The following is a 57,459-nucleotide window of genomic DNA, read 5'->3' on the forward strand; positions in this document are numbered from 1 at the left end:
GGTTGAGCACGGCCACCAGCAGCACCATGCCGACAATCAGCAACGGGGCCGGCAGGTTGAGCGCTTGCAGGCCTTCTGCGCCCGAGATGGCGATGACGGTGTCGATCTCGGAGGCCCCGAACAAGGCGATGAAGTGCGCCATGGCGAAGGCGAGAATGATGTATCCGCCCATATCGGCTATGGATTTCGTGCCGAGCTGTACCAGGTCACGGTCTGACTTCACGGTGCCGACAGCCACGCCGTAAAGCCCGCCGGCAACGAGGAAGACAATCATCAGGATTCCGACGATGGAGCGGAAGAAGGGCCCCAGTCCGCCGTCAGCGCCGCGCAGGATGCCGTTTGACGGCACCGTCATCATGAGGATGAGGGCGATCATGACGAGGATGGAGATACCCGCCCAGGCCAGCCCCTTGCGCTCGTTCGGCGACAGGGCTCCGCTGTCTTCGGGTTCGGCGAAGTCGGCAGGCCGTTCCCAGCTGCCCAGGCGCGGCTCGACGATGTAATTGTTCACGAGCGTGCCGACCACGACCAGCACCGGGGTGAGGGCGATGGTGAAGTAGTAATTGTCCAGATTGTTCAGCGTCCAGCCGGTTTCGATGGAGCGGGCAGCCGTCTCGGTAATGCCGAAAAGAAGCGGTTCGAGCGAGGTGACGACCAGATTGGCGGAGAAGCCGGCAGAGACGCCGGCGAAGACCGCTGCCAGGCCTGCAACCGGATGCCGTCCGACGGCCGCGAACACGACCGCGCCGAGCGGCACCATCACGATATAGCCGGAATCGACGGCTAGATTGCCCATCACGCCCGCGAAAACGAGTGTCGGGGTCAGGAGCATATTGGACACGCCGGACACCATCCCGCGCATGCCCGCTGCCAGCAGACCGGTCTTCTCTGCGATACCGGCGCCGATCATGACCACAAGGACCATGCCGAGCGGAGCGAAGCCGGTAAGCACGGCCGGCATGTTCACCAGGAGATTCTGTAACTGGGCACCGGTGAGCAGGTTCACGACCTCGATCGTGTCACCGGTGACGGGGTGTTCGACGGATACGCCCAGCATCGACAGGCCCAGCGACGCAATCATCACCACGCCGATCAGGATGAAGAAGATCGTCACCGGATCGGGCAGGCGGTTGCCGGCACGCTCGACGGCGTTGAGTATCGAATTCCCCAGGCTCATGGCCTCTCCCCCAGATTTGTTGTCGGGGCAAAATGGACGCGTTCGGGAACAAAGTGCAATGTTTTCCGGGCTCGCCGGGGCAGTCGTGATGCGATCTAGCCCTGCCCGGGCAGGTCACCGGCCTTCAGCGCGGCGAGGGCCGGGCTGGCAAATTGCCGGTAGACCAGGATCGCCGCGACGGCCAGCGTCACCAGGATCTGTGCGGCCGGTCCGCCGATCCAGGCCAGATATCCGATCGACATGAAGAGCGTGCGCAGGCCGCGATTGAACTGGCGTCCGGCGACGACATTCATGGCGCCGGCCCGGCGGGCAGCCGCCAGGATTTCTTCGGACGCCGCTTCGTCACGGCCGGTGTCCGGCGTGGCGCCCAGCAGCATGGCGGAATAGTTCACCAGCCGGTAGGCCCAGCCGAACTTGAAGAAGGCATAGGCATAGATCACCAGGAGACCCAGCGACATCACCTCCCATTGCAGGCGCGAGGAGGCGTCGAGGAAGGGCACGTCCTGCACGGCACTCATCACCGGATCGAGCGCGGTAATGAGTGTGAAGGCGGCGCCGATACCCAGCAAGGCGGTCGAGGCGAAGAAGGCGATGCCGTTCTGCAGGCCGGCGATGATCTGGCTGTCCATGATCCGCACCTGGCGGTTGGCCATGCCTTCCATCCAGCGGCGCCGGTGCACGTCCATCGCGCGCGACAGCGTGTGTTTCGAGAACGGGCTGTGATCGACCAGCCAGGAAAACCCGCCTGCAATCAGCAGGAAGCCGATAACCCCGTAATAATCCGACATCGCCTGTCCGTTCGTCCGCCGTGGACGATCAGTCTAGGCATATTCGCGCCGCGGGAAAGCCGCAGCGGCCGATGGTGCAGAGGCCGTCGATGGGGTGTCGCCCGTCAGGCGTTCGCAACCAGGAAAAGCAGGAGCGCAATCGCGGCTGCGGCGGTGGAGATCGCCAGCACCCAACGCACGCCATGTCCCTTTTCACCCTGGCGAGCCTCTTGGGAGTTCAGAATAAACATTCCGTACCTCTTTCGTGGCTATACACCCCAGTATAGGGCGAATGGGGCGATTTGTCGGCCCCCGGCCAACAGTGTCCGGCTTTCAGGCCATCCTGGTCCGGCGTTCCGGGGCGGCGCGCCAGGCGAGACTGAGGGCGATCAGGGCGGCGCTCGCCAGGAGGCCGGCATTGATCACCCAGGCCACCGGGTCGGCATAATCCGCGCCATGCCGCAGCACATGTGCCAGGGGCAGGACGGTCAGCAGGAGCGCGCTTGCCGCACGCAGGCCGGTGGACAGGGCAACAGGCCCCAACGGCACAGTCAGGCCCAGGCACAGCCCGGTCGCGATGGCCCAGACGAGCAGCGGATCGGGCCCGGGCCACACGAGCGCTGTCAGGGCGGAGAGCGCATAGGCGAAAGGCTGGCTCCACACGGTCGCGGCCCACAGACGTTCGGTGACGGGGGCGGGGTGGCCCTTGGAGCGGCGGCGGGCGGTCCAGATGGCAACGCCGGTACTGGTCACCCAGGTCAGTGCGGCGCCCAGAAGGATGTAGGCGAGCTTGGAAACCCAGCCGGCAAACCAGCCGAAATGATAGGGACCGATCGTCTGCAGGATGCGGGTGCCCAGCGAGCTTTCGGACACCTGTTCGCTGTGAAACAGGGCGCCGTTTCCGTCATAGATATAGCTGTCGCCGAAGGCGAGCTTGTCGGCATAACCCATTGTGACGTGGACGGATTGGCCGGTCTCGCCCGGATGGTCCAGGCGCAGCATGCGCAGCTCGGCACCGGGCGCACGGGCCGCGGCATCGGCCAGGATGGCCTCGAGATCGGGGATCGGCGCGGGCGTGGTGTCGTCCTCCAGCGCGGGCGGGAAGAAGAGCGCATAGGTCTGTTCCACATCGCCCTTGAAGAAGGCGAGCGCCAGCGTGCCGGCGATCAGCGTCGTCAGGCCCAGCAGCGCGCCGGTCAGCGCGATGACGATGTGGAAGGGCAGGGCCCAGATGCCGGCCCGGTTGTGCAGATCGGCCTCCTGCAGGCGTTTTGTGCCGCCCAGCCGGATGTGGAAGGCGTCGCGGAAGATGCGCGGATGCGACAGGAGGCCCGAGATCAGGAGGGACAGCAGCGCCACCCCGGTCATGCCGACCACGAAGGAGCCGACAGCGTGGGGCAGGTGGAGGTCGATATGCAGGCCGAGCATGAAGGCCGACCAGGGCGTCTGCGCCGGGCCGGACCAGGTGCCGTCCGTGTCGGCGAAGCCCTCCAGTATCTCCCCGTCGTGCAGTTCTGCGTAGATGCGCGTGCGCGGCGAATTGATGTCGGGCAGCGAGATGAAGATGTGCTCGGTCGCCGGGTGGCCGGAAAGGAAGCTCCGGGCCGTTGCGATTGCGGTATCCGGCCCCGCCGCCTCGACAGGGGCGACGACCGGCGCTTCCCAGCGCTCGAAATCATGGACCAGGACCGCGACCGTTCCGGAGAAGCAGACCAGATAGATCAATGCGGCAAAGGCGAGACCCAGCGAGGAGTGGCCGGCGAGCACGGCCTGCACGAAGGGTGCGGACATGCGCGGCCAGATCGTCTTTGCCCGGGGCCGTTGTCGTTCAGCCATGTCAGAAGCCTTCGATTGCGATCAGCGCAGCGCCCGCCAGGGTCAACGCGATCATGGTGAGGGCGGGACGCAGGATACGGTCATCGGTCAGGGCCCAGGCCATCGCGCCGGCCCACAGGACAGGCACCAGCACACCGCCCAGCACGATCCGGGTCTGCGGGTCGGACGGAAACCAGACGGTCCAGGCGATGCCCAGGGTGAGCGAGACGACACAGCCCAGCGGCGCCGCGACGAGGGTGCGCATGATGCCGCGCCAGATCTTCGCACCGCGCAGGGACGGCTCCAGCGCCCGCGACCGGGCCACGCGGCCATTCGCCTCGCGCCGCTTCACGCCGGTCGCGACCAGTGCCAGGGCGCCGGCCGGTATCAGGGCCATGGCGAAGGCGGGACCCCGGGCCGAGCCGAGGGCGATGGCGGCGATCACGACGAGCGCGGACACGGCTGCCCAGCCCGCCAGGATCAGGACCGGCCTGGCGGCGGAGGGATGCCGCCAGGCCTGCCGGAGCACAAAGGCTGCGGCGATCCCGGTCGCAACAAGCGCTGCGATGACGAGAGCGTCGATCACCAGTTCGTCTCGAGCGTGACGCCGACGACCCGCGGCTGGCCGAGGATGGCGTAAGGGACGTTGCTCCGCCGGTACTGGAAATAGTCCTCGTCGAACAGGTTGTTGACGAAGAGCGACACCGCCCAGCTGTCCTGTTCATAGCCGACAGACCCGTTGACGAGTGTCCGTGCAGCGACTTCCGATCCGGCCTGGTTGACGCCGGTGACCGTGTACTCCTCGCTGCGATAGCTGCCGTTGAGATTGGCGAAGAGGCCATTGCTCCAGGTCCAGTTCGCGCCGGCGGCCAGCGTCCAGGCCGGGGCGTAGGCGAATTCGGAGCCGGACAGGTCGTCGGTGGAGCTGCCATCGACGATGACGAAATCGTCGAACTCGGTCTTCGTGTGCCCAAGCGAGGCATACCAGTCGAAGCCGCGGGATACCCGATGGGCCACTTCCAGCTCGAACCCGTAGAGATGCGAGCTGCCGGCATTTTCGGTCTGGGTATCGAAGTCGTTGAGGCCGAGATTGACCCACACCTGCTGGTCGGTCCAGTCGATGTAATAGGCGTTGGCGTTGACCGAGAGATCGCCGTCCAGCCACAGAGAGCGCAGCGAGAGCTCGTAATTCCACGTGTATTCGGGATCGTAGGGCACGACGGTCGAGCGGGCGATGTTGACGGTCGAGCCGCCGGACCGGTAGCCGCGCTGCACGATGGCGCTGGTCGAGAGATCGTCGGTCCAGTTGTAGGTCAGGCCGAGCTTGGGCAGGAAGGCTTCGAAATCGCGCGAGTCCGTCGGCGCCGAGGCCCCGGCCTGGGCGACGAAGAGATCGACGACCTGGTTCAGGCCCGCAATCACCGGGGCGTAGGGACCGTACAGGGCCGGGTCCGGATAGGTGCCGGCGAACACCGCCGTCTGGTCCGAGGTGATGGTGTAGGTCTCGCGGTCATAGCGGAAGCCGCCGAGCAGGGTCAGCCTGGGCGTCAGCTCGAACCGGCCGTCGGCGAACAGGGCCGAGGTCTCGATCGAGGACGGAGCCTGGGACGCATAGGACACGGCAATCTGCGGCAGCGCCGACACGTAGAGGCCGGCGGCAAAGGCGGCCGTGGCGGCATCGAGCCCGAAGGGCGGGCCCTGCAGCACGCCGACCAGGGTGGTTTCCGGCGTATTCACGAGCGTGAGGCTGGAGCTTTTGTTGTCGACATCGCGATCCGACAGGTAGAGGCCGACCAGGCCCGTCAGGCGGTCGCCGGAATAATCGAGACGAAACTCCTGGGTCAGGGTCTCGGTCTCGTTATCCGTGTCGCCATAGGCTGCGGGCTGGGCGCTGAGATCGTTGTCATACTGGAGATAGGTATCGACCAGGCTCCAGGCCGTCAGGCTGGTCAGCACGAACCGGTCGGTCAGCTCGTAGTCGATATTGAGCGTGACCATGTCGGTTGTTGAATCGTTGGAATTGGGCGCGTCGGACGTGTTGATCCGGTTGTCGAAGAAGTCCGGCGTATCCGTGCGGATATAAGTGTAGGGATAGCCCGACTCCTGTTCGTAGTGCGTATAGCTGCCCAGGACCGACAGGCCGGGCACGGCGTCCGGTTCGATCAGCAAGCGCGCACGGGCGTGCAGGTTGGACACGCCGTCCACCGTGCCGCCGCGCGTCGGATTGTCGACGATGCCGTCAAACTCGCGGTTCTCCACCGCGATGTGGAAAGCGATCTGGTCCTCCACGATCGGGCCGCCGCCGGCGAAGGAGAGGGTTACATCGTCCTGATCCGTCGCGGACAGGCGGGCGCGGGCATCCCATTCCCAGGTCGGCGCGCGGGACTGGACGACGATCGCGCCGGCCAGCGAGTTGCGGCCCTGCAGGGTGGATTGCGGACCGCGCAGGATTTCCACCTGCTCGACATCCCACATGTTGAAGGGGCCGGCCGATGTGCCGGTCACGCCGTCGGGCACGGCCACGCCATCGACATAGATGCTGGCCAGGCCGCCGGTGCCGCCGCCGGAGACATTATGGCTGGAGATGCCGCGGATGGTGAATTCGGTCGGGCCGTAGGTCTCGCCGACATTGGCGGTGCGGTTCACGATGTCGAACAGGGTGCGGATATTCTCGTTCTCGATCCGCTCGGCCGTGGTGACTGCAACACTGGTGGGCGTGTCCTGCAGCGAGCGTTCGATCTTCTCGCCCAGGATGGTGATGACATCCTCGTTGCTGTCCGCCGCCTCCTGGGCCGTTGCAGGCTGAGCCAGGCCGAAGACCAGGATGCTGGCCGTTCCGGCCAGCAGGAATTGACGATTGAACACGGTGAGCCCCCTCGATGTTGATCGGATGCGGGTCTTGTCATTGTTACAAATGCGAGTCAATCGCATTCTCATCTAGGCGCTGATGCGGGAGGTGCAGCAAGAGGGGGGACAGGCGGGCAGGCGATCCCGCTGGCGGGTTTCGGCCGGGCGGGCAGATTGCGTCATATGAACGCACGATCCGTCCGGCCCCTTCCGATTCTCCGCCTGATCGACCCGGTCTGGCCGCCCTTGCTGCTGGCGGCGTGCTGTCTCGTCCTTGCCTTCGCGATTTCCCCCTTCTTGTGGCTCGACGCGCTGGCGATACTGGGATGCGGTGTGCTGGTGCTGGATACGGCGGCGCGCTACCGCCAATACCGTGTGCTGCGCATGGCGTTGCGCCAGGCCAATGGCGTGACCGGACGGGCCCGGCGGCTCTTCCGGCGTGCCCGGGGGACATGGTGCACACGCCGGGCAGCCCTGGCGGCGGCGCATGCCGAGGGGTTCGGCCGTGAGGCCCGGGCACTGGTCTGCCGGTGGGGCTATCGCCCCTGGCATATTTTTCCGGACGGGACCTTCACCCGCCGCTCGCCCTTCCTCCGGTTCGCCTTCTGGCGCTCGGTTGTCGGGCTGGAGCGGCGCGGGCAGGGCCATCCCGGCTGATTTCGATATTGCAAATCATTTGCATTTATTGTTCGCTGTGTGTCGCTATATTCGTCAGAACTGACAGAGGGCGGCCTTTAGGCCTTGCCCGCAGCGCCGCTGCGCTCTAGCTTCCGCGCCAAATCGGGCAGGGGGTCCCGTTGCCGGTGGTTGATTCGTCCCGAGGCGGATCACACCTTGAAAACAACGGCCTCCCGCACCGCAAAACCGACGCTAGAAGGCGAGGCTTGGCGATGGACGCGCTGCTTCTCGATTACCTGCCCATCCTGATCTTTTTCGGACTGGCCACTGCGATCGGCCTCGGCTTCATGCTGGCCGCTTTCGTCATCGCGCCGTCAAAGCCGGACCCCGAAAAGGTCTCGACCTATGAATGCGGCTTCAACGCCTTCGACGACGCCCGCATGAAATTCGACGTGCGATTCTATCTCGTCGCCATCCTGTTCATCATTTTCGACCTGGAAGTCGCCTTCCTCTTCCCCTGGGCCGTGACCCTGCGGGAGCATCTGGGCGAGTTCGAGTTCTGGTCGATGATGGTGTTCCTGGGAGTTCTCACCATCGGCTTCATTTACGAGCTGAAAAAAGGCGCGCTGGATTGGGAGTAGTCCACCATGGCATCTGATCTGACCCCTCATGCCGGCATGGCCGGACGCGCGACCGTTCCCGGCTATGACCCGAAGAAACACGACCCGTTCTTTGACGGCGTCAGCGATGCGCTGGCCGACAAGGGCTTCGTGGTCGCCGCTGCCGACGATCTCGTCACCTGGGCCCGTACCGGCTCGCTGATGTGGATGACGTTCGGCCTGGCTTGTTGCGCCGTCGAAATGATGCAGGCCTCGATGCCGCGTTACGACGTCGAGCGTTTCGGCTTTGCGCCGCGGGCCTCCCCGCGCCAGTCGGACGTGATGATTGTCGCCGGCACGCTCACCAACAAGATGGCGCCGGCCCTGCGCAAGGTCTACGACCAGATGCCCGAGCCGCGCTACGTTATCTCGATGGGTTCGTGCGCCAATGGCGGCGGGTATTATCATTATTCCTATTCGGTCGTGCGCGGTTGTGACCGCATCGTCCCGGTCGACGTCTATGTGCCGGGCTGCCCGCCCACCGCAGAGGCGCTGGTATACGGCATTCTTCAACTGCAAAAGAAGATCCGCCGTGAAGGCTCGATCGAACGGTGATGGCAGGCGCGAGGAGTGACAAGGCGATGAGCGAAGCTCTCAAGGTTCTCGGCGAGCACATCCAGGCGGGTCAGCCCACGGCTGTTACCGGCTGGACTGTGACCCAGGGCGAGCTGACCGTGACGATCCATCGCGACCAGGTCGAGGATGTGATCACCTGGCTGCGCGACGAGCCGGCCTGCAAGTTCACGACGCTGGTCGATATCTGCGGTGTCGACTATCCGCAGCGCGCCGAGCGGTTCGAAGTGGTCTACCACCTGCTCTCCATGCACCAGAACCACCGGGTGCGCGTGAAGCTGTCGACGGATGAGGAGAACCCGGTTGCCTCGATCCATCATGTCTACCCGGTTGCCGACTGGTTCGAGCGCGAGGCGTTCGACATGTACGGCATCGTCTTCTCCGGCCATCCGGATCTGCGCCGCCTGCTGACCGATTACGGTTTCGAGGGCTATCCGCTGCGCAAGGACTTCCCGCTCACCGGCTATGTCGAAGTGCGCTGGGACGAGGAGCAGAAACGCGTGGTCTACGAACCGGTCGAACTGGTCCAGGAATACCGCGACTTCGATTTCATGAGCCCGTGGGAAGGCGCCAAATACGTCATCCCGGGCGACGAGAAGGCGGAGGGCTAGAGCCATGGCTGCCGACGACATGACGCAATCCGGCGAACGCAAGTTCACCCTCAATTTCGGTCCCCAGCACCCGGCCGCCCACGGCGTGCTGCGTCTCGTGCTGGAGCTGGACGGTGAGGTGGTCGAACGCGTCGATCCGCATATCGGCCTTCTGCACCGCGGCACCGAGAAGCTGCTGGAGCACAAGACCTATCTCCAGGGCATCGGCTATTTCGACCGTCTCGACTATGTCGCCCCGATGAACCAGGAGCACGCCTTCTGCATGGCGGCCGAGCGTCTGGCCGGGATCACCGTGCCCAAGCGCGGCCAGTATGTGCGCGTGCTCTACTGCGAGATCGGCCGTATCCTGAATCACCTGCTCAACGTGACGACCCAGGCCATGGACGTCGGCGCCCTGACGCCGCCGCTCTGGGGCTTCGAGGAGCGCGAGAAGCTGATGGTGTTCTACGAGCGCGCTTCGGGCAGCCGCATGCACGCTCACTATTTCCGTCCCGGCGGTGTCCACCAGGATCTGCCGCCGAAACTGGTCGAGGACATCCGTGCCTGGTGCGACCAGTTCCCGGAAAAGCTCGACGATATCGACAGCCTCCTGACCGAAAACCGCATCTTCAAGCAGCGCAATGTCGATATCGGCGTGGTGACCAAGGAAGACGTGCTCGCCTGGGGTTTCTCCGGCGTGATGGTGCGCGGTTCGGGCCTGGCCTGGGATCTGCGCCGCGCGCAGCCCTATGAAGTCTATGACGAGCTGGAATTCAACATTCCGGTGGGCAAGCACGGCGATTGCTATGATCGCTATCTGTGCCGCATGGAAGAGATGCGCGAGAGCGTGAAAATCATGATCCAGTGCTGCGACTGGCTCATGAAGGAGGAGAATGCGGGCGAGGTGCTGGCCACCGACTCGAAATTCTCGCCGCCGCGCCGCGCCGAGATGAAGCGCTCGATGGAAGCGCTCATCCAGCACTTCAAACTCTACACTGAAGGCGTCCACGTCGAGGCCGGCGAGGTCTATGCCGCCGTCGAGGCGCCGAAGGGCGAGTTCGGCGTCTACCTGATCGCCGACGGTTCCAACAAGCCGTATCGCGTGAAGATCCGGGCCCCCGGCTTCCCGCACCTGGCCGCCATGGACTTCATGAGCCGTGGCCACATGCTGGCCGATGTGTCGGCCATTATCGGCTCGCTTGATGTCGTGTTCGGGGAGATCGACCGATGAGCGTTCGACGCTTGGCAAAGGACCAGCCCGAGAGCTTCGCCTTCAACAAGAAGAGCGAGGACGAGATCAAGTTCTGGCTGGCGAAATATCCCGAGGAAAAGAAAGCCTCGGCCGTCATCCCCATGCTGTGGATCGCACAGAAGCAGGAAGGCTGGGTCTGCGAGCCCGCCATCCGCGAGATCGCCGACCGGCTGGAGATGCCCTATATCCGCGTCTACGAGGTCGCGACCTTCTACACCATGTTCAACCTGGCCCCGGTCGGTGAGCATCTGATCCAGGTCTGCGGCACCACGCCGTGCATGCTGCGCGGGTCGGACGAGCTGATCTCGGTGTGCAAGAACCGCATCGGCAAGCAGCACGAGATTTCCGAGGACGGCAAGTTCACCTGGGTCGAGGTGGAGTGCATGGGCGCCTGCGCCAATGCCCCGATGATCCAGCTCGCGAACAAGGATGGCGACCATTACATCGAGGATCTCGACGCGGAGAGCTTCGAGAAACTGCTCGATGACCTCGCCGCCGGCAAGAAGGTCAAGTACGGCCCGCAATCCGAGCGCAATGCGTCCGAGCCGCATGGCACCAAGGTGCTGACCGATGAGAGCCTCTATGACGGCTCGCGCGCCAAGCCGGTCACGCTTCCCAATACCGGCAAGTCCGAAAAGGCGGAGGGCTAAGTCATGACCCAGCTTCTCCAGGACAAGGACCGTATCTTCACCAATCTGTTCGGCCACCACGACCCCGGTCTGGACGGCGCCAAGCAGCGGGGTGCATGGAATGGGACCAAGGAAATCCTCGAACAGGGCCGCGACTGGATCATCGACCAGATGAAGGCGTCAGGCCTGCGCGGCCGCGGCGGCGCCGGTTTCCCGACCGGTCTGAAATGGTCCTTCATGCCCAAGGAAGTGGGCGCACGTCCGCACTATCTCGTCGTCAATGCCGACGAGTCCGAGCCGGGCACGTGCAAGGACCGCGAGATCATGCGCCACGATCCGCACCTTCTCATCGAAGGCTGCCTGATCGCGTCATTCTCGATGCAGGCACACGCCTGCTACATCTATCTGCGCGGTGAGTATGTCACCGAGCGCCTGGCGATGGAAAAGGCCGTCAAGGAGGCCTATGAGGCCAAGCTGATCGGCGAGAAAAACGTCCATGGCTGGCCGTTCCACGTCTATATCCATCACGGCGCTGGCGCCTATATCTGCGGCGAGGAAACGGCCCTGCTGGAAAGCCTGGAAGGCAAGAAGGGCCAGCCGCGCCTGAAGCCGCCTTTCCCGGCCAATGCCGGTCTCTACGGCTGTCCGACCACGGTGAACAATGTCGAATCCATCGCGGTGGCCGGCACGATCCTGCGCCGCGGGGCGCAATGGTTCGCCTCTTTCGGCCGCGAGCGGAATGTCGGCACGAAGATCTTCTCGATCTCCGGCCATGTGAACAAGCCGTGCAATGTCGAAGAAGCCATGTCGATCCCGATGAAGACGCTCATCGAGACGCATGCCGGCGGCGTGCGCGGCGGCTGGGACAATCTCAAGGCCGTCATTCCGGGCGGCTCCTCGGTGTCGCTGTTGCCGAAGGATATCTGCGACGACGTGCTGATGGATTTCGACGCGCTGCAGGCGCACAAGTCCGGTCTGGGCACCGCCGCCGTCATCGTCATGGACAAGTCCACCGATGTGGTGAAGGCGATCGCGCGCATTTCCTACTTCTACCGCCATGAAAGCTGCGGCCAGTGCACGCCGTGCCGTGAAGGCACGGGCTGGATGTGGCGCGTGCTGGAGCGCATGGCGCGGGGCGAGAGCTCGATCGAGGAGATCGACATGCTGCTCGACGTTGCCGGCCAGGTGGAAGGCCACACGATCTGTGCGCTCGGTGACGCGGCCGCCTGGCCCGTCCAGGGCCTGATCCGCCACTTCCGCGGCGAGATCGAGGAACGCATCAACAATTATCGCGCCGGCAAACCCGTGTTTGTCAGCCAGACCGTTGCGGCAGAGTAGGGACTTCATCCAATGAGCGACGACCTTCGCAAAATCGTAGTCGACGGTGAAGAAGTCGAAGTACCGAATTCCTTCACGCTGTTGCAGGCTGCCGAGGCGGCCGGCCGGGAAATCCCGCGCTTTTGCTATCACGAGCGCCTGTCGGTCGCCGGCAATTGCCGGATGTGCCTGGTGGAGCTCGTCGGCGCGCCGAAACCGGCTGCGTCCTGCGCCATGCAGGTGCGCGACATGCGCGGCGGGCCGAATGGCGAACCGCCGGCCATGAACACGCTGTCGCCGATGGTGAAGAAGGCGCGCGAAGGGGTGATGGAGTTCCTGCTCATCAACCACCCGCTGGACTGCCCGATCTGCGACCAGGGCGGCGAGTGTGACCTGCAGGACCAGTCGCTGGTCTATGGCCGCACCGGCTCGCGCTTCCCGGAAAACAAGCGCGCCGTCGAAGACAAGGAAATGGGTCCGATCATCAAGACGGAGATGACGCGCTGCATCCAGTGCACGCGCTGCGTCCGCTTCGTCACCGAGGTCGCAGGCGTGCCGGAAATCGGCATGATCGGCCGCGGCGAGGATGCCGAGATCACGACCTATCTGGAAAACGCGGTGACGTCGGAACTGTCCGGCAATGTCATCGATCTGTGCCCGGTCGGTGCGCTGACCTCCAAGCCCTACGCCTTCAACGCCCGTCCCTGGGAGCTGAAGAAGACCGAGACCGTCGATGTGATGGACGCGGTCGGCTCGAACATCCGCGTGGATGCCCGCGGCGGCGCCGTGCTGCGCATCCTGCCGCGCGTCCATGAGGGCGTGAACGAGGAATGGATTTCCGACAAGACGCGCTACGCCTGGGAAGGCCTTGGCAAGCGCCGTCTGGACAAACCCTATGTCCGCGAGAACGGCAAGCTGCGCGCCGCGAGCTGGAGCGAGGCGCTGGACGTGGCGGTCAAGCGCCTGTCGGGCGATGCCTCGAAGATCGGCATGATCGCCGGCGATCTGTGCTCGGCAGAAGAGATGAAGGCGGCGAAGGATCTGGCCGATGCCCTGGGTATCGCCTCGATCGACTGCCGCCAGGATGGCGCCAAGCTGGGTACCGGTCCGCGCCAGGAATACCTGTTCAACGCGACGATTGCGGGCATTGAGGAGGCAGACGCCATCCTCATCGTCGGCGCCAATCCGCGCGTCGAGGCGGCCATCGTCAATGCGCGGATCCGCAAGACCTGGCTGCACAATGACACCAAGGTCGGCGTGATCGGCGAGCCGGTCGACCTGACCTATGAGTACGAGCATGTCGGGACCGGCGCCAAGGATCTGGCCGGCCTGAAAAAGAAGCGCTCCGGCTTCATCAAGACGCTGAAGGACGCCAAGCGTCCGCTCATCCTGGTGGGTGCCGGTGCACTGGCCCGCGAGGACGGCGCCCAGGTGCTGCGCGCGGCCGGCGATCTGGCCGCTGCCGTTGGCGCTGTCAGCGAAGACTGGAACGGTTTCTCGGTTCTGCACACGGCCGCCAGCCGCGTTGCGGGTCTCGATCTCGGCTTCGTGCCGGGCGAGGGCGGTCAGGATGTCGCCGGCATGCAGTCGGGCGGCATGGAGACGATTGTCCTCATGGGCGCCGACGAGCTGGACATATCGAAGTTCGGCGACGCCTTCGTCATCTATGTCGGCAGCCATGGCGATGCCGGTGCCCACCGTGCCGATCTCGTACTGCCGGGTGCGGCCTGGACCGAACAGGACGGCCTGTTCGCCAACACTGAAGGCCGCGTGCAGCTGGCTTTCCGCTCGGTCTTCCCGAAGGGCGAGGCCAAGGAAAACTGGGCCATCTTCCGCGCGCTGTCCGAGCGTGTCGGCAAGACGCTGCCCTATGACAATCTCACCCAGCTGCGCCTGAAACTGTTCGAGGACGTTCCCGTGCTCGGCGGAATCGATCATGCCCCGGGAGCCGAAGGCGCGGCGGAGTTCGACGCCAAGTCGATCGGTGCCGACGGGGATGTCGCCGATGCGGCCTTCACGCCGGCGGTGCGCAATTTCTATTTCACCAACCCGGTTGCCCGGGCTTCCAAGACGCTGGCCGAATGCGCCGCGCTCAAGGACGCCCCGGCGGCAGTAGCGGCGGAGTAAGCGATGAGCGAGTTCGTCTCCCAATTCGGCCCGCTCTGGGGCACGCTTGCCGTGATCGGCCAGATCCTGGCCTTCATGATCGTGCTGCTGATCTCGCTGGCCTTCCTGCTGCTGATGGACCGCAAGGTCTGGGCGGCAGTGCAGATGCGCAAGGGCCCGAACGTGGTCGGCGCTTTCGGCCTGCTGCAATCCTTCGCGGACTTCTTCAAGTTCGTGTTCAAGGAAATCGTCGTGCCGGCCGGCGCGGACCGCTCGCTCTACCTGCTGGCGCCGCTGATCACGCTGATCCTCGCCTTCATCACCTGGGCCGTCGTGCCGGTGGCGCCGGGCTGGGTGATCGCCGACCTCAATGTCGGCATTCTCTACCTGTTCGCCATGTCGTCGCTGGGTGTCTACGGCATCATCATCGGCGGCTGGGCCTCGAACTCGAAATATCCCTTCCTCGGCGCGCTGCGCTCGGCGGCACAGATGGTGTCCTATGAAGTCTCGATCGGCTTCATCATCGTCACCGTGCTGCTGTTCGCCGGCTCGATGCGCCTGTCCGACATCGTCGACATCCAGGCCGGTGGTTTCTGGAACTGGAACCTGCTGGCGTTCCACGCCTTCCCGCTGCCGATGTTCCTGGTGATGGTGCCGATGGCGGTGATGTTCTTCATCTCGGCGCTGGCAGAAACCAACCGTCCGCCCTTCGACCTTCCCGAAGCCGAATCCGAACTCGTCGCCGGCTATCAGGTGGAATACTCCTCCACGCCCTACCTCCTCTTCATGGTGGGTGAGTATCTCAACATCGTGCTGATGTGCGCGATGACGACCATCCTGTTCTTCGGCGGCTGGCATGCGCCTTTCCCGGACGGCTTCGTCAATGACTGGCCCTATCTGGCCTCGCACGCCTGGCACTTCTTCTGGTTCGCCGCCAAGGTCGTGTTCTTCTTCTTCATGTTTGCGATGGTGAAGGCCCTGGTCCCGCGTTACCGCTACGACCAGCTGATGCGCCTCGGCTGGAAGATATTCCTGCCGACCTCGCTGGTTGCGGTGGCCCTGGTGGGTGCTGCCGTCGTCTACGGCCCGCAAGGATAACTCCCATGAGCCGACTGCAACAAACCATTCGCGGCGCCCTGCTGATGGACTTCTGGTCCGCCTTTGGCTTGGGCATGCGCTATTTCTTCAAGAAGAAGGCGACGCTGAACTATCCCTTCGAGAAGGGGCCGCTCAGCCCGCGCTTCCGCGGCCAGCATGCGCTGCGCCGCTATCCCAACGGCGAAGAGCGCTGCATCGCCTGCAAGCTGTGCGAGGCGATCTGTCCGGCGCTGGCGATCACGATCGAGGCGGAACCGCGCGCCGACGGCTCGCGCCGCACCACGCGCTACGACATCGACATGACCAAGTGCATCTATTGCGGTTACTGCCAGGAGGCATGCCCGGTGGATGCGATCGTGGAAGGCCCGAACTTCGAGTTCGCTGCCGAGACCCGCGAGGAACTTTTCTACGACAAGGCAAAACTGCTCGAGAACGGCGATCGCTGGGAACGGGAAATTGCCAGAAACCTGGAACTCGACGCCCCGTACCGCTGATTGGCGGGGCGTTGGCTGAACAATAGACGGAAGAGGGCATCATGCTCGCATCACTGGCCTTCTGGGCCTTTTCCGGAGTGGCGATCCTGTCGGCCCTGATGGTCGTCATCGCCCGCAACCCGGTCAGGTCCGTGCTGTTCCTGATCCTGGCCTTCATCTCGGCCGCGGGTCTGTTCGTGCTGCTGGGCGCCGAATTCCTGGCGATGCTGCTGATCGTCGTCTATGTCGGCGCGGTCGCGGTGCTCTTCCTCTTCGTCGTCATGATGCTGGACGTCGACTTCGCCGAGCTGAAGCAGGGCTTTCTGAGCTATCTGCCGCTGGGCGGGCTGATCGCCATCGTGCTGGCGATCGAGCTGGCGATGATCGGGATGAGCTGGCAGAGCGCGCCGCAGGCCGAGGCCCTGCGCGCGGCGGCCATGCCGGAGGGCATGACCAATGTCGAGGCGCTCGGCACCGTGATCTACGACCAGTATGTCTACTTCTTCCAGATTGCGGGCCTGGTGCTGCTGGTCGCCATGATCGGCGCCATCGTGCTGACGCTGCGTCACAAGGAAGGCGTCAAGCGCCAGAGCGTGACCGCCCAGGTCGGCCGCGACCGCAAGACCGCCGTTGAAATGCTGGATATCAAGCCGGGACAGGGGATTGGAGAATGATGGAGATCGGGCTGGGGCATTACCTCGCCGTCGCCGCGGTGCTCTTCACCATCGGTGTGTTCGGCATTTTCGTGAACCGCAAGAACGTCATCATCCTCTTGATGTCGATCGAGCTGATCCTCTTGTCGGTGAACATCAACCTCGTCGCCTTCTCGTCCTTCCTGGGCGATCTGGCCGGGCAGGTGTTCGCGCTGTTCGTTCTGACCGTGGCCGCGGCGGAAGCCGCTGTGGGCCTGGCCATTCTCGTCGTCTTCTTCCGCAACCGGGGCGATATCTCGGTTGAGGGCGTCAACCTGATGAAGGGCTAGGGGATCATGGCACCTATTATCGTCTTCGGGCCGCTCCTCGCCTCGGCCTTTGCCGGTCTCTTCGGCAATTATGTCGGCCACCGCGCCGCGCAGATCGTCACCACCGGTGCGGTCCTGCTGTCGGCCATCCTGTCCTGGATCGTCTTCTTCGACGTGACGGTGGGCGGCAACACGACCACGATCCATCTCGCGACCTGGATGAGCGTCGGCGATTTCGACGTCTCCTGGGCGATCAAGCTGGACAGCCTGTCGGCCGTCATGCTGGTCGTGGTGAACTCGGTCTCCTCGCTGGTGCACATCTATTCCTGGGGCTACATGTCCCACGATCCGCATCGCGCACGCTTCTTCTCCTACCTGTCGCTCTTTACCTTCGCGATGCTCGCCCTGGTGACCGCCGACAACTTCCTGCAGCTCTTCTTCGGCTGGGAAGGCGTGGGGCTGGCCTCCTACCTGCTGATCGGCTTCTGGTACAAGAAGAAGTCGGCCAATGATGCGGCCATCAAGGCTTTCGTGACCAACCGTGTCGGCGATTTCGGCTTTGCCCTGGGCATCATGGCGATCTTCCTCGTCTTCGGCTCGGTGGCGTTTGACGATGTCTTCGCCCAGGTCGGCGACCAGGCGGATGCGGTCCTGTCCTTCGCGGGCATGTCCTTCAACGCGATCGAGCTGATTGCCTTCCTCCTGTTCATCGGCGCGATGGGCAAGTCGGCACAGTTCTTCCTGCACGTCTGGCTGCCGGACGCGATGGAAGGCCCGACGCCGGTTTCCGCCCTGATCCACGCCGCGACCATGGTGACGGCGGGTGTCTTCCTCGTCTGCCGGGCCTTCCCGATCTACGAGATGGCGCCGAACGCCTCGGCCATTGTCACCGTGATCGGTGCCGTGACGGCGCTGTTCGCGGCCACGGTCGGCATGGCGCAGAACGATATCAAGCGCGTCGTCGCCTATTCGACCTGTTCGCAGCTGGGCTACATGTTCTTCGCTGCGGGCCTGGGCCTTTACGGCGCGGCCATGTTCCACCTGTTCACGCACGCCTTTTTCAAGGCGCTCCTCTTCCTCGGCTCCGGCGCGGTGATCCACGGCGTCCATGACGAGCAGGACATGCGCAAGATGGGCGGGCTGTTCCGCATGATGCCGATGACCTGGCTGATGATGATCATCGGTACGCTGGCGCTGACCGGTGTCGGTTTCTCCTTCGGCGCGCTCGGTCTCTTCCTGCCGGATCTCGGCTTTGCCGGCTTCTTCTCGAAGGATGCCATCATCGAGGGCGCCTTCATGGCGGGCCGCGAAGGCGTGCTCTTCGGTATTCCGGCCTTCTGGATCGGCACGATCGCGGCGCTGCTGACGAGCTTCTACTCCTGGCGCCTGATCTTCATGACCTTCCACGGCACCTATCGCGGTCCCAAGGACGTCTACGATCACGCCCACGACCCGAAATGGCCGATGGCGCTGCCGCTGGTCGTTCTGGCCGTCGGTGCCGTGCTGGCCGGCGGGCTCTACAAGTCGAGCTTCATCGGTGACAATTCCGGCCACTTCTGGGGCGAGGCCCTGCCGGCCGCGGCCCATGGCCCGGCGGCTGCCGGCGAGGATCACGGCGCGGCGGACGATTCTGGCGAAGACACGCACGCCGTGGCCACGGACAGCCATGCCGAACCGGCTGCCGACGACCACGCAGTTGTCGCTGCTGACGATCACGCCGTCGCGGCGGACGAGCATGCGGCCGAGGGCGATCATGGCGGCGGTCACCACCCGCCGGTATGGGTGCTGCTCTCGCCGTTCTTTGCAACGCTGATCGGTTTCCTGGGCGCGATCTGGTTCTACCTGATCAATGAGGGCATGGGTGCCCGCATCGCCGCCCGCGGCGGTCCGCTGCACAGCTTCCTCTATAACAAGTGGTATGTGGACGAGATCTACCACTTCGTCTTCGTGCGCGGCGCGAAGGGGCTGGGCGACCTGTTCTGGAAAGTCGGCGATGTCCGCATCATTGACGGCTTCGGCCCGAACGGTGTGGCCGGTTCGACCCTGGCGGCGGCCAAGCGCCTCGCCAAGGCCCAGTCCGGTTATCTCTATCACTACGCATTCGTCATGCTGATCGGCGTGCTGGGGCTTCTGCTCTGGGCCCAGTTCGGCGCAGGAGGCCAATAGATGTTTGGCGAGTTCGAAGCCTTTCTTTCGATCCTGACCTTCGTCCCGGCCATCGGCGCGCTGGTCATCGCGCTCTTCCGCTTCACGGCGCGGCCCGAGGATCAGGCCCTGATCGACCGGAATTCGCGCCTGGTGGCCTGGGTGGCGACCATGGTGACGCTGGTTCTGTCCATCATCCTGGTGGCCAATTTCGACCGTGAAACGGCGGGCTTCCAGTTCGTGCACGAGATCGAGTGGCTGGCCGAGATCGGCATGGGCTACCGGCTCGGCGTGGACGGTATTTCCGTGCTCTTCGTGCTGCTGACCGCCGGTCTGATGCCGCTGTGTATCATGGCGTCCGGCGCGATCGAGAAGCGCGTCGCCGACTACATGATCGCCTTCCTGCTGCTGGAAACCCTGGTGATCGGCGTGTTCTGTGCGCTCGATCTGGTGGTGTTCTACATCTTCTTCGAAGGTGGCCTGATCCCGATGTTCATCATCATCGGCGTGTGGGGCGGACAGAACCGGGTCTATGCGGCCTTCAAATTCTTCCTTTACACCCTGCTTGGCTCGGTGCTGATGCTGGTCGCGATGGTCTATATGTTCCTGCAATCGGGAACGACCGACATCACGGCGCTGCTGGACTATGAGTTTGCCCGCAATGCCCAGATGTGGATGTGGCTGGCTTTCTTTGCCTCCTTTGCGGTGAAGATGCCGATGTGGCCGGTGCACACCTGGCTGCCGGACGCTCACGTGCAGGCCCCGACGGCGGGCTCGGTCATCCTGGCCGGTGTGCTGCTGAAGCTGGGCGGCTACGGCTTCCTGCGCTTCTCCATCCCGATGTTCCCGGAAGCGTCCGACTATTTCGCGCCGCTGGTCTTCGCGCTGTCGATCATCGCGATCATCTACACCTCGCTGGTGGCCTTCCGTCAGACCGACATCAAGAAGCTGATCGCCTATTCCTCCGTCGCCCACATGGGTTTCGTGACGATGGGCCTGTTCGCCATGAACGAGACGGGCGTGCAGGGCGCGATCTTCCAGATGATCTCGCACGGTGTGATCTCCGGTGCGCTCTTCCTGTGTGTCGGCGTGATCTATGACCGCATGCACACCCGCGAGATCGCCTTCTATGGCGGCCTTGTGCACCGTATGCCGGCCTATGCCGCGATCTTCGCGCTGTTCACCATGGCCAATGTCGGCCTGCCGGGCACGTCCGGCTTCATCGGCGAGATCATGACGATGGTGGGTGCTTTCCAGGTGAGCTGGTGGATCGCCACGGGTGCCGCCGCCGGCGTCATCCTGTCGGCCATGTACATGCTGACCATGTATCGCGATGTGGTGTTCGGCGAGATGACCAATCCGAAACTCGAGACCATCACCGACCTCAACCGCATGGAATGGGCGATCTTCATCCCGCTCATCATCATGACGCTGTGGCTCGGCGTGTCCTCGACCGTGGTGACCGACATCACGGCGGCCTCGGTCGACAATCTGATCACCAATTACAATGCGGCGCTGCCCGCACCGGCCCAGTAGGAGAGGCACGCCATGACTGCGGACATGCTTTCCCAGGATCTGACGCTCCTCATCCCGGAAATCCTCCTGGCCTGCGGCGCCATGGCGCTGCTCATGCTGGGCGTTTTCCTGAAGGGCGAGGGCGCCAATCGCCTCGTACAGTGGCTGACGGTCGGCCTGCTGGCCGTTGCCGGTCTGGCGGCCCTGTTCGCCATGACGGGCGAGGGGACGGCCTTCTCCGGCGGCTTCATCTTCGACAGCCTGGCCCGCTTCTCCAAAGTGGCCATCGGTATTGTCGCCGCGATCGCCATGCTGCTCGCCATGCCGTACCTGCAGGCGGAAAAGCTCGGCAAGATGGAATATCCCATCCTGGTCGCGCTTGCCGCTGCCGGCATGATGATGATGGTGTCGGCCAACGACCTGATCTCCATGTATATGGCGATCGAGCTGCAATCCTTGGCGCTCTATGTGCTGGCAGCCTTCAACCGCGACAGCCTGCGCGCCTCGGAAGCCGGCCTGAAGTATTTCGTGCTCGGCGCACTGTCGTCCGGCCTGCTGCTCTACGGCGCGTCGCTGGTCTACGGCTTTGCCGGTGCCACGGGCTTCAACGAGATCGCTATTGCCGTGGAAAGCGGTCCGACGGTCGGCCTCATCTTCGGCCTCGTCTTCGTGATCTGCGGTCTGGCCTTCAAGGTCTCCGCTGCGCCGTTCCACATGTGGACGCCGGACGTCTATGAAGGTGCACCGACGCCGGTGACGGCCTTCTTTGCGACGGCTCCCAAATTTGCTGCCATGATCCTTCTGGCCCGCGTGCTGGTCGAGCCCTTCGGCGGCATGGTCGAACAATGGCGCGACGTGATCTGGATCCTGGCCGTGCTGTCCATGGGCATCGGCGCCTTCGGTGCGCTGACCCAGACCAATATCAAGCGCCTGATGGCTTATTCCTCGATTGCCAATATGGGCTACGCCCTGGTGGCTGTTGCGGCCGCCAGCCAGACCGGCATGTGGGCGCTTCTGGTCTACATGGTGCTCTACATGATCTCGGTGATCGGCTCCTTCGGCGCCATCCTGTCGATGCGCACCCGCGAGGGCATGGTGGAACAGATCTCCGATCTGGCCGGCGTTGCCCAGCGCAATCCGGGCCTGGGCTGGTCGATCACCGCACTGATGTTCTCCATCGGCGGCCTGCCCTTCATGGTCGGCTTCTTCGGCAAGTTCTTCCTGATCTACGCAGCCGTCGAATCCGGCCTGCTGATCCTGGCGGTCCTGGCCGTTCTCTTCTCCGTGGTGGGCGCGGCCTACTATCTGCGGGTGGTGAAGACGGTCTGGTTCGACGAGGGCGAGGTGGAATTCGTTCCGGCAGCCCTGTCGATCTACTGGGTGACGCGCCTGGCCGGCCTGGCCACAGTGGCCCTGCTGCCGGTCGTGGGCTGGGTGGTTTACCGGGCCGTGTCCGTCGGGCTGACCGTCCTCTAGACCTTGTCGGCCCCTTCGCCTGCGATCGAGTGGCTCGACGAGACGCAATCGACCAATGCGGATGCGCGTGAGCGGGCTCTGGCCGGCGCGCGCGGTCCGCTGTGGATCGCCGCGCGCCGGCAGCTCGCCGGCCGTGGCCGTCGCGGCCGGGCCTGGACCGGGCTCGAGGGCAATCTCTTCACCACGGGGCTCTACGTCTTCCAGGCCGAGCCCGGCCGGGTGGCAGAGCTTTCCTTTGCCGCGGCCTTGGCTGTGGCCGAAGTCTGCGACACGGCGCTGCGCGATCCGGCCGCTACGCGTGTGAAATGGCCCAATGACGTGCTTGTGAACCGGCGCAAGGTGTCCGGCATCCTGCTTGAGTCGGGCCAGGCCCCCGGCGGCGGTCTGTGGCTGGCGCTGGGCATCGGAATCAATCTCGCCGCTGCGCCGGATGACAGCGAACGCCCGGCGACCTCGCTGGCCGCCGCAGGCGGGGCGATGTCCCGGGAACAAGCCCTCGACACCCTCGTGAACGCTTTCGAACGCTGGCGCCGCCGCTGGCTGCAGGACGGGTTCGGCCCGCTGCGCGATGGTTGGCTAGCCCGGGCTCACGGGCTGGGCGATCACTGTGAGGCGCGCCTGCAGAACGAGACCGTGAGCGGCGTGTTTGCCGATCTGGGCCCTGACGGATCGCTGCGGCTGGACTTGGATGATGGCGGGCGGCGATATATCTCCGCTGGTGACGTCTTCTTCCCCGCCGGGGTGACGGCGCCCGCGGTGAGGAGAGACTAGCCATGCTGCTCGCGATCGATTGCGGCAATACCAATACACTGTTCGCCGTTCATGACGGCAAGACCTGGGTCGCGCAATGGCGATCCGGCACGGATTCGACCCGCACGGCCGACGAGCACGCCGTCTGGCTGTCGCAGCTGATGTCGCTGCAGGGGTTCAAGCTGAGCGATATCACCGGCTGTGTGATCTCCACCGTGGTGCCGCAGGCCCTGTTCAACCTGCGCAATCTGTCGCGCCGGTATTGCAGCACCGAGCCGGTGATTGTGGGCGAGCCGGGCGTGCTGATGGATATCGAGGTGCGTCTCGACCGTCCGCAGGATGCCGGTGCCGACCGTCTGGTCAACGCACTCGGCGCGCGCTCGGTCTATCATGGCCCGCTGATCATCATCGACAGCGGCACGGCGACGACATTCGACGTGATCGGCGCCGACGGAGCCTTCGAGGGCGGCATCATCGCGCCGGGCATCAACCTGTCCATGCAGGCCCTGCACGCAGCGGCGGCGAAACTGCCGCGGGTCGCGATCGCCAAGCCGCAGCGCGTGATGGGCAAGGATACGGTATCCGCAATGCAGTCCGGCGTGTTCTGGGGCTATATCGATCTCATCGACGGTCTGGTAAACCGTCTGAAGACCGAATGGGGCGCGCCGATGACGGTTGTCGCCACCGGGGGCGTGGTGTCCCTGTTCGAAGGGGCCTCCCGCACCATCGACCATTACGATGGCGATCTGACCATTCGCGGCCTCATGGAAGTCTGGAAACTCAATGGCGGAAGCCTTGACTGATAGTTTGTATTTTCTGCCGCTCGGCGGTTCCGACGAAATCGGGATGAACCTCAACCTCTATGGCTACGGCCCGGAGGACGACCAGAAGTGGATCATTGTCGATTGCGGCGTCACTTTCGGTGACCTGTCGACCCCCGGGGTCGACATCATCATGCCCGATCCCGCCTTCATCGAAGAACGGCGGGACGATCTGATCGGCATGGTGCTTACGCATGCACACGAGGATCATATGGGTGCCGTAGCGCACCTGTGGCGCCGTCTTAAGTGCCCGATATGGGCAACACCCTTTACCGCCTGGCTGGTGCGCGACCGCCTGCGGGAATTTGGCCTTGAGGACGAAGTCGAGCTGCACGAGATATCGCTCGACAGCCGGTTCGATCTCGGCCCGTTCGATATCCAGCTGGTGACGCTGACCCACTCCATTCCCGAACCCAACGGTCTGGCGATCCGCACGCCGGCCGGCCTGGTGCTGCACACCGGCGACTGGAAGATCGACCCCGATCCGCTGATCGGCGAGACGACCGACGTATCGGCGCTGACGGCGCTGGGCGAGGAGGGCGTGCTGGCCATGGTCTGCGACAGCACGAACGTCTTCTCGGCCGGCGAGAGCGGTTCGGAAGCGGACGTGAAGGACGAGCTGGTCAAGGTCGTCGGCGAGAACACGACCGGCAAGGTCGCGATCGCCGCTTTCGCCTCCAACGTCGCGCGCCTGCAATCGGCGATCGAGGCCGCCGAGGCCAATGGCCGGCGTGTCTGCCTGGTGGGCCGGTCCATGCACCGCATGACGGCGGCGGCGAAGTCGGTCGGTCTGCTGAGCCATGTGCAGGATTTCGTTGGTGAAGAGGAGGCGGGTTTCTTCCCGCCGGAGAAAATCCTCTATCTGTGCACCGGGTCCCAGGGTGAGCCGCGCGCGGCACTGTCGCGGATTGCCGAGGGCAATCACCGCAATGTCACGCTGGGTACGGGCGATACGGTGATCTTCTCCAGCCGCGTCATTCCCGGAAACGATATCGGCATTTTCCAGCTGCAGAACCGGCTCGCCGAGCGCGGTGTCGAGATCATCACCGAGAAGAACCGTCCGATCCACGTCTCCGGCCATCCGTGCCGCGACGAGCTGGCCCAGATGTATCAATGGGCTCAGCCGAAAGTGGCGATCCCGGTGCATGGCGAGCGCCGTCACCTGATCGAGCACGCGGCCTTTGCCCGCCAGCTGCAGGTGCCGCACGCCGTCACCGTGCGCAATGGCGACATGGTGGAACTGCGTGCTGATGGCGGGGCGTCGATTGTCGACGAGGCGCCGGCGGGCCGGCTGCATCTGGACGGCAATTTCGTCACCGATGCCAATGCCCTGTCGATGCGCGAGCGCCGCAAGCTGGCCTATGCCGGCCAGGTCACGGTTGCGATGGCGGTACATGGCAAGAAGGGCGAGCTGGTCTCAGGTCCCGATGTGCGCGCCATGGGTGTCGCCGAGGACCGGTCGCTCTCACTGGAAGAGTTTCTCGATGCGCTGGCCGATGAGGCCGAGCGGGCCTTTGACCGTCTGTCCAATCGCGATCGCCGTGATGTGGAAACGGCGGAAGAGGAAGTGCGCCGCGCCGTGCGCCGCGAGGCCAACCGGATCTGGGGCAAGAAACCCTGGGTCGAAGTGATCATTCTGGAGGTTTGAGATGAAGATCGGACGTCTGAACCATGTCGGCGTGGCCGTGCCGGATATCGAGGCGGCTAAGGCGACCTATGCCGAGCTCTACGGCGCGGACGAGGCGACGCAGACGAAGGACTTCCCGCATCTGGGGGTTCGCGTCGCCTTCGTGCATCTGGCCAATTCCGAGATCGAACTGCTCGAGCCGCTGGGCGATGACAGCCCGGTCCACAAATTCCTCGAACGCAATCCCAAGGGCGGCCAGCACCATCTGTGCTTCGAAGTGCCCGACATCGTCGCTGCGCGCGATGCGATGGTGGCAAAGGGCGCGACCGTTCTGGGAACGGGCGAACCCTATATCGGCGCTCATGGCGTGCCCGTGATCTTCATTCATCCGAAGAACTCCCACGGACAACTTATTGAACTCATGCAGGAACCGGCCTGATGCCGCGCTGGGTTCAATACGTCCTGCCGGGGATTGCCGCGACGCTCTGGCTGTCGCGCTTCTTCATCCGGGATGAAGGCGTGGGCGTGGTCAACGGGCTGGTCGTTTTCCTGATCGTCTGGTGGCTGGTTTTCTTCATGATGCTGCCGATCGGCGTGCGGTCGCAGGAAGAAGCCGGAGACATCGTGGCGGGAACCGAGCCCGGCGCGCCGATGGCGCCCAACCTGCTGAGGAAGGGCTGGTGGTGCACCATCGTCACCTCCGGCCTCTGGATCATCTATTACATCATCAACGAATCCGGCCTGGTGGCGCGCTACATGCCTACCGATGGCAGCTGGGGATAGAGCAGACGGCTTTCGGGAGACGGGCCGGCAGTGAGGGGAAACGCATGAGTGACGGTCAGACGGAACGGGGCGCGCCGCGCCGCGGGGTTTTCACGCGGTTTCTCGACGGGGTGGAATGGCTGGGAAATCTGCTGCCGCACCCGGTCACCCTGTTCGCGCTCCTGGCCGTCGGCATCGTGCTGCTGTCCGGCGTGTTCGGCTGGCTCGGGGTTGCGGTCGAGGATCCGCGTCCGGCCGGTGCGCGCGGTGTCGCCGCGGACGGCATGATCCGCGCTGTCAGCCTGCTCGACGGCGATGGCATTCGCCGGATATGGACCAACCTGGTCACAAACTTCACCGGTTTCGCACCGCTCGGCGTGGTGCTGGTCGCCATGCTGGGGGTCGGTGTGGCCGAGAAGTCCGGTCTCTTGTCTGCTGCCGTCCGGGCGATGGTGCTGTCGGCGCCGCGTCACGTGGTGACGGTGGCCGTCGTGTTCGCCGGCATTCTCTCGAACACGGCCTCCGAGGTGGGCTATGTCGTGCTGATCCCGCTGGCCGGCGCGATCTTCTACGCTCTGGGCCGGCATCCGCTGGCCGGGATGGCGGCTGCCTTTGCCGGTGTCTCCGGCGGCTACAGCGCCAATCTGCTCATCGGCACGATCGACCCGCTGCTTGCCGGCATCACCCAGGAAGCGGCGCGGCTGATCGATCCCGACTATGTCGTGGTCGCGACGGCGAACTGGTATTTCATGTTCGTCTCGACCTTCGTGATCACGGCTATCGGTTCGCTCGTGACCATCTTCATCGTCGAGCCCAAGCTGGGGAAATACGATCCGTCCCGGGCCGACGAGACCGTGCTCGACAAGCACATGATGCAGCCGCTGGAGCCGGGCGAACGCAAGGGCCTGCTCTGGGCCGGCCTGGCCATTCTGGGCGTCTTCGCGCTGATGGCGCTGACCCTCGCACCGGAATGGGGCGTGCTGCGCAATCCGGATACCGGCGACCGTATCGCGTCACCCTTCTTCCGCGGCTTCGTGGTGTGGATCCTGATCTTCTTCATCGCGGCGGGCTATGCCTATGGCCGGGCCACCGGCACGATGAAGACCGACCGGGACGTGATCGACGCCATGGCCGGTGCGATCAGCGCCCTGGGCCTCTACATCGTCCTCGTCTTCTTTGCCGCCCAGTTCGTGGCCTTCTTCGGCTGGACCAATCTGGGCGCGATCACGGCCGTCACCGGCGCACAATTCCTGCAGGATACCGGCATGACCGGCCCGCTGGTCTTCTTCCTCTTCATCCTGATGTGTGCGGTGATCAATCTGTCACTGGGGTCCGCCTCGGCGCAGTGGGCCGTCACCGCGCCGATCTTCGTGCCGATGCTGATGCTGATCGGTTATGCTCCGGAAGTGATCCAGGCGGCCTACCGGATCGGCGATTCATCGACCAATATCATCACCCCGATGATGAGCTATTTCGGCCTCATCCTCGCCTGGGCAACGCGCTACGACAAAAATCTGGGCGTCGGCACGCTGATCGCGATGATGCTGCCCTACAGCATCTTCTTCCTCCTGCTGTGGTCCAGTTTCTTCTTCCTGTGGACGTTCGGCCTGGAACTCCCGGTCGGCCCGGGATCGCCCACCTATTATCCGGTCGAGGCCGAGTAGGGCTCAGGCGCGCTCCACCCGCGCGGCAAAACAGCCGTGCGCGGCATTGTGGACGTCGATATAGGCGATCTCGCTGCGGGCGAGGGCGGTCTCGATGGCCGCGCGGGGATCGCCGGTCAGGACCAGGTCGGCGCCGGCCAGCATGCCATGCTTGTCGAACAGGCGCAGCGCCAGCGGGCGGCCCCGCATGACGGGCGGGATCTCGTCGGTCAGCTGCGCCGCCTCGGCCGCATTCTCCCGCACATAGATCGCATAGGCCGAGCGGTAGGGCGTGTCGGCGCTGTGGCTTTCATGATGGAGCAGCAGCACGCTTTCGCCCGGTTCGGCGTCGTCCAGCGTGATGCGGCAGGGAAAGCCGGGCTTGGCGGTGACGGTCTTGCGGACAATGCCGCGGGCGGCGAGTTCCGCGTCCGGCAGACCGAACAGGGGGCGGAAGGGTTCCGGCGACAGGCCGGTGATGCGAAAGGACATAGCTGAGCTCCAAGGTTGGGGTTCCCAGCAGGCTTTCGCGAAAATCGATATACCGCCACCCGATCCTTGCGATCAGGGTTTTAAACCTGCCCCAACAATGAAATTGCGCGCTTTCCTGAAGCATTCCGCACAAGGGCGCGAGGGACTCGAACCCCCGACAACCCCTTTGCGAAAAGGGCGCTCTATCCAACTGAGCTAGCGCCGCTCAAGGCATCGCACATAGTGCGATGGCTGGTGCTCTTTAAAAACCAGTAGATAGGTTAGACACTACACGGATAAATAGCAAGGTGTCGACGTCATTTGCTCGGTGCCGTAAGCAGGGCATGTTCCCTCTGCAGCACCATCGCCATCCCCGCCTTGTCATTGCTTCCCAACGCGTTCTAATGGGGGTTGAACCTCTTATCGCGGAATTCCCCACCCATGCGCCTGTCCCGCTTCTTCCTGCCCGTCCTCAAGGAAACCCCCTCCGACGCCCAGATCGTCTCGCACCAGCTGATGTTGCGGGCCGGCATGATCCGGCAGCAATCCGCCGGCATCTATTCCTGGCTGCCGCTGGGTCTGAAGGTTCTCAAGAAGGTCGAGCAGATCGTCCGCGAGGAGCAGAACCGCGCCGGTGCTGTGGAGCTTCTGATGCCGACCATCCAGTCGGCCGATCTGTGGCGCGAAAGCGGCCGCTATGACGATTACGGCGCGGAGATGCTGCGCATCACGGATCGTCACGAGCGCGACATGCTGTTCGGGCCGACGAATGAGGAGATGATCACCGAGATCTTCCGCTCCTATTGCCGGTCCTACAAGGACCTGCCCAAGCTGCTCTACCATATCCAGTGGAAGTTCCGCGACGAGATCCGCCCGCGCTTCGGCGTGATGCGCGGCCGCGAATTCCTGATGAAGGATACCTATTCCTTCGATCTGGACGAAGAGGCGGCGCGCCGCTCCTACAACAAGATGTTCATCGCCTATCTGAACACCTTCTCACGGATGGGTCTGAAGGCCGTGCCGATGAAGGCGGATACCGGGCCGATCGGCGGTGACCTGTCGCACGAGTTTATCGTTCTGGCAGAAACCGGCGAGAGCGAGGTGTTCTGCCATGCCGACCTCGTCGACATGGGCGCACCCGGCACGGACGTCGATTTCGACGGCGATCTGCAGCCGCTGGTCGACCAGCGCACCGCGCTCTATGCCGCGACCGACGAGATGCACGAACCCGATGTGTTCGCCCGGGTGCCCGAGGATCGCCGTCTGACGGCGCGCGGTATCGAGGTGGGCCATATCTTCTATTTCGGCACCAAGTATTCCGATCCGATGAAAGCCCTGGTCACGCATCCCGACGGCAAGGAGCGGGCGGTGCATATGGGCTCCTATGGTGTGGGCGTGTCGCGCCTCCTGGGTGCAATCATCGAGGCCCATCACGACGAGAAGGGCTGTATCTGGCCCGAGGAAGTCGCGCCCTTCGGTGTCGGCATTCTCAATCTGCGCGCCGGCGATGGCGAGGCCGATGCGGCCTGCGAAGACGCCTATGGCAAGCTCACGGCTGCCGGTCTCGACCCGCTTTACGACGATACGTCCGAGCGCCCGGGCGGCAAGTTTGCCACGGCCGACCTGATCGGCTTGCCCTACCAGCTTGTGATCGGGCCGCGCGGCCTGAAAGAGGGCAAGGTGGAGCTGAAAGTGCGCCGCACCGGCGAAACCCACGAGCTTTCGCCCGAGGATGCCGTCAACCGTCTCGCCGAAAGGGCTTTTGCCGATGGCTGATCCTGCAGTCCGTGCAGCCGGGGGCGCACGCCCCTTCTCGCCCTATGAATTCATGCTGGCCTTCCGCTATCTGCGGGCCCGGCGGAAGCATGGCGGCGTGGCACTGATTGCCATGATCTCCTTTGGCGGGATCACCCTGGCCGTTCTCGGCCTGATCGCTGTCATGTCGATCATGAACGGTTTCCGGGCCGAGCTCTTCAGCCAGCTGCTCGGCTTTCAGCCGCATGTCTATGTCGATACACGTAATCTCGATGCCGAACGTGTCGATGCGCTGGTGCGCGAGCTTGAGGCGATGCCGGGCGTGGTCAGCGCCGATCCGGTGGTCCAGGGGCAGGTGCTGGCGTCCTCCGAGCGCTATCAGAGCGTCATCGTCGTGCTGGGCACCCAGCCCGAGGATGTGGCGGCGCTGGACGTGATCGCCAATCCGTCGCCGGATGGCCGCACGGGCCTTGTCGAAGGCAATCTCGACGGGTTCGGTGAGGGCCATAATGGCGGCGACACGATCATCCTGGGCTCGGGGATTGCCCGGCGTCTTGCCGTCGGTGTCGGCGACCGCGTGACCTTCACAACGGCCCGGGGCACGCCGACCGTGTTCGGCGCGCGACCCAACCAGAAAGCCTATTATGTCGGGGCCGTCCTGGCCGCCGGCGTGTCGACGATCGACGAGAGCGCGGCCTTCATGCCGCTGGACCAGGGACGGGTCTTCTTTGCCAAGGGCGAGGGGACCGACCAGATCCAGGTGCGGCTGACCAATCCGGACATGGCCGCCAGCATGGTGGGAAGCATCGGTGCGCTCGCCGGTCCCGATGCGGCCGCCTACGACTACACCCAGCTCAATCCGGCCTTCTACAACGCGCTCGAATTCGAGCGCACGGCGATGCGGCTCATCCTGTCGATCGTTGTCGCGATCGCCGCGATGAACATCATTTCCGGCCTAGTGATGCTGGTGAAGAACAAGGGGCGCGACATCGCCATCCTGCGCACGATGGGGGCGACACAGGCGTCCGTGATGCGGGTTTTCCTGATCGTCGGGGCCTCGATCGGCGTTCTGGGCACGCTGGCCGGCATCCTCCTGGGCATTCTTTTCGTGGTGAATATCGGCCCGATCCAGGATTTCATCACCTGGACCACGGGCACCAATCCCTGGGATCCGAGCGTCTATCTCCTCTATCGCATTCCGGCGAAGCTGGACTGGGGCGAGGTGGCCTTCATCTCCATCTTCGGCTTCATCGTCTCGCTGCTGGTGACGCTGCCGCCGGCCTGGCGGGCCGCCCGTCTCGATCCCGTGGAGGCGCTGCGCTATGAGTGATCCCGTCCTCGATCTGCGCGACATCGTGCGCACCTATGTGACCGAAGCCGACACGCTGGAAGTGCTGCGCGGGGTCAGCCTGACGCTGATGCCCGGCGAGATTGTCGGCCTGGTCGGCCCCTCCGGTTCCGGCAAATCATCGCTTCTGCATGCAGCAGGGCTTCTGGAACGGCCCGATGGCGGGGAAGTGGTTGTCTGCGGTGCTGCGACAAGCGGCCTGTCCGACCGGCAACGCACGGCGATCCGCCGCCGGGATATCGGCTTTGTCTACCAGTTCCACCACCTGCTGCCCGAATTCGATGCGCGCGAGAATATCGTGCTGCCACAGCTGATCGGCGGTGTGCCGCGCAAGGCCGCCATCGCGCGGGCCGATGCCCTGCTCGAGCGGCTGGGCCTGTCCGACCGCGCCACCCATCAGCCTTCGCAATTATCCGGCGGTGAACAGCAGCGCGTGGCCATTGCCCGCGCGCTGGCCAATGCCCCGCATGTACTGCTGGCCGACGAGCCGACCGGCAATCTCGATCCGACGACCTCGGCGACCGTATTCGAGGCTTTCCGCGAGACGGTGCGCGATGCCGGGGCCGCCGCCCTGGTAGCGACCCATAATCACGAGCTGGCCGCGAAGATGGACCGCGTCGTGACGTTCGAGGACGGGCACCTTGCGCCCTATAGCCCGGAAACGGCCTAGATATTCCCGGAACACGTCAGGCGGAACATTTGTGGAACTTTCCGCTTGACGTCATGTCTGTGCCGAAATAGAACAAAACCGGAACATGAATTCGGGAGGTTGTCATGCGCCGCGTTCTTCAAGATGTGTCTGCCGCTACGGCTGTACTGGGTTTCGCCTGGATGATCGCCATGTGGGGAAGCGTGCTTGGCGCAGCCTGAGGCCGGCGCGAGGGCTGATGCCGCGCAAGCCGCAGGTCTTTCCGGTCGCGTTTACTGAGATCGGGCCCGCAAGCCTGATTTCGCCCGACGCGTTCCTGGCGTAGTTTGTTTGTTTCTCGACTCGCGGCGGCCGGTTCCGACCCGGTTGCCGGGCTTTTGTCCCGGTGATGTGCGCGGCGAGGCGGTTCTGAAGCGCTGACGGAGCGGGCGATGACGGCGAAACAACCCTTTGTGCATCTTCGGGTCCGCTCGCCCTATTCGCTGCTCGAGGGTGCGATCCGCATGCCGCAAATGGTGTCGGCCTGCCGCGAGCACGGCATGCCGGCCATCGCGCTGACCGACAGCAATAATCTCTTCGGCGCCCTGGAATTCTCCGAGGTCATGGCCGGGGCCGGGATCCAGCCCATCGTCGGCTGTACGCTCGCCATACGCACGGTCGATCCGCATCCCGGAGAGCGCGCCGAGCCGGAGGGCACGCTGGTGCTGCTGGTGCAGGACCGCACCGGCTATGAAAACCTCATGGCGCTGTCCAGCGCCGCCTATCTCGATGTCGACGGGGCGGAAGAGCCGCATGTGCCGCTGGCCCTCGTCCTTGAGCATGCAGAAGGCCTGATCTGCCTGACGGGCGGTCCGGACGGCGTGCTCAACCGCTTTGTGACCGGGGGGCGACAGCCGGAAGCCACCAAACTGCTGGAGCGCCTGTCGGCGGCCTTTGGCGACCGGCTCTATGTCGAGCTGCAGCGCCACGGTCTCGCCGAAGAGCTGGAGGCCGAGAACTGGCTGGTCGAGGAGGCCTACAGCCGCGGCCTGCCGCTGGTCGCCACGAACGAGGCCTATTTCCCGGACCCCTCGATGCACAAGGCGCATGACGCGCTCCTGTGTATCTCCGAAAGCTCCTACGTCTCGGTGCAGGACCGCCGCCGGGTGACGCCGGATCACTATCTCACCTCGCCGGACGACATGAATGCGCGCTTTTCGGATCTGCCCGAAGCGCTCGCCAACACGCTGGAGATCGCCCGGCGCTGTGCCTACCGGGTGCGCACGCATGCGCCCATCCTGCCCAGCTTTCCCACCAAGGGCGGGCGTGACGAGGCCGAGGAGCTTGTCGCCCGTGCCCATGAGGGACTGACGGAACGCCTTGCCGCCGGCGCCGATGCCGCGCCGGAGGAAGCCTATCGCGAGCGGCTCGATTTCGAGCTGGGCATCATTCGCCAGATGGGCTTTCCGGGCTATTTCCTGATCGTTTCGGACTTCATCCAGTGGGCCAAGTCGCATGACATTCCCGTCGGGCCGGGCCGGGGGTCCGGTGCCGGCTCGCTCGTGGCCTACGCCCTGACCATTACCGATCTGGACCCGCTGCGCTTCGGTCTCCTGTTCGAGCGCTTCCTCAATCCGGAACGCGTCTCCATGCCGGACTTCGACGTCGACTTCTGCCAGGAGCGGCGCGGCGAGGTGATCCGCTATGTGCAGGAGCGCTACGGCCATGACCGTGTGGCGCAGATCATCACCTTCGGCACGCTGCAGGCCCGCGCCGTGGTGCGCGATACCGGCCGCGTGCTGCAATTGCCCTTCGGCCTGGTCGACAAGCTGGCCAAGCTCGTGCCGTCCAATCCGGCCAATCCGGTGACCCTGGCCGAAGCGCTCAAGATCGAGCCGAAGCTCGAGGAGATGCGCCGCGACGACGATGCGGTCGACAGCTTGCTTACGGTCGCGCTGCGGCTGGAGGGTTTCTTCCGCAACGCCTCCACCCACGCCGCCGGTGTCGTGATCGGCGACCGCAAACTGTCCGAACTCGTCCCGCTCTATCGCGATCCGCGCTCCGACATTCCCGCCACCCAGTTCAACATGAAATGGGTCGAGCCGGCGGGCCTGGTGAAATTCGACTTCCTGGGCCTGAAAACCCTCACCGTGATCGCCCGCGCGCTGGGCTATATCGCCTCGGCCGGCAAGGAGGTCCCGGATATCGAGGGGATCGACTTCGACGACAAGGCGACGTTCGAGCTGCTTCAGTCCGGTCATGCGATCGGCGTGTTCCAGCTGGAAAGCTCGGGCATGCGCGACACGCTGAAGAAGATGAAGCCGGACGCGATCGAGGACCTGATCGCCCTGATCTCGCTCTATCGTCCCGGCCCGATGAAGAATATCGACGTCTATGTCGACCGGAAGTTCGGCCGGGCCGAGGTCGATTGCCTCCATCCCGATCTGGAAGGCGTGCTGCAGGAAACCTACGGCGTCATCATCTACCAGGAACAGGTGATGCAGATCGCGCAGATCCTGTCCGGCTACTCACTCGGTGAAGCCGACCTTCTGCGCCGCGCCATGGGCAAGAAGAAGAAGGAGGAGATGGACAAGCAGAAAGTCCGTTTCCTCGAGGGCGCCGAAGCGAAGGGTGTGAGCCGCGAGAAGGCCTCCTACATCTTCGAACTCGTCGCCGAGTTCGCCGGCTACGGCTTCAACAAGTCCCACGCCGCCGCCTATGCCGCGATCGCCTATCGCACGGGCTATCTCAAGGCCAATTATCCGGTCGAGTTCATGGCGGCGCTGATGTCGCTCGACGCGGCCAATACCGACAAGCTGGCTGCCTTCTTCCAGGAGATCCGCCGCATGGGGATCGAGGTGCGGCCGCCGGACGTCAACGCGTCCGAGGCCGATTTCTCGGTCGAGGAGGGGACGATCCGCTTCGCGCTCGGCGCGATCCGCAATGTCGGTTTCTCCGCCATGGAGCATATCGTAGCCGAGCGGTCCGAAAACGGTCCCTTCAAGGATCTCTATGATTTCGCCGAGCGCGTCGATCCGCGGCATGTCAACAAGCGCACATTCGAGAACCTGGCGCGGGCCGGGGCGTTCGACAGTCTCGATCCCGACCGCGCCCGCGTGCTGGAGAGCGCGGAAACCCTGCTTTCCATGGCCCAGCACGCCGCACAGCAGCGCGAGAGTGCCCAGGCCAGCCTGTTCGGCGGTGGCGGGGATGATGTCGCGCTGGAGCGTCCGCGCCTGCCGCAGCCCGATCCCTGGACCGCGACGCAGCGGCTCGATGCCGAACTCTCGGCCATCGGTTTCTACCTGTCAGGTCACCCGCTGGACGATATGGCCGAGCATCTCGCCGGCCGCGGCGTGGTCTTCCATGCCGAAGCCCCGGCGCGCGTCGCCGACGGCGCCACGGCGCTGCGCCTGTCCGGCATGGTGCGCCGGCGTCAGGAACGCGTCTCGAACAAGTCCGGCGAGCGTTTTGCCTGGGTGACGCTGTCCGACCCTACGGGCGAGTTCGAGGTGTTTATTACGCCGGAACTTCTGCGCACCTCGCGCGATCTGCTCGACAGCGGCCAGGCGGTGCTGGTGAATTGCCGCGTCGACGAGCGGGACGAACAGATTTCCTTCTTCGCCGACCGGCTGGAAGTGCTGGACATGCAGATCTGTGCCGACCGGCTGCGCGTGCGGCTGGACGATGCAGCGGCGCTGTCGCGCATCCATGCGCGCCTCGAACGGGCCAATGGCCGGGCAGATGTCTCCAAGGACGCGGTGATCGATCTTTTCGTGCCGATTACGGGCGGCGGCGAGGTGGAATTGCGCCTGCCGGGCCGGCACAGCGCCGACAGCGCGCTGCAGGCCGCCCTGAAGGGCGTTGACGGTGTCGCTTCGGTGGAGGTGGCCTAGTCTTGGCGCGACAGGGCCGGACATCGGAACAGGCCCGTGTGATCCGCTGCATCTGAAGCGCCTTGCCCCGCTTGCCAAACCGGCTGTCTTGGGCCTATAAGCCGCGCCATCACGCACACGGGGCATCGTCCGGCCGAAGGCCTGACGCTCCGGTGCCGTTCGCATGTGCGGGCGGCTCCGCTCCGTGGAGGCCAACCGGAAAAGGAAAAATCGATGGCTCTCCCTGAATTCAGCATGCGCCAGCTGCTCGAAGCCGGCTGTCACTTCGGTCACCAGACCCACCGCTGGAACCCGAAGATGAAGGACTTCATCTTTGGCGAACGCTCCAACATCCACATTATCGACCTGTCCCAGTCCGTCCCGCTGCTCCACCAGGCCCTGGTGAAGGTGCGCGAAACGGCTGCCAAGGGCGGTCGCGTCCTGTTCGTCGGCACGAAGCGGCAGGCCCAGGAACCGCTGGCCCAGGCGGCCTCGCGCTGCGCCCAGTACTACATGAACCAGCGCTGGCTCGGCGGTACGCTGACCAACTGGCGCACCATCTCCAACTCGATCGCCCGTCTGCGCGAGCTGGAAACCATGTTCGAAGGTGAGGGCGGCCTGGCCGGTCTGACCAAGAAGGAACAGCTGATGCTGACCCGCGAGCGCGAGAAGCTCGACCGGTCGCTCGGCGGTATCAAGGATATGGGCGGCACGCCGGACCTGATGTTCGTGATCGACACGAACAAGGAAGGCATCGCCATCCAGGAAGCCAAGAAGCTGGGCATTCCGGTCATCGCCGTGGTCGACACGAATTGCGATCCGGACCCGATCGATTTCCCGATCCCGGGCAATGACGACGCCTCGCGCGCCATCGCCCTGTACTGCGACCTGATCGCCGACGCTGTGCTGGACGGCATGGCCGACAGCCAGATGGCCATGGGCATGGATCTGGGCGAAGCCGAAGCGCCGGTCGAGACGCTGGTCGAGGAAACCGCCGCCGAAGAGACCGCTGCCACGGAAGCCGAAGCCGCTAAGGCTGACGAGGCTGCCACGGAAACGTCGTCTGAATCTGACAAGACCGAAGCGTAAGCTTCGATTTCACGAGCGATAATCCAGGAGATACCGATGGCCGCGATTACTGCTGCTCTCGTCAAGGAACTGCGCGAAAAGACCGGCGTAGGCATGATGGACTGCAAGAAGGCGCTGAACGAGACCGATGGCGACTTCGAAGCCGCCGTTGACTGGCTGCGCAAGAAGGGCCTGTCCAAGGCTGCCAAGAAGGCTGACCGCGTTGCTGCCGAAGGCCTCGTTGCCGTGGCAACACAAGGCGGCCAGGGCGCCGTCGTCGAAGTGAACTCGGAAACCGACTTCGTCGCCCGGAACGAGAAGTTCCAGTCGGCGGTGAAGGAAATTGCCGCGCTCGCAATCGGCACGTCCGGCGATGTGGACGCCCTGAAGTCGTCCAAGCTGGCCTCCGGCGACACCGTCGAGGACAAGCTGACCAACCTGATCGCCACGATCGGCGAGAACATGGCCCTGCGCCGTGCCGCCGTCGTGACGGCCGAGCCGGGCGTGGTCGCCAGCTATGTCCACAATCCGGCTGCGGACGACATGGGCGCCATCGGCGTTCTGGTCGGCCTGAAGTCGAGCGGCGATGCCGCCAAGCTGGCCGAGCTGGGCCGCAAGATCGCGATGCATGTCGCTGCCGGTTCGCCGGCCGTGGCCGTCTCCGTCGATGTCGACGGCGTCGACTCGGCCCTGGCGGACAAGGAACGCGAAGTGTTCGCCGACCAGGCCCGTCAGTCCGGCAAGCCGGAAAACATCGTCGAGAAGATGGTGGAAGGCCGTATGCGCAAGTTCTACGAGGAAGTCGTGCTGCTGAAGCAGGCTTTCGTCATGGACCCGGACCGCACCATCGAGCAGGTGTTGGCCGATACCTCCAAGGAACTGGGCACGCCGGTCGAGATCTCCGGCTTCGCGCGCATGGCGCTGGGCGAAGGCGTCGAGAAGAAGTCCGAGGACTTTGCCGCCGAGGTCGCCGCGGCGACCGGCCAGTCCTGATCGCATTGAGAGCGGCGGCGCTTTAAAGCGCCGCCGCTTTCTATATGCTGCACGCCGTGACTGATTCATCTGCATCCGGGCCGGTTTCAGGCCAAGAGAACCCGCCGCAATTCCGGCGGGTTCTGCTCAAGATTTCCGGCGAAGCCCTGATGGGCGACCAGAATTACGGGATCGATATGCCGACGGCAGATCGCATCGCGTCCGAGGTCGCCGAGGCCGTGCGCGCCGGTACCGAAATCTGCCTGGTGATCGGCGGCGGAAATATCTTCCGCGGTCTCACCGGTGCCGCCAAGGGCATGGACCGGGCCGCAGCCGACTATATGGGCATGCTGGCGACCGTGATGAATGCGCTGGCCATGCAGACCGCGCTGGAACGCATCGGCATCCAGACGCGCGTCCAGTCCGCCATTCCCATGACCACGGTGTGCGAGCCCTATATCCGGCGCCGCGCCACCCGTCATATGGAAAAGGGCCGGGTGGTGATCTTCGCCGCGGGTACGGGCAATCCCTTTTTCACGACCGATACGGCTGCAGCCCTGCGCGCGGCCGAGATGGGCTGCGATGCGCTGCTCAAGGGCACGCAGGTCGACGGTGTCTATTCCGACGATCCGCGCAAGAACCCGAATGCCGAGCGCTATGATCAGCTCGACTATCTCGACGTGCTGACGCGCGACCTCAAGGTGATGGATGCCTCGGCGGTGACGCTGATGCGGGAAAATGCCATTCCGATCGTCGTCTTCAGCATTCACGAGAAGGGCGGCCTGGCCCGCGTCCTGGCTGGCCAGGGCGTGTGCACCATGATCGGCAAGCCGCGGCCCGCTCCGTCAGCTGGCAAATAACAGGAAAGAGCAAGCCATGAGCGACGATATCGATTTCGACGAAGCCGACCTCAAGCGGCGCATGGACGGGGCGATCGAGGCCCTGCGCAAGGAATTCGGCGGTCTGCGCACCGGCCGCGCCAGCGCCGGCCTGCTCGATCCGATCAAGGTCGAGGCCTATGGCACGCCGACCCCGATCAACCAGGTCGCCACGGTCTCGGTTCCCGAACCGCGCATGATCTCGGTCCAGGTGTGGGACCGGACCATGGTCGCCGCCGTGGACAAGGCGATCCGCAATTCCGGTATCGGCCTGAACCCGGTGATGGAAGGCCAGCTGCTGCGCATTCCGATCCCGCCGCTCAACGAGGAGCGCCGCGCCGAGATCGCCAAGCTGGCCGGCACCTATGCCGAACATGCCCGCGTCGCCGTGCGCAATGTGCGCCGCGACGGCATGGACGCGCTGAAGAAGATGGAAAAGGATGGCGTGCTGTCCGAGGACGAGCACAAATCCTTCGCCGAGGACGTGCAGAAACTGACGGACGATGCGATCAAGCGGATCGATGAGAGCCTGAAGACCAAGCAAGAAGAAATCATGCAGGTCTGATCCCCCGCTTGCGGAGCGAACCCATGACCGACGACGCTTCCGCTTCCCAGCCGGGGCCCGCCCATGTGGCGATCATCATGGACGGCAATGGCCGCTGGGCGAAGTCCCGCGGCCGGCCGCGGGCCTTCGGGCACCGGCGCGGCGTCGAGACCGTGCGCAAGGCGGTCGAGACCGCCGGCGATCTCGGCGTGCGCTATCTGACCCTGTTCTCGTTCTCGACGGAAAACTGGAACCGTCCGGCCGACGAGGTCGGGGCGCTGTTCCAGCTCATGAAAACCTATGTCGAGGCCGATCTCGAACAGCTCGCCGCGCGCGGCGTGCGGATCCGTATCATCGGCCGCCGCGACAATCTGGGCGAGGACATCAAGGCGATCATCGAACGGGCCGAGACGCAGACCGCCGCAAACGACCGGTTTCACCTCACCATCGCCTTCAATTACGGCGGACGTGACGAGCTGGTGCGCGCAGCGCGGACGCTGGCGCGTGCCGCGCGGGATGGCGGGATCGATCCCGACACCATCGACAATACAGCCTTCGAGCAGGCCCTCGACACGCATGGCCTGCCCGATGTCGATCTTTTGATCCGCACCAGCGGGGAAGAGCGCATTTCCAACTTCCTGCTGTGGCAGCTGGCCTATGCCGAACTGCTCTTTCTGGATGTCTTGTGGCCTGATTTCTCGGCCGCGCATTTCGCCGATGCGGTCGAAGCCTTCAAGCAGCGCAGCCGGCGCTATGGTGGGCTCGATGCCGGCGCGGCGTGACCCGGTCTTCCAGCGCCGTCTGATTTCGGCGCTGCTGCTGGGACCGCTGGCCCTGGTCCTGTTATGGATGGGCGGGCTGGTCTTCACCGCCTGGGTGGCGGCCTTTGCTGCGGCCATGGCCTGGGAATGGATCCAGATGTCCGACCCCAAGGCGCCGCCGGTCGCCTATGCCATTGCCTGCGCCACGGCGTCCGGCGCGGTCCTGCTGGCGGGTGAGACCTCGACCCAGGATGCGCTGTTCTGGGGTGCTGCGGGTACGCTGGCGGCCGGTATCGAGCGCTGGCGGCGCGGCTGGTCGATCGAGGTTCTCGGCGTGCTCTACGTGTCGCTGGCTGCGGGATTGCTCGCCTCCATGCGCGCCGAGCCGGAACACGGCCTGCCGATGGTGGTGCTGCTGTTTGCCATCGTTTGGGCTGCGGACAGTCTGGCGTATATTGCGGGCACCTGGCTGGGCGGTCCGAAACTCGTGCCCCAGGCCAGTCCCAACAAGACCTGGTCCGGCTTTATTGCCGGGCTTGCCGCCGGAACCGCTGCGGGCGTTGCCGCCGGCGCGGTCTTCGATCTCAACCTGCCGGTGGTGGCCGTCTTTGCGGCGGTCGTCGCCGTCGCATCCGTGCTGGGCGATCTGGCGATGTCCCTGTTCAAGCGCAGTTTCAACGTCAAGGATTCCGGAACGCTGATTCCGGGCCATGGCGGCGTGCTGGATCGTGTGGACGCGTTGATGCTGGCCGTGATTACCGCCGTGCTGTTCCAGCGTGTGATCCCGCTGGGCTGGGGGGCGGCATGACCGCGCCCCGCCGTATCAGTGTTCTCGGCGCCACCGGCTCGGTCGGACTGGCCACGCTCGACCTGGTCGCCCGGGCTGCGCCGGGGACGTTTGACGTGGTCGCTCTGACCGCGCGGACCAATGCGGTGGAACTGGCGCGTCAGGCGATCCGGCACCGGGCTTCGCATGTCGCGATCGCAGACCCCGCTGCCGCGCCGGAGCTGCGCGAGGCCCTGGCCGGGCATCCCGGTATCGCGATCGGTGTCGGCGAGGACGCTGTCTGCGAGGCAGCAGCAGTACCGGCTGACTGGACGATGGCCGCCATTGTCGGGGCAGCCGGCTTGCGGCCCACACTGGAAGCCGTCCGCCAGGGCGCCGCGCTGGCCTTTGCCAACAAGGAATGCCTGGTCTGCGCCGGGCCGCTCTTCATGCAGGAAGCGGCGCGCTGCGGCGCGGCGCTGCTGCCGGTGGACAGCGAGCACAATGCCGTTTTCCAGGTGTTCAACGGGGCACACAGGTCTGCGATCCGCTCGATCACGTTGACGGCGTCGGGCGGGCCTTTCCGCACCTGGCCGCTCGAACGCATGGCGGCCGCCAGCCGCACCGATGCGCTGACCCATCCGACCTGGTCGATGGGGGCCAAGATCACCATCGACAGCGCGTCGATGATGAACAAGGGGCTGGAGATCATCGAGGCCTGCTGGCTGTTCGACCTGCCGCCGGAACAGGTCGAGGTGGTGGTGCATCCCCAGTCCATCGTGCACGGCCTTGTCGAATACGCCGATGGCAGCCTGCTGGCGCAGCTGGGTTCGCCGGACATGCGCACGCCGATCGCCAGTGCGCTGGCCTGGCCGGAGCGCATGGAGGCGCCGGTCGAGCGTCTCAGACTGGACCAGATCGCGCGGCTGGAGTTCGAGGCGCCGGATCCTGTGCGGTTTCCGGCCATCCGCCTGGCCCGCGATGCGATCCGGGCCGGGGGGATTGCGCCCGCCGTGCTGAACGCCGCGAATGAAATTGCAGTCGAGGCGTTCCTGGCCGGGCGGATCGGCTTCCTTGACATCACCGCGAGTGTTGAAGAGGTTCTGGCGCTCGCTCAGGCGGATGCGGACATGCCGCGCGCGCTTGCGGCCTTCGAGGATGTGTTCGCCATCGACCGGCGGGCCCGCGAGCTGGCACGCGACTTGATTGGTGGCCTGTCAGTGGAAACGAGATCACGGAACACGATGTTATGAGCCTGATCGGCACCGGCTTTCTCACGATTTTCTCATTCGTCTTCCTGATCTCGATCGTCGTCGTGATCCACGAGCTCGGCCACTACTGGGCCGGCCGCATGTGCGGTGTGCATGCTGAAGCCTTTTCCATGGGGTTCGGCCCGACCATCGCCTCCTGGCGCGACAAGCGCGGCACGGTCTGGCGCATCGCGGCCTTTCCCCTTGGCGGATATGTGAAGTTCCTGGGCGATGCAGGCGCTGCGAGCGAGCCGGACGCCGAAAAACTCGACGAGATTCGCCGGCGCATGGGGCCGGATGCCGACAAGTGCTATCATTTCAAACCGCTCTGGCAGCGCGCTTTCGTGACGGCGGCGGGTCCGATCGCCAACTTCATCCTGGCCATCTTCATCTTCGCCAGCCTTGCCTTGGCGCTGGGCGGGGCGCCCTACCAGCCGCCGGTCGTCGGAACCGTGGCTGAAGACAGCGCCGCTGCAGACGCCGGCTTCCAGGTCGGTGACCGCATTGTCGCGATCAACGGCACGGGCATCGATTCCTTCGACGATATCGTGACGGAAGTCGTCTGGCGGCCGGGCGAGGAAATGCGCTTCGACGTCGAACGCGCCGGCGAGATGATCGTGCTCCGGGCTGCGCCACGGGCGACCGAGGTTGAAGATCGTTTCGGCGGCACACGGACGCTTGGCCGCCTCGGTCTGGGTTCGGTCATGACGCCGCCATTGCGCGAAAGCTATAACCCCGTCACGGCCATCGGCTATGGTGTCGACCGGACCTGGACGGCGGTGTCGATGACCGCGCGCTATGTGATCCGCGTCGTCACGGGCCGCGTCTCGCCGGAATTGCTCAACGGGCCGGTGGGAATCGCGACGGCGGCCGGCCAGACGGCCGTGACCAGTGTCGAAGCGGGCGGAAATGCCGGCGAAAGCACTTTCTTGCTGCTTGTTAATCTCGTGCATCTGGCAGGCTTCCTGTCGGTTGGACTGGGTTTGGTGAATCTTCTACCGATCCCCATCCTCGACGGCGGCCATCTGGTGTATTACGCCTATGAGGCGGTTGCCCGGCGTCCGCTGAGCATGAAAGCGCAGGCCATCGGATTCCGGGTGGGACTTGCACTTGTGCTCGGTATGATGCTTGTAGCGACCTGGAATGACCTGAATTACCTGCTCGGGCAGATTTTCTGACCGGGCCCAGCAAGCGGCGATCTTCCATGGCGAGTGTTCTGCGTATTCTCTTCGCAGCCCTTTTGACTGTGACATTGCCGGCCATCGCGCCGGCCCAGCAATCCGGTGTGGAAGAGACTCCGCAAGCGGCCCCGGAAGCCCAGGCCCGGCCGGTGATCCGGCAGATCCTGGTTGAGGGCAATCAACGGGTCGAAGCCGATACCGTTCTGTCCTACCTGCTGATCCAGCCGGGGCAGACTTTCGATACCCGCCTGGTCAACCTGTCGATCCAGACCCTGATGGCGACCGGCCTGTTTTCGGACGCGCAATTCGAGGATCGCGGCGAGCTCGTTGTCGTCCGCGTCCAGGAAAACCCGATCATCAACCGGGTGATCCTCGAGGGCAACAGCGCCATTGACGACGACAAGATTACCGACGAGATCGAGGCCCAGCCGCGCGCGATCTTCACGCGGGCTCGCGTCCAGTCTGACGTCCAGCGCATCATCGAGGTCTATCGCCGGTCCGGCCGTTTTGCGGCTTCCGTGACGCCGAAGATCGTCGAGCAGCCACAGAACCGCGTCGATCTGATTTTCGAGATTTCCGAAGGTCCGGTGACCGGCGTTCGCCGCATCAACTTCATCGGCAATGAGAGTTTCTCCGACCGCCGTCTGCGCCGCGAACTGGTGACGCGCGAATCGCGCTGGTGGCGGTTCTTCTCGTCGAACGACAATTACGATCCGGACCGTCTGGAATACGACCAGGAATTGCTGCGCCAGTTCTACATGAACCAGGGCTATGCGAACTTCCGGGTTCTCTCCGCGGTCGCCGAGCTGACGCCGGACCAGGAAAGCTTCTACATCACGCTCACCATCGACGAGGGCGAAATCTTCAACTTCGGCGAAGTCACCGTGTCGACCGAGATCGAGGACCTCAACGAGGAATTCCTTGCCGCGACCCTGCCGATCCGGGAAGGCGACCTCTATCGCGGTGAACTGATCGAGAGCGGCATCGACCAGCTGACCTTTGCCGCCGGTGCCGCAGGCTATGCCTTTGTCAACATTTCGCCGCGCACGACGCGTAATCGCGAAGACCGGACCGTCGATATCGAGTTCGTGATCGACGAAGGGCCGCGCGTCTATATCGAGCGCATCGACATTGTCGGGAATACCCGGACGCTGGACCGCGTGATCCGCCGGGAGCTGGACATTGTGGAGGGCGACGCCTTCAACCAGGTCCTGATTGACCGGTCGCGCAACAATGTGCGGCGCCTGGGCTTCTTCGAGGAAGTCGAAGTCAACGAGACGCCGGGCTCCGCGCCGGACCGGGCGCGTGTCCAGGTGGCCGTGACCGAGCAGCCGACCGGCGAACTGGCCTTCGGCGCTGGCTTCTCCTCGACCGATGCCTTCCTGGTCGACCTGTCGATCTCGGAGCGGAACCTGCGGGGCCGCGGCCAGTTCCTGCGCTTCCGCATCTCGGCCAGCTCGAACCGCGAATCGATCGATATCCGCTTTACCGAGCCGCGCTTCCTGGACCGCAATCTGGCCGCCGGCTTCGACCTCTTCCGCGTCAATTCGGACTTCCTCTCGGAAGCCTCCTTCCAGACCGAATCGACCGGTGCCAGCGTGCGTCTCGGCTTCCCGGTGACGGCGTCGACCAATCTGCAACTGGGCTACACGCTGCGAACCGACAATGTGCTGGTCTATTCGTCGGCCTCGCAGGCCCTGCTCAACCAGGCCGGCGAGCGCACGACGTCCGTGCTCACCTATACGCTCAACTGGTCGCGTCTGAACGACCCGATCGAGCCGAGCCGCGGCTATCGCCTGCAGTTCTCGCAAGGTTTTGCCGGCATTGGCGGGGATGTCCGCTATGTCCGGTCTGAAGTCGAGGGTGCCATCTACCGGCCGGTCCTCCCGCGCCTGTTCGACAACAACATCATCGCGAGCTTCACGATGAATGGCGGTTTCGTTCAGCCGTGGGGCGGGGATACCGTCCGCATCAATGACCGCTTCTTCAAGGGCGGCAATTCGTTCCGCGGCTTCGAGGTGGCGGGTATCGGCCCGCGCATCGTGACCCGGAACGCAGAGACGGGCGAGTTGACCCGGGGCGATGCCCTGGGCGGTCGCCTGTACGCAGTCGGGGCGTTCGAGGTGTCCTTCCCGACCGGGTTGCCGGAGCAGTACGGGGTCCGAGCCAGTGTCTTCACCGAATTCGGTACACTGGGGCTCCTCGATACTCCCGACCAGATCGACGAAGGGGCCGCCGGGACAGCTTTCACGATCGACGACATGGCCCTGCGGGCCTCCGCCGGCGTGAGCATTTTCTGGGATTCACCTTTCGGACCGGTGCGTTTCGACTTTGCCGAGGCCTTCATTCGCGAGGACTACGACAGAGCCGAATTCTTCCGGTTCAGCACGAGAACAGGGTTCTAAAGTTATGAAATTTATCAAGTCTCTCCTTCTTCTTCCGGTGATGATCGCCGGGCTGGCCGCGCCGGTGCTGGCGCAGCAGCCGAACATCGCGGTCATGAACGAGGAACGTGTCCTGCGCGAAAGCGCTGCCGGTCAGCACATCCAGACCCGCATGCAGGAAATCGCCCGGGAAATCGACGCCGAGCTGACTGCCATGGGCCAGCCGATCCAGCAGGAAACCGAGCGTCTGAACGCGGAAACCGCGTCCATGACGCCGCAGGCCATCCAGCAGCGCCCGGACCTGATGCAGCGTATCGAAGCGCTCAACCAGCAGGCCCAGCAATTCGAACTGGCCCGCCGTGCGCGTCAGCAGGAAATCGTCCAGACCGAGCGTCAGGCCATGCGTCCGATTTATGATGCTCTGGGTCCGATCCTGGAAGCCGTCGTGGCGGAACGCGATATCGACATCCTGGTCGACCGCGCCAACCTGGTCTTCGCGTCGCCGGACGTCGACATTTCCGCCGATGTGATCGGCCGCCTCAATGCGCAGGTGCCGACCGTGACCGTGACGCGCGTCCGCGTATCGCAGGAAGCGGCGGCCGGGGCTGGCCAGCAGCAGCAATAAGACGGCACGGACCATGGCCGATCCGCGTTTCTTCGACGGACTTGGACCGCTGACGCTCAACGAGATCGCCGCACTTTCGGGTGCGGCGATTTCCGATTCTGCGTCCGGTTCAGACACTGTGTCCGAGGTCGCGCCGATCAGCGAGGCCCGTCCGGGGTGCCTGTGCTATCTCGAAAACGGGCGTCTTCTCAAAGCCTATCCGGACATCCGTTTGGACGATGTGGTGATGCTGGCACCGGCCAGCCTGGCCGCCGCCCTGTCCGAACGCGGCGCCAAAGTGCTGGTGCACGCGCAGCCGCGTGCTGCATTCGGGCGCGCGGTTCCCGGTCTTTTCCGGCCGCGCGCGATGCCGGTCGAGCATGCCGTCGATCCATCCGCCCGCATCGCCCCCGGCGCCCAGCTGGGCGTGGGCACGGTGATCGGCGCCGACGCAGAGATCGGCGCGAACGTCATGATCGGGCCGGGCAGTGTGATCGGGCCCGGCTGCCGTATCGGTGCGGGCAGCCGTATCGGTCCCCGCGTGGTCATCCAGTGCGCGGATTTTGGCGAAAACTGCAACATTCTTTCAGGAGCCGTGATTGGCGAGGCGGGCTTCGGTGCCGCAGTATCCGACGCGGGTCTCGTCGATATGCCGCATCTGGGCACGGTCGAGATCGCGGCGTCGGTGACCATCGGTGCCAATAGCTGTGTCGACCGGGGGCTGTTCGGTCCGACGCGGATCGGGGAGGGCACCAAGATCGATAATCTCTGCCATATCGGTCACAACTGCCAGGTCGGCCGCAATGTCGCCATGGCGGCCTTTGCCGGCGTATCGGGCAGTTGCGTGATCGAGGATGATGTGATGTTCGGCGGCCGGGTCGGCCTGCAGGACCACATCACGATCGGCAAGGGCGCGCGGATCGGCGGCAATTCGGCCCTCGCGGAAAGCGTGCCGGCCGGCGAAACCTGGATGGGCGACCCCGCCCAGCCGCTGCGCCAGTATTTGCGCCAGGTCTCCGAAGTGCGCCGCCTGGCCCGGCGCGATGCAAGAACATCAAAAAAGAAGGACTGACCGGCGTGTCCGACCGGATTGAACACAACGAAATCCTGAAACTCCTGCCGCACCGTTACCCCTTCCTCCTCATCGACGCTGCCGAGGACTACCGCGCTGGCGAATCGATCGTGGGGCTGAAGGCCGTAACGGCGAACGAGCCCTTCTTTCCGGGTCATTTCCCCGGCAATCCGGTGATGCCCGGCGTGCTGATGATCGAGGCCATGGCCCAGGCCGGTGCCGTGCTGATGTACAAGACGCTGAAGGCCGCGCCCGATTCGGCGACGGTCTATTTCATGGGCGCCGACAAGGTGCGGTTCCGTTCGCCGGTCCGTCCCGGGATGATGCTGCGCATGCCGGTCTCGGTAACCGCAGCGCGCCATGGCGTCTTCAAATTCAAGGGCGAGGTCTTTGCCGACGGCGTGCGTGCCGTGCAGGCGGAATTCTCTGCCAAGGCGGTAGAACACTGATGAGCGCGACCATTCATCCCACGGCAATTGTCGACCCGGCGGCCCAGCTGGGCGAGGGCGTCGAGATCGGTCCCTTCTCGATCATCGGTCCGAAAGTGAGGCTGGGCGATCGCGTACGGCTGATGTCGCATGTCACGATTGCCGGCAACACGACGCTGGGCGAGGACTGCGTGCTCTATCCGGGCGTCCATCTCGGCCATCCGCCGCAGGACTTCAAATACCAGGGCGAGGATACGCGCCTGATCATCGGCAAGCGCAATATCATGCGCGAGAATGTCACCATGCATCCCGGCACCACATTCGCACGCAGCCAGACGGTTGTGGGCGATGACGGCTATTTCATGGTCGGCTCGCACGTCGCGCACGACTGCATCGTCGGCGACCGGGTCGTGTTCGCCAATTGCGCGGCCATCGGCGGCGAAACGACGGTGGCCGATCACGTGATCTTGGGCGGCTATGCCGGCATTCACCAGAAGAGCCGGATCGGTCGTCACGCTTTCGTCGGCGCCATGGCCATGGTGACGGCGGATGTCATCCCCTACGGCTCGGTGATCGGCAATCATGCCCATCTGGCGGGGCTGAACGTGGTCGGGCTGAAGCGCCGCGGCATGCCGCGCGAGACGCTGCGCGATCTGCGGGCAGCCTATCGCCTGCTGTTTGCCCAGGAGGGCACGTTCGAGGAACGGGTCGACGACGTTGCGCACCTCTATCGCGACAATGCACCGGTGATGGAGATCATCGGTTTCATTCGCGAAGACGCAAAACGCTCCGTCTGCATGCCTCATGACTGACACGCAGCATGCGGCCCCCTGGACCCGTCTCGGCCTGATCGCCGGCGGCGGCGGGCTGCCGCGTGAAATCCTCAATGCGCTCGACCCGCAGTCGGTTCTGGTGATCCGGCTGAAAGGCTTTGCCGACGATCCCTTCGACGATATCGGGCATGTCGAGCATTCGGTTGGCGAGATCGGAGCGATCACGCGGTCGCTCAAATCGGCCGGATGCGATGCGGTGTGCTTTGCCGGCTATGTCACACGGCCCGATTTCAAGGCGCTGCGCCTGGACGGGGCCGGGCTAAAACTCCTGCCGCGCGTGCTGGCGGCGGGGCGCAAGGGCGATGATGCGATCCTGCGCGTAGTGGTCGAGGCGTTCGAGCGCGAAGGCCTGACTGTTGTCGGTGCCGACAGCCTGCTGACCCGGAACCGTCTGGAGGCGGGGCGTCTGGGGCGGGTCGAGCCGGATGCCAATGCTCAAGCCGATGCCGACAAGGCCATGCATGTGGCCGCCGAGATCGGCCGGCTGGATATCGGTCAGGGCGCCGTCGTTGCCGACGGACTGGTGCTGGCCGTCGAGGCCCAGGAAGGCACAAATGCCATGCTGGAGCGCGTGGCGGGCCTGCCGGCCGCGCTGCGCGGATCGCCTGATGAGCGCCGCGGTGTGCTCGCCAAACGGCCCAAGCCGATCCAGGAGCGCCGCATCGACATGCCGGTCGTCGGCGTCGACACGGTGCGCCTGTGCGATGCGGCGGGACTGGCGGGGATCGTGCTGGAGGCGGGCGGTGCGCTGGTAGTGGATCGCGAGGCGGTGATCCGCGAGCTCGATGCGCGCGGCCTCTTCCTGGTGGTGAGGGACGCAGAAGCATGACCGGCACGCCGCTCATCTATGTCGTCGCGGTCGAACGCTCCGGCGATCTTCTGGGCGCCGCCCTGATGCGCTCCCTGCGGACGAAAACCGGTGGTGAGATCCGCTTTGCCGGCATTGGCGGCCGCGCCATGGCCGAGGAAGGCGTGACCTCGGCCATCGCTATTTCCGACCTCGCCATTTTTGGCTGGATCGACGGGCTTATGGCCTACAAGCGCGTGAAGGCGGCCGTGGCGGCCAGTGTCGACGACATCCTGCGGGTCAAGCCCGATGCCGTCGTGCTGATCGACAGCTGGGGCTATACGCTACGCGTGGCCCAGGGCGTGCGGGCGGCCGATCCGTCCATCCGGCTGATCAAATATGTCGGACCGCAGGTCTTTGCGACACGGCCCGGCCGGGCGGCAACCCTCGCGGCGACGGTCGACCGGCTGCTGACCATTCTCGATTTCGATGCGCCCTATTACGAAGCCCACGGCCTGCCGGTGACCTTCGTCGGCAATCCCACGCTGGAACGCCTGGAAGCCGGCGATGGCGCGGCTTTCCGGGCGCGGCATGCTATTGCGGCCGATGCGCCGGTGCTGACCGTGCTGTTCGGCAGCCGGACATCGGAGATCAGGCGCATGTTCGGGCCGTTTGCCCGGGCGGTTGCACGGCTGCGGGAGCGCTATCCCGGACTGTCGATCGTCATTCCCGTCGCCGATCCGGTCGAGGCCGATCTGCGCGCCCGGCTGGACAACGCGCGCTGTTTCGACGGTGCCGTCCTGGTCGAGGAGACCGAGAAGGCCGATGCCTTTGCCGCGGCGGACGCGGCGCTGGCCTGTTCCGGCACCGTGGTGACCGAGCTGGCCACGGCCGGTGTGCCGACCGTGACCAGCTATCGGCTGGGCTGGATCACCTGGGCGCTGGCCCGCGCCTTCAACCTGATGAAGGCGAAGTATATCAGCCTGGTGAATATCTCGGCCGATGCGGAACTGGTGCCCGAACTCGTTCAGACCCGGGCCACCGGCGCCAATCTGGCAGAGGCGGTCGGCGCCCTGATCGACGATGCCGGACGCCGGGAAAAGCTTTCGCGCCAACTCGTCGAGACGACCGCCCGCATGCGCGGAGACGGCAAGGCCAGCGACCGGGCCGCCGATGCCGTGCTTGAGACGCTGGACGCGTCCTCCGGACAATAAAAAAGGCCGCTCCGGAGAGCGGCCTTTTCTGTGCAGGAACTCCAGCGTTTAGCGCTTGGAGAAATCCACATAATCGCGCGGCGTGGCGCCGGTGAAGAGCTGGCGCGGACGGCCGATCTTCTGGGACGGATCCTCGACCATTTCGGTCCATTGCGCGATCCAGCCGACGGTGCGGGCCAGGGCGAACAGAACGGTGAACATCTCGGTCGGGAAGCCCATCGCCTTCAGCGTGATGCCCGAATAGAAGTCGATATTCGGATAGAGCTTTTTCTCGACAAAGTAGTCGTCTTCCAGCGCGATGCGCTCCAGCTCCATGGCGACCTGCAGGGTCGGATCGTTGCGCACGCCCAGCTCGTCGAGCACCTGGTGGCAGGTGTCGCGCATGACTTTCGCGCGCGGGTCGTAATTCTTGTAGACCCGGTGACCGAAGCCCATCAGGCGGAACGGATCGTCCTTGTCCTTGGCGCGCTTCACATATTCCGGAATCTTGTCGACCGAGCCGATCTGGTTGAGCATGTTCAGCGCGGCTTCGTTCGCACCGCCATGCGCCGGGCCCCACAGCGAGGCGATGCCCGAAGCGATACAGGCGAACGGATTGGCACCGGACGAACCGGCCAGGCGTACCGTGGAGGTCGACGCATTCTGCTCGTGGTCGGCGTGCAGGATGAAGATCTTGTCCATCGCCTTGGCGAGCACGTCCGAGCCCTTGTAGTCCTCGGCCGGCACGGCAAAGCACTGACGCAGGAAATTCCCGGCATAGTCCATGTCGTTGCGCGGGCTGATGAAGGGCTGGCCGATGGAGTATTTGTAGGCGCGGGCCGCGATCGTCGGCATCTTGGCGATCATGCGGTGCGACGCGATGGTGCGTGCCTCCGGATCGTTGATGTCGGTCGAGTCGTGGTAGAAAGCCGACAGCGCGCCGACCGTGCCAACCATGATGGCCATCGGGTGGGCATCACGGCGGAAGCCGCGGAAGAACTGGTCGAACTGGTCGTGCAGCATGGAATGCCGGCGGATCGTCCAGTCGAAATTCTCGAACTCGTCGGCCTTGGGCAGCTCACCGTGCAGCAGCAGGTAGCAGACCTCCATGAAGTTGGAGCTCTCGGCCAGCTGGTCGATCGGGTAACCGCGGTAGAGCAGGGTGCCTTCGCCACCGTCGATATAAGTGATCTGGCTTTCACAGCTCGCCGTCGAGGTGAAGCCCGGGTCGAAGGTGAACAGGCCGGTTTCCGCATAGAGTTTGCGGATGTCGATCACATCCGGGCCGATCTCGCCGCTCAGCACCGGCAGGTCAACGGACTTGCCGTTATACGAGAGCGTGGCCGTCCCGTTCGGTTTGGCTTTGTTTTCCATCACGTCATCCCCTAGGTTCGCGGCCGCTTACGCGTCCGCCATCATCTGGTCCTTGATCCGATCGAGCGCTTCGCCGCGGCCCAGGAAGGCCATGACAAGCGACAGATCGGGGGCGGGGGCCCCGCCGGTCAGGGCCGCACGCAGCGGCTGCCCGACCTTGCCGAAACCGACCTCCTCGGCTTCGGCGAAATTCTTCAGTTCTGCGGCCAGCGCCTCGTCCGTCCAGCCATCCAGATCGCTCAGACGGGTGAAGAGCCGGTAAAGACGCTGCCGGGCTTCGTCGTCCAAGGGTTTGGCGGCCTTGCCTTCCAAGTGGAACGGGCGGGGTTTGAGCAAGAAATAGCTCTGCCGGGCGAGTTCTTCCAGTGTCGCTGCCCGGGTCTTCAGAACCGGCATGGCGGCCAGAAGTCGCTCACGCGTTATCTGGGGATCGTCGATGCGGTCTTCAAGCACATCGAGGAAGGGCGTCACCAGTTCGACCAGCCGCGCGTCGCCGGCGCGGGCGATATGTTGCCCGTTGATATGGTTCAGCTTGTCCAGGTCCATGCGGGCCGGCGCCTTGTTCAGCCCGTCCAGCGTGAAGGCGGCAATTGCCTCCTCGTCACTGAAGATTTCCTGGTCGCCACGGGCCCAGCCCAGACGCAGCAGGTAGTTGCGCAGGCCTTCGGGCAGATAGCCCATGTCGCGATAGGCTTCCGCGCCCAGCGCGCCATGGCGCTTGGACAGCTTTTTGCCGTCCTGGCCGTGGATCAGCGGCACATGGGCGAAGACCGGGCGGTCCCAGCCCAGCGCGTCATAGATCTGGCTCTGGCGGCCGCCATTTACCAGATGGTCGTCGCCGCGCACGATGTGGGTGATGCCCATATCGTGATCGTCGACCACGACAGCGAGGTTATAGGTCGGGCTGCCGTCCGAGCGCAGCAGGATCAGATCGTCGAATTCCTTGGCAGCCCAGCGCACCGTGCCCTGCACCGCATCTTCCAGTACGACATCGCTGTCCGGTGCACGGAAGCGCACGACGAAGGGCGTGTCGGCGGGCGCGTCACTGGCCGGGCGGTCGCGCCAGGGCGAGCGCAGGGCACGGCCCTCGGCAAAGGCCTGGTCGCGCAGCGCCTGCACCTCTTCTGTCGTGCAATAGCATTTGAAGGCCTTGCCGGCGGCCAGCAGCTCGTCGACGACCTCGACATGGCGCGGGGCGCGCTCGAACTGGGAAACGGCATCGCCGTCCCAGTCCAGGCCCATCCAGGTCAGCCCCTCCAGGATCGCGTCGATCGCGGCCTGGGTCGAACGGGCGCGATCGGTATCCTCGATGCGAAGATAGAAGGCGCCGCCGTGATGGCGGGCGAAGAGCCAGTTGAAAAGCGCGGTACGGGCGCCGCCAATATGCAGGAAGCCCGTCGGCGACGGGGCGAAGCGGGTGCGAATGGGGTTGTCGTTGTTTTGCACGTGCGAATTCATGCTGCGCTGCGGAAAGGGAAAGTCGTGTTAGCATGAATATCAGCTTTTGCGATAGACCGAAGGCTGCTTCGTGCTTCACCTCGCCGCAAGCCTGCCCCGACCGGCGGCAGGCCGCTTTAAAAAACCGGTATTGAGCACTGGGACTGAAAACTATTTCAGTCCTGCGATCCTCTTCGCGCTCGGGCTGGCGGCGGGCGCAATTCTCGCACTTGTGACCCCGCTGTCCGCCGGCGTGCCGGCGGTTGCCGGTATTGTCCTGGCTGCAGGTATCGCCGTGACATGGCGCGGTCCTGACCGGTACCGGCGTTTCGCCCTGCTGACGGCCGTCTTCGCCGCGGGGCTTGTGGCGGGGCAGATGCGGACCGAAGCGCGGATCGACGGCGCCGAGGCCATTCCCGCGATCGATACACGCGACAATGCGGTGCCGCTGACCGGCTGGCTGGGCGCGATCGAGCGCAGCGGCAGTGGCCGGCAAAGGCTGGTGATCCGGGTTCCGGCAATAGATGAGAGGCCGGCTTATTCCGTGCGGGTTCTGGGCGATCCTGGGGACTTGCGGCCGGGCGATCCGGTTTCGGTGGAGGCGGTGCTGTCGCCGCCGCGGCCCGCCGCGATGCCTGGCGGCTATGATTTCGCCTTTCACGCCTTCTTCGCCCGGATCGCGGCAACCGGCTATGCCGTCGCACCGGCGCAGCCGGCGCCGGATCTTGCGGCCGATGGCGTACAGCGCTGGATCGCGCAACTGCGCTGGCGGATGGCTGAACGGATTGCGCGGCAGGTTCCGGGCCGGTCCGGCGCGCTCGCGGCGGCTCTCCTGACGGGTGACCGTTCGCGGCTGGATCCGGCAGATGTCGACGCTCTGCGCAGTGCGGGGCTGGGGCATATGTTGGCGATTTCCGGCATGCATATGGGGCTGTTCGCGGGCGGGGTGTTCTTTGCCGTGCGCATGATGGCCGCGGGCCTGGGCGGCTGGTCGCGGCGTCACGACCCTGCTGTTCCGGCGGCGCTTGCGGCCCTGATCGCTGCCGCGCTCTATCTCGCCGTGTCGGGCGGGGCCATCCCGACCCAGCGGGCCTTCATCATGACGGTCTCGGCGCTGGGCGCGGTTCTGGCCCGGCGGCGTGTGCTCTCCTTCCATACGCTGGCGATCGCGATGACGGCCGTTCTGCTGCTGACGCCGGAAGCCGTCGTCACGCCGGGTTTCCAGATGTCCTTTGCCGCTGTGGCCGCGCTCATCGCCGCGGCGCAGGTCTGGCAGGCAAAACGCCCGCCGCCGGCACCGCTCGATCCGGGGCGCGGCCTGCGGCAATTCTTTGGCGGGCTGGGCATGACCAGTCTTGTCGCCGGTGTCGCGACATCGGGCTTCGCCGCCTTTCACTTCCACCGGATCGCGGCCTGGGGGCTGATCGGCAATCTCATCGTCATGCCGGTCTTCACCCTGCTGGTGATGCCGGCCGGTGTGCTGGCGCTCTTCCTGATGCCGCTCGGACTGGATGCCGTGCCGCTCGCCGTCATGGGATGGGGGCTCGATCTGGTCCTGACACTGGCCCACATGGTGGCGGACTGGCCGGGTGCGGAACGCGCGATACCGTCCGCGCCGGGATGGGTGCTGGCGCTTTATGGCTGCGGATTTGCAATTGCCTGTGCGGCGCGGGGGCTGTGGCGGGCGCCCGGCATCGGCGTGATGCTGGTCGCGATGGCGATCTGGGCGACAGGTCCGCGGCCCGACCTCTTCGTTACCCGAGACGGCGTGGTGCTGGCGCAGGGCGAGGACGCGGCGGGCTGGGCGATCAGCGACCGCCGGCGCAGCCGCTTTCCGGTGCGGGTCTTCCTCGAGGCCGAGGGCGAGCGCGAGCGGCCGGACCGTCTGGTACTGGCCTGCGACGACACCGGATGTGCCGGGCGCACGCCGGGCGGTACCGTGTTCACCTTGCTCGAGGAACTCGACAGCCTGGCGGAGGACTGCCGGCTGGCCGGGCTGATCGTGACAAGGTTGAGCATTCCGGAACACCGGATCCGCACCTGTGCTGCCCGTGTCATCGACGGCGGCGTTCTGGCACGGCAGGGCGGGGCGCTGATCCGGGAAGCGGCGAGTGGCGAGCTCGTCATCCGCCACGTCCTGCCGCGCGATACGCGCTTGCCCTGGCATGCGCGCCGGACGACGGGACCCGAGCATGTCAGATGGAACTGAGAGGGCAGCCCGAACGGCAATGGCCGGCAAATGGCGCCTCGGTCTGCGCGAGACGGACAGATAAAGGCCACCACAGGCCGTGACTGGCGAGCCCCGTCAGTATCCGGCGACCAGTTGGCATAAACAGTATTCGTTGAAGTCTGTTATCGACCGTGCCGAAGCGAGCCTCGCAGCCTGCTTCAGCAGCGCTCGTGGAAAGCCCGGCGGATCATCACGCCGGCAAGATCAGAACGTCACACAGATCAGCCTCCCGGCTGCACTCGCAGTCCGGAAAGCAGCGCCAGGAACAGGCGCTCGCCCCGTCAGTGATACTTGCGGATCAGGCCGACCAGCAGACCCTGAACCTTGACCCGGTCGGGGCCGAAGATCCGGGTTTCGTATTCCGGATTGGCCGCTTCCAGGGCGATCGAGCCGCCCTTTTTGCGCAGGCGCTTCAGCGTGGCTTCCTCGTCATCGACCAGCGCCACGACGATATCGCCGGTATCGGCAGATTCGCAGCGGCGGATCAGAACGGTGTCGCCGTCCAGAATACCGGCCTCGATCATCGAGTCGCCCTTGACCTCGAGCGCGAAATGCTCGCCGCCGCGGATCATGTCCGCCGGGATGGGCAGGCGGTCGGTCTCGTGCTGGATCGCGGAGATCGGCACGCCAGCCGCGATGCGGCCAAGCACAGGGATTTCCACCGTGGTTTCGCGCTCGCTGTCTTCCGGCTTGTTGAAATTGGCACGCACGACATTGGGGCCAAGATCGCCCGACGGCACCGGCGCCTTTGCGCTGGCGGCGGATTCGGGGAGTTTGAGCACTTCCAGGGCGCGGGCCCGGTGCGGCAGGCGCCGGATGAAACCGCGCTCTTCCAGCGCTGTGATCAGCCGGTGCACGCCGGATTTCGAGGCCAGCTGCAGCGCCGCTTTCATCTCGTCGAAGGAGGGCGACACGCCCGTTTCCTTGATCCGCTTGTGGATGAAGAGCAGGAGTTCGTTCTGTTTCCGGGTCAGCACGGCAGGCCCTCGTCTGGACGAATCCCGACACGATTCACGCCGGGAACAAATCAGGAATTCTGCCGTTTGTTCTACAAGTGTTCCCGATGCGCGTCAAGCGTCACCGGGCGGGGTCATGAGGGCACGGGTCGCGGCTGCGACATCCTCCTGGCGCATCAGGCTCTCGCCGACCAGGAGTGCCCGGGCGCCGGCCCGCTGCAGGCGGCGCGCGTCCTCGGGCGTGAAAATGCCGCTTTCGCCAACCAGGAAACGCCCGGAGCCGACATGCGGGGCGAGACGTTCGAAGGTCTCCAGCGAGGTCTCGAACGTACGCAGATTGCGGTTGTTGATGCCGACCAGCGGGGCGTTGAGATCGAGCGCGCGCTCCATCTCGGCATCATCATGGACTTCGACGAGGACATCCATGCTCCAGCGTTCGGCCTCGTCGGAGAGGCGCCGGGCCGTATCGTCGTCGACGGCGGCGAGAATCACCAGAATCGCATCGGCCCCCAGCATGCGCGCTTCGGCGACCTGATAGGGGTCGTACATGAAGTCCTTGCGCAGGGCGGGCAGGGCGACCGCATCGCGGGCCGCGCCAAGAAAGGCGTCGGCACCCTGGAAGCTGGGACCGTCGGTGAGAACGGACAGGCAGGTCGCACCGCCGGCCTCATAGGCGCGGGCGAGGGCAGGCGGATCGAAATCGGCGCGGATCAGCCCCTTGGAGGGGCTGGCCTTCTTGATCTCGGCGATGAGGCCCAGCCCGTCCGTGCGGGCGGCGGCTTTCAGCGCCTCGAGAAAACCGCGCACCGGTGCGGCGTCGCGGGCTTTTGCCTCGATCTCGGCAAGCGGATGCTCGGACTTGCAGGCCTCGATATGGGCGCGCTTGTAGGTGCCGATGCGGGCGAGGGTGTCGGGTGTGTCGGTCATGGTCAGGCGTCGCCCCGGGAAATGGCAATCATACGGTCGAGCGTGGTGCGGGCGCGGCCGTCGTCAAGGGCTGCGGCTGCCAGGCCGGCGCCCTCGGCAATGGTCGCCGCCTTGCC

The 57,459-nt window shown here is 64.8% G+C and carries 53 protein-coding genes and 1 tRNA gene (2 of these 54 running past the window's edge); 41 read left to right on the plus strand and 13 right to left on the minus strand.

What is annotated here, in order from left to right; all coding sequences use genetic code 11:
• The 6 genes from JJ918_RS08135 to JJ918_RS08160 form a co-directional block, all read right to left on the minus strand.
• Positions 1-1,177, minus strand: the 5' portion of a protein-coding gene (locus JJ918_RS08135) for an AbgT family transporter (RefSeq protein WP_291885642.1). It extends 368 nt beyond the left edge of the window; only the first 1,177 of its 1,545 coding nucleotides appear in the window; its start codon is at positions 1,175-1,177; its stop codon lies off the left edge, out of view.
• Positions 1,178-1,272: 95 nt separating this feature from the next.
• Positions 1,273-1,965 (minus strand): DUF599 family protein, encoded by a 693-nt coding sequence (locus JJ918_RS08140; protein ID WP_291885644.1) that lies wholly within the window; start codon positions 1,963-1,965, stop codon positions 1,273-1,275.
• 104 nt (positions 1,966-2,069) lie between these two features.
• A complete protein-coding gene (locus JJ918_RS08145) occupies positions 2,070-2,195 on the minus strand; it encodes a hypothetical protein (RefSeq protein WP_291885646.1) in 126 nt (41 codons plus the stop codon).
• An 82-nt stretch (positions 2,196-2,277) separates the two neighbouring features.
• Complete coding sequence (locus JJ918_RS08150) at positions 2,278-3,780, minus strand: PepSY domain-containing protein (protein ID WP_291885649.1); 1,503 nt, start codon at positions 3,778-3,780, stop codon at positions 2,278-2,280.
• Between the two features lies 1 nt (position 3,781).
• Entirely contained in the window at positions 3,782-4,345 is a 564-nt protein-coding gene (locus JJ918_RS08155; RefSeq protein WP_291885652.1) for a hypothetical protein, read from the minus strand.
• The gene (locus JJ918_RS08160; protein WP_291885655.1) at positions 4,342-6,624 is read right to left on the minus strand and encodes a TonB-dependent receptor; all 2,283 of its coding nucleotides are present in this window, start codon (positions 6,622-6,624) and stop codon (positions 4,342-4,344) included. The genes JJ918_RS08155 and JJ918_RS08160 overlap by 4 nt, the downstream gene beginning before the upstream one ends.
• A 165-nt stretch (positions 6,625-6,789) precedes the next feature.
• Between JJ918_RS08160 and JJ918_RS08165 the strand changes: the two genes are divergently transcribed.
• From JJ918_RS08165 to JJ918_RS08265, 21 genes are all read left to right on the plus strand, one after another.
• The gene (locus tag JJ918_RS08165; protein ID WP_291885658.1) at positions 6,790-7,263 is read left to right on the plus strand and encodes a hypothetical protein; all 474 of its coding nucleotides are present in this window, start codon (positions 6,790-6,792) and stop codon (positions 7,261-7,263) included.
• Positions 7,264-7,496: 233 nt separating this feature from the next.
• Positions 7,497-7,865: an NADH-quinone oxidoreductase subunit A gene (locus JJ918_RS08170; protein ID WP_271186759.1), complete on the plus strand. Its 369-nt coding sequence runs from the start codon at positions 7,497-7,499 to the stop codon at positions 7,863-7,865.
• 6 nt (positions 7,866-7,871) lie between these two features.
• Positions 7,872-8,438, plus strand: coding sequence for an NADH-quinone oxidoreductase subunit B family protein (locus JJ918_RS08175; RefSeq protein ID WP_291885663.1), 567 nt, complete (start codon positions 7,872-7,874; stop codon positions 8,436-8,438).
• A gap of 26 nt (positions 8,439-8,464) precedes the next feature.
• Positions 8,465-9,067, plus strand: a complete 603-nt coding sequence (locus tag JJ918_RS08180) for an NADH-quinone oxidoreductase subunit C (RefSeq protein WP_291885666.1) — start codon at positions 8,465-8,467, stop codon at positions 9,065-9,067.
• Between the two features lie 19 nt (positions 9,068-9,086).
• Complete coding sequence (locus tag JJ918_RS08185; RefSeq protein WP_367277678.1) at positions 9,087-10,277, plus strand: NADH-quinone oxidoreductase subunit D; 1,191 nt, start codon at positions 9,087-9,089, stop codon at positions 10,275-10,277.
• Positions 10,274-10,948, plus strand: coding sequence for an NADH-quinone oxidoreductase subunit NuoE (gene nuoE / locus JJ918_RS08190; RefSeq protein ID WP_291885672.1), 675 nt, complete (start codon positions 10,274-10,276; stop codon positions 10,946-10,948). The genes JJ918_RS08185 and nuoE overlap by 4 nt, the downstream gene beginning before the upstream one ends.
• A gap of 3 nt (positions 10,949-10,951) precedes the next feature.
• Entirely contained in the window at positions 10,952-12,265 is a 1,314-nt protein-coding gene (gene nuoF, locus JJ918_RS08195; protein WP_291885675.1) for an NADH-quinone oxidoreductase subunit NuoF, read from the plus strand.
• 12 nt (positions 12,266-12,277) lie between these two features.
• A complete protein-coding gene (gene nuoG, locus JJ918_RS08200; protein ID WP_291885678.1) occupies positions 12,278-14,371 on the plus strand; it encodes an NADH-quinone oxidoreductase subunit NuoG in 2,094 nt (697 codons plus the stop codon).
• Between the two features lie 3 nt (positions 14,372-14,374).
• Positions 14,375-15,448 carry an NADH-quinone oxidoreductase subunit NuoH gene (nuoH, locus tag JJ918_RS08205; RefSeq protein WP_291885681.1) on the plus strand — a complete coding sequence of 358 codons (1,074 nt, stop codon included), beginning with the start codon at positions 14,375-14,377 and terminating at the stop codon, positions 15,446-15,448.
• 5 nt (positions 15,449-15,453) lie between these two features.
• The gene (gene nuoI / locus JJ918_RS08210) at positions 15,454-15,942 is read left to right on the plus strand and encodes an NADH-quinone oxidoreductase subunit NuoI (RefSeq protein ID WP_271186750.1); all 489 of its coding nucleotides are present in this window, start codon (positions 15,454-15,456) and stop codon (positions 15,940-15,942) included.
• Positions 15,943-15,980: 38 nt separating this feature from the next.
• Complete coding sequence (locus tag JJ918_RS08215) at positions 15,981-16,595, plus strand: NADH-quinone oxidoreductase subunit J (protein WP_367277679.1); 615 nt, start codon at positions 15,981-15,983, stop codon at positions 16,593-16,595.
• Positions 16,595-16,903 (plus strand): NADH-quinone oxidoreductase subunit NuoK, encoded by a 309-nt coding sequence (gene nuoK, locus JJ918_RS08220; RefSeq protein ID WP_309297594.1) that lies wholly within the window; start codon positions 16,595-16,597, stop codon positions 16,901-16,903. The genes JJ918_RS08215 and nuoK overlap by 1 nt, the downstream gene beginning before the upstream one ends.
• Before the next feature lie 6 nt (positions 16,904-16,909).
• Entirely contained in the window at positions 16,910-19,048 is a 2,139-nt protein-coding gene (gene nuoL / locus JJ918_RS08225; RefSeq protein WP_291885688.1) for an NADH-quinone oxidoreductase subunit L, read from the plus strand.
• Positions 19,049-20,563: an NADH-quinone oxidoreductase subunit M gene (locus tag JJ918_RS08230; RefSeq protein ID WP_291885691.1), complete on the plus strand. Its 1,515-nt coding sequence runs from the start codon at positions 19,049-19,051 to the stop codon at positions 20,561-20,563. It abuts the gene before it with no gap.
• A 12-nt stretch (positions 20,564-20,575) separates the two neighbouring features.
• On the plus strand, positions 20,576-22,018 hold the full coding sequence (nuoN, locus tag JJ918_RS08235; RefSeq protein ID WP_291885693.1) for an NADH-quinone oxidoreductase subunit NuoN: 1,443 nt from the start codon (positions 20,576-20,578) through the stop codon (positions 22,016-22,018).
• Between the two features lie 3 nt (positions 22,019-22,021).
• Positions 22,022-22,789, plus strand: a complete 768-nt coding sequence (locus JJ918_RS08240) for a biotin--[acetyl-CoA-carboxylase] ligase (RefSeq protein WP_291885696.1) — start codon at positions 22,022-22,024, stop codon at positions 22,787-22,789.
• A 2-nt stretch (positions 22,790-22,791) separates the two neighbouring features.
• A complete protein-coding gene (locus JJ918_RS08245) occupies positions 22,792-23,571 on the plus strand; it encodes a type III pantothenate kinase (RefSeq protein WP_291885699.1) in 780 nt (259 codons plus the stop codon).
• Positions 23,552-25,237, plus strand: a complete 1,686-nt coding sequence (locus tag JJ918_RS08250) for a ribonuclease J (protein WP_367277672.1) — start codon at positions 23,552-23,554, stop codon at positions 25,235-25,237. The genes JJ918_RS08245 and JJ918_RS08250 overlap by 20 nt, the downstream gene beginning before the upstream one ends.
• A gap of 1 nt (position 25,238) precedes the next feature.
• Positions 25,239-25,655: a methylmalonyl-CoA epimerase gene (gene mce, locus JJ918_RS08255; protein WP_291885705.1), complete on the plus strand. Its 417-nt coding sequence runs from the start codon at positions 25,239-25,241 to the stop codon at positions 25,653-25,655.
• Positions 25,655-25,999, plus strand: a complete 345-nt coding sequence (locus JJ918_RS08260; protein ID WP_291885708.1) for a DUF1467 family protein — start codon at positions 25,655-25,657, stop codon at positions 25,997-25,999. Before mce ends, JJ918_RS08260 begins: the two co-directional genes overlap by 1 nt.
• A gap of 44 nt (positions 26,000-26,043) precedes the next feature.
• On the plus strand, positions 26,044-27,642 hold the full coding sequence (locus JJ918_RS08265; protein WP_291885711.1) for an AbgT family transporter: 1,599 nt from the start codon (positions 26,044-26,046) through the stop codon (positions 27,640-27,642).
• 3 nt (positions 27,643-27,645) lie between these two features.
• Here the strand turns inward: JJ918_RS08265 and JJ918_RS08270 are convergent, their stop codons facing one another.
• Positions 27,646-28,113, minus strand: coding sequence for a DUF1203 domain-containing protein (locus JJ918_RS08270; protein WP_291885713.1), 468 nt, complete (start codon positions 28,111-28,113; stop codon positions 27,646-27,648).
• Positions 28,114-28,244: 131 nt separating this feature from the next.
• A tRNA-Ala gene (locus tag JJ918_RS08275) sits at positions 28,245-28,319 on the minus strand.
• 214 nt (positions 28,320-28,533) lie between these two features.
• Between JJ918_RS08275 and proS the strand changes: the two genes are divergently transcribed.
• The 19 genes from proS (at position 28,534) to lpxB (ending at position 50,440) form a co-directional block, all read left to right on the plus strand.
• Positions 28,534-29,868 carry a proline--tRNA ligase gene (gene proS, locus JJ918_RS08280; protein ID WP_291885716.1) on the plus strand — a complete coding sequence of 445 codons (1,335 nt, stop codon included), beginning with the start codon at positions 28,534-28,536 and terminating at the stop codon, positions 29,866-29,868.
• Entirely contained in the window at positions 29,861-31,177 is a 1,317-nt protein-coding gene (locus tag JJ918_RS08285; protein WP_291885719.1) for a lipoprotein-releasing ABC transporter permease subunit, read from the plus strand. Before proS ends, JJ918_RS08285 begins: the two co-directional genes overlap by 8 nt.
• On the plus strand, positions 31,170-31,865 hold the full coding sequence (locus JJ918_RS08290; RefSeq protein ID WP_291885722.1) for an ABC transporter ATP-binding protein: 696 nt from the start codon (positions 31,170-31,172) through the stop codon (positions 31,863-31,865). The genes JJ918_RS08285 and JJ918_RS08290 overlap by 8 nt, the downstream gene beginning before the upstream one ends.
• 410 nt (positions 31,866-32,275) lie before the next feature.
• Positions 32,276-35,719, plus strand: a complete 3,444-nt coding sequence (gene dnaE, locus JJ918_RS08295) for a DNA polymerase III subunit alpha (RefSeq protein WP_291885724.1) — start codon at positions 32,276-32,278, stop codon at positions 35,717-35,719.
• 213 nt (positions 35,720-35,932) lie between these two features.
• Entirely contained in the window at positions 35,933-36,787 is an 855-nt protein-coding gene (gene rpsB, locus JJ918_RS08300) for a 30S ribosomal protein S2 (protein ID WP_291885727.1), read from the plus strand.
• 36 nt (positions 36,788-36,823) lie between these two features.
• Complete coding sequence (gene tsf / locus JJ918_RS08305) at positions 36,824-37,759, plus strand: translation elongation factor Ts (RefSeq protein WP_291885728.1); 936 nt, start codon at positions 36,824-36,826, stop codon at positions 37,757-37,759.
• A gap of 44 nt (positions 37,760-37,803) precedes the next feature.
• Positions 37,804-38,598 (plus strand): UMP kinase, encoded by a 795-nt coding sequence (gene pyrH / locus JJ918_RS08310; protein ID WP_367277673.1) that lies wholly within the window; start codon positions 37,804-37,806, stop codon positions 38,596-38,598.
• A 16-nt stretch (positions 38,599-38,614) separates the two neighbouring features.
• A complete protein-coding gene (frr, locus tag JJ918_RS08315; protein WP_271186729.1) occupies positions 38,615-39,181 on the plus strand; it encodes a ribosome recycling factor in 567 nt (188 codons plus the stop codon).
• 23 nt (positions 39,182-39,204) lie between these two features.
• Entirely contained in the window at positions 39,205-39,942 is a 738-nt protein-coding gene (locus tag JJ918_RS08320) for an isoprenyl transferase (RefSeq protein ID WP_291885732.1), read from the plus strand.
• Positions 39,926-40,729 carry a phosphatidate cytidylyltransferase gene (locus JJ918_RS08325; protein WP_291885734.1) on the plus strand — a complete coding sequence of 268 codons (804 nt, stop codon included), beginning with the start codon at positions 39,926-39,928 and terminating at the stop codon, positions 40,727-40,729. Before JJ918_RS08320 ends, JJ918_RS08325 begins: the two co-directional genes overlap by 17 nt.
• On the plus strand, positions 40,726-41,940 hold the full coding sequence (gene dxr / locus JJ918_RS08330; RefSeq protein ID WP_291885736.1) for a 1-deoxy-D-xylulose-5-phosphate reductoisomerase: 1,215 nt from the start codon (positions 40,726-40,728) through the stop codon (positions 41,938-41,940). The genes JJ918_RS08325 and dxr overlap by 4 nt, the downstream gene beginning before the upstream one ends.
• Positions 41,937-43,115 carry an RIP metalloprotease gene (locus JJ918_RS08335; protein ID WP_291885737.1) on the plus strand — a complete coding sequence of 393 codons (1,179 nt, stop codon included), beginning with the start codon at positions 41,937-41,939 and terminating at the stop codon, positions 43,113-43,115. The genes dxr and JJ918_RS08335 overlap by 4 nt, the downstream gene beginning before the upstream one ends.
• Before the next feature lie 26 nt (positions 43,116-43,141).
• The gene (bamA, locus tag JJ918_RS08340) at positions 43,142-45,523 is read left to right on the plus strand and encodes an outer membrane protein assembly factor BamA (RefSeq protein ID WP_291885741.1); all 2,382 of its coding nucleotides are present in this window, start codon (positions 43,142-43,144) and stop codon (positions 45,521-45,523) included.
• A gap of 4 nt (positions 45,524-45,527) precedes the next feature.
• Positions 45,528-46,127, plus strand: coding sequence for an OmpH family outer membrane protein (locus JJ918_RS08345; protein WP_291885743.1), 600 nt, complete (start codon positions 45,528-45,530; stop codon positions 46,125-46,127).
• 13 nt (positions 46,128-46,140) lie between these two features.
• Positions 46,141-47,178 (plus strand): UDP-3-O-(3-hydroxymyristoyl)glucosamine N-acyltransferase, encoded by a 1,038-nt coding sequence (gene lpxD, locus JJ918_RS08350; RefSeq protein ID WP_291885745.1) that lies wholly within the window; start codon positions 46,141-46,143, stop codon positions 47,176-47,178.
• A gap of 5 nt (positions 47,179-47,183) precedes the next feature.
• Positions 47,184-47,627 (plus strand): 3-hydroxyacyl-ACP dehydratase FabZ, encoded by a 444-nt coding sequence (gene fabZ / locus JJ918_RS08355; RefSeq protein WP_291885747.1) that lies wholly within the window; start codon positions 47,184-47,186, stop codon positions 47,625-47,627.
• Positions 47,627-48,418 carry an acyl-ACP--UDP-N-acetylglucosamine O-acyltransferase gene (gene lpxA / locus JJ918_RS08360; protein ID WP_291885749.1) on the plus strand — a complete coding sequence of 264 codons (792 nt, stop codon included), beginning with the start codon at positions 47,627-47,629 and terminating at the stop codon, positions 48,416-48,418. Before fabZ ends, lpxA begins: the two co-directional genes overlap by 1 nt.
• Positions 48,411-49,268, plus strand: a complete 858-nt coding sequence (locus JJ918_RS08365) for an LpxI family protein (RefSeq protein ID WP_291885751.1) — start codon at positions 48,411-48,413, stop codon at positions 49,266-49,268. The genes lpxA and JJ918_RS08365 overlap by 8 nt, the downstream gene beginning before the upstream one ends.
• Positions 49,265-50,440 (plus strand): lipid-A-disaccharide synthase, encoded by a 1,176-nt coding sequence (gene lpxB / locus JJ918_RS08370; protein WP_291885753.1) that lies wholly within the window; start codon positions 49,265-49,267, stop codon positions 50,438-50,440. The genes JJ918_RS08365 and lpxB overlap by 4 nt, the downstream gene beginning before the upstream one ends.
• Before the next feature lie 48 nt (positions 50,441-50,488).
• Here lpxB and gltA read toward each other — a convergent pair whose 3' ends face one another.
• Together gltA and gltX are read right to left on the minus strand one after the other, a co-directional pair.
• Positions 50,489-51,793, minus strand: a complete 1,305-nt coding sequence (gltA, locus tag JJ918_RS08375; RefSeq protein ID WP_291885756.1) for a citrate synthase — start codon at positions 51,791-51,793, stop codon at positions 50,489-50,491.
• A 27-nt stretch (positions 51,794-51,820) separates the two neighbouring features.
• Positions 51,821-53,251 (minus strand): glutamate--tRNA ligase, encoded by a 1,431-nt coding sequence (gltX, locus tag JJ918_RS08380; protein WP_367277674.1) that lies wholly within the window; start codon positions 53,249-53,251, stop codon positions 51,821-51,823.
• Positions 53,252-53,381: 130 nt separating this feature from the next.
• On the opposite strand from gltX, the gene JJ918_RS08385 reads away from it, so the two are divergent.
• A complete protein-coding gene (locus JJ918_RS08385) occupies positions 53,382-55,439 on the plus strand; it encodes a ComEC/Rec2 family competence protein (protein WP_291885761.1) in 2,058 nt (685 codons plus the stop codon).
• A 302-nt stretch (positions 55,440-55,741) separates the two neighbouring features.
• Here the strand turns inward: JJ918_RS08385 and lexA are convergent, their stop codons facing one another.
• The 3 genes from lexA to trpD all read right to left on the minus strand — a co-directional run.
• The gene (gene lexA, locus JJ918_RS08390) at positions 55,742-56,437 is read right to left on the minus strand and encodes a transcriptional repressor LexA (protein WP_291885763.1); all 696 of its coding nucleotides are present in this window, start codon (positions 56,435-56,437) and stop codon (positions 55,742-55,744) included.
• Positions 56,438-56,530: 93 nt separating this feature from the next.
• Entirely contained in the window at positions 56,531-57,343 is an 813-nt protein-coding gene (trpC, locus tag JJ918_RS08395; RefSeq protein WP_291885765.1) for an indole-3-glycerol phosphate synthase TrpC, read from the minus strand.
• 2 nt (positions 57,344-57,345) lie between these two features.
• Positions 57,346-57,459, minus strand: partial view of an anthranilate phosphoribosyltransferase gene (trpD, locus tag JJ918_RS08400; protein ID WP_291885768.1) — the 3' end only. The gene runs 906 nt beyond the window's last position; 114 of the gene's 1,020 nt are visible here — the last part of the coding sequence; its start codon lies off the right edge, out of view — the gene reads right to left on this strand; it ends in the stop codon at positions 57,346-57,348.

The sequence above is a fragment of the Maricaulis sp. genome (assembly GCF_017642925.1).
Taxonomy (GTDB): domain Bacteria; phylum Pseudomonadota; class Alphaproteobacteria; order Caulobacterales; family Maricaulaceae; genus Maricaulis.

Coding starts and splice junctions, on each gene's coding strand:
- JJ918_RS08140 (WP_291885644.1), bottom strand. CDS start 1,965: ATGTCGGATTATTACGGGGTTATCGGCTTCCTGCTGATTGCAGGCGGG.
- JJ918_RS08145 (WP_291885646.1), bottom strand. CDS start 2,195: ATGTTTATTCTGAACTCCCAAGAGGCTCGCCAGGGTGAAAAGGGACAT.
- JJ918_RS08150 (WP_291885649.1), bottom strand. CDS start 3,780: ATGGCTGAACGACAACGGCCCCGGGCAAAGACGATCTGGCCGCGCATG.
- JJ918_RS08165 (WP_291885658.1), top strand. CDS start 6,790: ATGAACGCACGATCCGTCCGGCCCCTTCCGATTCTCCGCCTGATCGAC.
- JJ918_RS08170 (WP_271186759.1), top strand. CDS start 7,497: ATGGACGCGCTGCTTCTCGATTACCTGCCCATCCTGATCTTTTTCGGA.
- JJ918_RS08175 (WP_291885663.1), top strand. CDS start 7,872: ATGGCATCTGATCTGACCCCTCATGCCGGCATGGCCGGACGCGCGACC.
- JJ918_RS08180 (WP_291885666.1), top strand. CDS start 8,465: ATGAGCGAAGCTCTCAAGGTTCTCGGCGAGCACATCCAGGCGGGTCAG.
- JJ918_RS08185 (WP_367277678.1), top strand. CDS start 9,087: ATGACGCAATCCGGCGAACGCAAGTTCACCCTCAATTTCGGTCCCCAG.
- nuoE (WP_291885672.1), top strand. CDS start 10,274: ATGAGCGTTCGACGCTTGGCAAAGGACCAGCCCGAGAGCTTCGCCTTC.
- nuoF (WP_291885675.1), top strand. CDS start 10,952: ATGACCCAGCTTCTCCAGGACAAGGACCGTATCTTCACCAATCTGTTC.
- nuoG (WP_291885678.1), top strand. CDS start 12,278: ATGAGCGACGACCTTCGCAAAATCGTAGTCGACGGTGAAGAAGTCGAA.
- nuoH (WP_291885681.1), top strand. CDS start 14,375: ATGAGCGAGTTCGTCTCCCAATTCGGCCCGCTCTGGGGCACGCTTGCC.
- nuoI (WP_271186750.1), top strand. CDS start 15,454: ATGAGCCGACTGCAACAAACCATTCGCGGCGCCCTGCTGATGGACTTC.
- nuoK (WP_309297594.1), top strand. CDS start 16,595: ATGGAGATCGGGCTGGGGCATTACCTCGCCGTCGCCGCGGTGCTCTTC.
- nuoL (WP_291885688.1), top strand. CDS start 16,910: ATGGCACCTATTATCGTCTTCGGGCCGCTCCTCGCCTCGGCCTTTGCC.
- JJ918_RS08230 (WP_291885691.1), top strand. CDS start 19,049: ATGTTTGGCGAGTTCGAAGCCTTTCTTTCGATCCTGACCTTCGTCCCG.
- nuoN (WP_291885693.1), top strand. CDS start 20,576: ATGACTGCGGACATGCTTTCCCAGGATCTGACGCTCCTCATCCCGGAA.
- JJ918_RS08245 (WP_291885699.1), top strand. CDS start 22,792: ATGCTGCTCGCGATCGATTGCGGCAATACCAATACACTGTTCGCCGTT.
- JJ918_RS08250 (WP_367277672.1), top strand. CDS start 23,552: ATGGCGGAAGCCTTGACTGATAGTTTGTATTTTCTGCCGCTCGGCGGT.
- mce (WP_291885705.1), top strand. CDS start 25,239: ATGAAGATCGGACGTCTGAACCATGTCGGCGTGGCCGTGCCGGATATC.
- JJ918_RS08260 (WP_291885708.1), top strand. CDS start 25,655: ATGCCGCGCTGGGTTCAATACGTCCTGCCGGGGATTGCCGCGACGCTC.
- JJ918_RS08265 (WP_291885711.1), top strand. CDS start 26,044: ATGAGTGACGGTCAGACGGAACGGGGCGCGCCGCGCCGCGGGGTTTTC.
- JJ918_RS08270 (WP_291885713.1), bottom strand. CDS start 28,113: ATGTCCTTTCGCATCACCGGCCTGTCGCCGGAACCCTTCCGCCCCCTG.
- proS (WP_291885716.1), top strand. CDS start 28,534: ATGCGCCTGTCCCGCTTCTTCCTGCCCGTCCTCAAGGAAACCCCCTCC.
- JJ918_RS08285 (WP_291885719.1), top strand. CDS start 29,861: ATGGCTGATCCTGCAGTCCGTGCAGCCGGGGGCGCACGCCCCTTCTCG.
- JJ918_RS08290 (WP_291885722.1), top strand. CDS start 31,170: ATGAGTGATCCCGTCCTCGATCTGCGCGACATCGTGCGCACCTATGTG.
- dnaE (WP_291885724.1), top strand. CDS start 32,276: ATGACGGCGAAACAACCCTTTGTGCATCTTCGGGTCCGCTCGCCCTAT.
- rpsB (WP_291885727.1), top strand. CDS start 35,933: ATGGCTCTCCCTGAATTCAGCATGCGCCAGCTGCTCGAAGCCGGCTGT.
- tsf (WP_291885728.1), top strand. CDS start 36,824: ATGGCCGCGATTACTGCTGCTCTCGTCAAGGAACTGCGCGAAAAGACC.
- pyrH (WP_367277673.1), top strand. CDS start 37,804: ATGCTGCACGCCGTGACTGATTCATCTGCATCCGGGCCGGTTTCAGGC.
- frr (WP_271186729.1), top strand. CDS start 38,615: ATGAGCGACGATATCGATTTCGACGAAGCCGACCTCAAGCGGCGCATG.
- JJ918_RS08320 (WP_291885732.1), top strand. CDS start 39,205: ATGACCGACGACGCTTCCGCTTCCCAGCCGGGGCCCGCCCATGTGGCG.
- JJ918_RS08325 (WP_291885734.1), top strand. CDS start 39,926: ATGCCGGCGCGGCGTGACCCGGTCTTCCAGCGCCGTCTGATTTCGGCG.
- dxr (WP_291885736.1), top strand. CDS start 40,726: ATGACCGCGCCCCGCCGTATCAGTGTTCTCGGCGCCACCGGCTCGGTC.
- JJ918_RS08335 (WP_291885737.1), top strand. CDS start 41,937: ATGAGCCTGATCGGCACCGGCTTTCTCACGATTTTCTCATTCGTCTTC.
- bamA (WP_291885741.1), top strand. CDS start 43,142: ATGGCGAGTGTTCTGCGTATTCTCTTCGCAGCCCTTTTGACTGTGACA.
- JJ918_RS08345 (WP_291885743.1), top strand. CDS start 45,528: ATGAAATTTATCAAGTCTCTCCTTCTTCTTCCGGTGATGATCGCCGGG.
- lpxD (WP_291885745.1), top strand. CDS start 46,141: ATGGCCGATCCGCGTTTCTTCGACGGACTTGGACCGCTGACGCTCAAC.
- lpxA (WP_291885749.1), top strand. CDS start 47,627: ATGAGCGCGACCATTCATCCCACGGCAATTGTCGACCCGGCGGCCCAG.
- JJ918_RS08365 (WP_291885751.1), top strand. CDS start 48,411: ATGACTGACACGCAGCATGCGGCCCCCTGGACCCGTCTCGGCCTGATC.
- lpxB (WP_291885753.1), top strand. CDS start 49,265: ATGACCGGCACGCCGCTCATCTATGTCGTCGCGGTCGAACGCTCCGGC.
- gltA (WP_291885756.1), bottom strand. CDS start 51,793: ATGGAAAACAAAGCCAAACCGAACGGGACGGCCACGCTCTCGTATAAC.
- gltX (WP_367277674.1), bottom strand. CDS start 53,251: ATGAATTCGCACGTGCAAAACAACGACAACCCCATTCGCACCCGCTTC.
- trpC (WP_291885765.1), bottom strand. CDS start 57,343: ATGACCGACACACCCGACACCCTCGCCCGCATCGGCACCTACAAGCGC.